Source organism: Streptomyces incarnatus (assembly GCF_001027185.1).
GTDB classification, from domain to species: Bacteria; Actinomycetota; Actinomycetes; order Streptomycetales; family Streptomycetaceae; genus Streptomyces; species Streptomyces puniciscabiei.
In genome coordinates this window covers 649,720-706,961 of record NZ_CP011497.1, presented here as the reverse complement: position 1 = coordinate 706,961, position 57,242 = coordinate 649,720, and the positions used below count along the sequence as shown (strand labels likewise).

Below are 57,242 nucleotides of genomic sequence, written 5' to 3'. Positions count from 1 at the left end.
CCGCCGGATGCCCCGGCGTACGGTCGAGACGTCGGCGCGGTGCCCGGCAACGGTCCCGCGTTCCGCGGTGCCCCGGGAACGCTCTCGCGTCCCCCGAAGACCCAGGGAAGGCCCGGACGCGCCACCCGGTGATCCGGGCCCCGTCCGGTCACCTGCGGCGGGCGTTCGGCGGGCCTCCGCCGTGCGCGGTGTTTCAGTGTGTGGCGCCCTGGATACACCGCGAAGGTTCGGTCCCGGAGTTCGCGAGCCCGTGCACCCATGTCGCAGTGAGGTCGTCACCATGTCCCACGCCCCGCACCCCACAGGACCGTCGGAACGCGCCGGGCCGGTCGCGACCTCCGTCCCGGACGCGGGCGCCCTAATGGAACCCGCCGGGAACCGGGGCGGCACCGCTCTGGTGACGGGTGCCTCCTCGGGCATCGGCGCCGTCGTCGCCCGCCGGCTCGCCGCCGAGGGAGGCTGGCGGCTGGTGCTGAACGGGCGCGACGCCACCCGTCTGGAGCAGGTCGCCGCCCCGCTCGACGCCCTGGCCGTGCCGGCCGACCTGACCCGGCCGGGCGCCGACCGTCTGCTCACCGATCTGGTCCTGGACCACACGGGCCGCCTCGACCTGCTGGTGGCCTGCGCCGGCCTGGGCTGGGCCGGCGACTTCACCGGCATGCCGCACGCCCGCATCGACGAGATCGTCGGCGTCGACCTGCTGGCCACCCTGCACCTGGTGCGCGCCCTGCTGCCCCACATGGTCGCGGCCGGCAGCGGACGCATCGTGCTCATCGGGTCCGTCGCGGGCAGCGTCGGTGTGCGCGGCGAGGCCGTGTACTCCGCGGCGAAGGCCGCCCTCGCCGCCTTCGCCGACGCCCTGCGCTACGAGCTGCGCCGCACCGGGGTGGGCGTGACCCACGTGATCCCCGGCGCGGTCGACACGCCGTTCTTCGAGCGCCGGGGCACCCCCTACACGAGGGGATGGCCGCGCCCGGTGCCGGCCGAGCGGGTGGCGGACGCCGTCTGGGCCGCCGTCCGGCACGGCAAGGACGAGGTGTACGTCCCCGGCTGGCTGCGGTATCCAGCCAGGGTGCGCGGTGTCGCGCCCGGGCTCTACCGGTGGCTCGCCGCGCGCTTCGGGTGACCGGCCGTGCTCGCCGTAGCGGTGCTGCTCGCGCTGCTCGCGGCCGTGGCCAACGCGTCCGCGTCCGTGCTGCAGCGCCGGGCCGCCGTGGAGGAGCCGTACGAGGAAGGCGGGTCCGGCGGGGCGGCGCCGGCCGTGCGCCGGTTCGCCCGGCTGCTGCGGCGCCCGTACTGGCTCGCGGGCGCCGCGCTGCTGGCCGTCGCGGGGCTGCTGCAGGCCGGGGCGCTCGCCGTGGGCAGCCTGTCCCTGGTGCAGCCGCTGCTCGCCACCGAGCTGCTGTTCACCCTGCTGGTGGGCGGAGTCGTCTTCCGGCGCCGCCCCGGCCTGTGGACCTGGCTGGCCTTCGTCGCCCTCGCCGCCGGACTTGCCGTGTTCCTGCTGGCGGCCGCCCCCGGCGCGGGCAAGCCGACCGCGCCGCCCCGGGCCTGGCTACTCGGCGGCGGCGGGGCGCTCGGCCTGGTCGTGCTGCTCGTGATCGCCGCCCGCCCGACGAAGGGCGCGCCCCGGGCCGCGCTGTTCGGCCTCGCCTCCGCCGTGTGCTTCGCCACCACCGCCGCGCTGCTCAAGGAGGCCGTGGGGCGGCTCGGACACGGGCCCGCGGCGATGTTCACCCACTGGTCGCCGTACGCCACGGCAGGCGCCGGACTCGTCGCCTTCCTGCTCCTGCAGAGCGCGCTGGGCGCCGGATCGCTCACCGCCTCCCAGCCCGCGCTCACCCTCGGCGACGCGCTCACCAGCGTCGTCCTCGGCTGGGTCCTGTTCGCGGAGGCGATCCACCTCGGGTGGCGGATGCTGCCGGAGGCGATCGGGATCGCGCTGATCGGGGCGGGCAGCATCGGACTGGCCCGGGCACCCACGGTCGGCCGGGAGTGGGACGCGCGGTCGCGGGGCGGGAAGGAGACCCGAAGACGTCTGCATCGGACGCAGCCGTGAGAGACCGGCGAGAACACGTACGGGAAGGCGGGTCAGCGATGTCCCTCATGTCCGGCCGTCCATGGCGGACCGCGGCCGTGCTGCTGCCGGCCGCCGTCGCCGCCGCGCACATCGGGCCGGCGGCCACCTGGCTCCCCGGGGTGCGGCTGCTGCTGTTCCCCCGGCTCGCCGGCACCGGCCGCCAGCGGCACGTCGCGCTGACCTTCGACGACGGCCCGGACCCGGAGGCAACGCCACGCTTCCTCGACGTGCTGGACGACCTCGGCGTGCGGGCGACGTTCTTCGTGCTCGGCGAGAACGTGGTGCGCCACCCCGCGCTGGTCCGGGAGACCGTCCGGCGCGGACACGAACTGGCCGTGCACGGCTGGACGCACGACCGTCCCTGGCGCCCCGCACCCGCCCGGGACGCCGAGCAGGTCGCCCGCACCGTCCGCGCGCTGCACGACCTCTGCGGCCACCGGCCGCAGTGGTACCGGCCGCCGTACGGGATCCTGACCTCCGGACGCTGGCTGGCCGCACGACGGGCCGGGCTGCGGCCGGTGCTGTGGTCGGCGTGGGGCAGGGACTGGACGGCCCAGGCCACCCCGGCGTCCGTGCGGGCCCTGCTCGCGGCGGACCTGCGCGGGGGCGGCACCGTCCTGCTGCACGACTCCGACCGGCTCGGCGCCCCCGGCTGCTGGCGCTCGGCCCTCGGCGCACTGTCGGACCTGGTGGCGGACTGCCGGGAGGCCGGCCTCTCGGTCGGCCCTCTGCGCGACCACGGGGTGCCGTGCTGACCACCGGGCGAGCGGTGGTCCGACACGAGACCGGGCACGGTCCGGGAAGCCACGGGAGCGCGAGCGCGGGGTTCCGTGCGGCTGGTGCAGGGGAGGAGCCGTCCGACGCGCGGTGGGGCGACGGCCGCGGAGCCGCTGGAGCCTCGGATCACGCGGCACCGGGGCACATCTGGCAGCCGCCGCCAGGCCGGGCGACGCGCTGGGCCGGCGCCCAGCGGCGGCCGACGCCCCATGCCCGCATGTGCCCATATGCCCGCGCCCCCGCGCCCCCGCGCCCCGTGTCCCCGTGTCCCCGCGCCCCCGTGTCCCCGCGCCCTCGCGCCCCCGCGTCAGAGTCCCACCACGTGCGCCATCGGGTCGTCCCGGAACAGCGACCGCCCCCGTGCCACCCGTTCCGCCCGCTCCGGGCTGCCTTCCGTGAGCCTGGCGAGAGCCGCCAGCAGGGCGGGGCCGTCCGGGGCGAGTTCCGACACGCCGAGGTCGGCCATCCGGCGGACTCCGTCCAGCCCGTGGCCGGGCAGCGGCCGGTACCCGATCACGGGCAGCCCGGCGGCCAGCGCCTGTACGGCGGTCTGGCCTGCCGCGTTGTCGACGAGGGCGTACGCGGCGGCCAGCAGGCCGGGCATGTCGTCCACCCAGTCCAGGGCGAGCACCCCGGGCACCCGGGCCACCCGCGCCCGCAGCCGCGAGTTGCGCCCGCACAGCACGACCGGCAGACAGCCGGCCCGTGCCAACAGCCGGGCGGTGGCGTCCGGGCGGTGCGCGGCACCCCAGGCGCCCGCGGAGAGCAGGACCGCCGGCCGGCCCGGCGCCTGCTCGGCGAGGCGCTCCCGCCACCGCGCCGCCCCGGGCGCCGGTGCCCGGAACCCGGGCGCGACCGCCGGGCCGGTCGTCACGGCCGGCGTGCCCAGGGACCGGCGCACCTCGGCCGCCGCCCCGTCCGTGAGGCACAGGTACCGGTCGTTGCCGGGATGCAGCCACTGCCGGTGCACGGCGAAGTCGACGAGGTACACGGCGCTCGGCACCCGCAGCCGGCCCCGGGCCCGGAGATGACCGGTGAGCTGGGCGGCCAGATGGAAGACGGACACCACCACATCGGCGTCCAGCCGCGCCACCAGATCCGTCAGCCCGTCGGCGGCCAGCCGGGCCAGCGGCACCCCGCTGGGCCGCGGCGCCCTGCCGTCGCGCAGGAACGCGCCGTAGACACCGGCGTACGCCCAAGGGAAGTGCCGTACCGAGGCCTGGTAGGAGCGGCGCAGGGCGCCGCCCAGGCCGTACGGCAGCAGGCGCAGGACGTCGGCCACGTGCGGCTCGTGCCCGCACGCCGCGGCCCGGCGCGCCAGTTCGGCGGCCACGGTGTCGTGACCGGCGCCCATGCTCGCGCTCAGGATCAGCGGCCGCCGCCGGCCGTCCGGCGGGGCCGGCTGGGGGGAGGGCACCTCGGCAGGAGTACGCACGGGGTCCGATTCTCCGGTGGGTGCCGCCCGCAAACCGGTCACTCGGCCGCCGTGTCGCCGGACCCGGGACACGCGACACGGCAGGCACGTGAGTTGCCCGGAGCGCGCCGGGGTGGATGAATCGGCTTCAGCAGAGCGTGTGGGTGGCGAGCACGGGAGGAGCCGTGAGGCGGTGGCGGCGCGGCCTGCACCGCGCTTGGGAGTGGCTCAGGGCCGGGGCCCTGCTCGAACACGGCCGTGAGCTGGAACTGATGCACCGGGCCATGGGGTTCGCCACCCTTGCGCTGGTCACGCTGGCGCCGCTGCTGATCGTGGTCGCCGCCGCGGATCCCCTGGTGCGCGGGGGTTTCGCCTCGTGGCTCACCGATGGCATGGGCCTGTCCGGCCGGTCCGCCCGCGTGCTCACCGACGTCATCAGCCCGCCGCGCAACGTCATCGGCACCACCAGCGTCTGGGGCGGTGTCCTGCTCGCCGTCTTCGGGGTGTCCTTCGGCGGCAGCGTGCAGAACGCCTACGAACGGATCTGGGGCGTGCCCCCCGGCCCCTGGCACCGGGTCTGGCGGCAGGCGACCTGGCTGATCGTGCTCACCGCCTACCTCTACCAGGAGGTGGCGACGAAGGACGCCCTGCACGGGGGCCAGCGGATCGCGCTGTCCACGGCGAGCGGCATCCTCTTCTTCTGGTGGGGGCAGCGCTTCCTGCTGGGCGGCCAGGTCCACTGGCGCACCCTGCTGCCGGGCGCGCTCGCCACCGTCGTCGGCCTGGCCGGCCTGCGGGCCTTCTCCTACCTCGTCTTCACCCCGCTCATCGTGACCAACGCGCTCAGCTACGGCGCGGTCGGCACCGTCCTCGTGGTCGAGTCCTGGCTGATCGGCGTCGGGTTCGTCATCTACGGCGGCGCCATGTTCGGCCGCTGGTTCACCGAACACCACTGGAAGCCGACCAGTGACGACCGGGGGGAAGAGGAGCGGGCACGACGCCGGGGGAAGTACTGAGCGTGCCCCGGTCCGTCGCAGACCTGAGCGGTTCCCGGCCGTCGCAAGGACTGAGCGTTTGCCGGCCCGTCGCAGACCTGAGCGTTCCCGGGCTCGCCGCCGGTGCTACGTCAGCTGGCGGCGCACCAGCTCGTGCAGCCGGCCCGTGGTGTCGGCGAGCAGCTGCGCCGGTGCCCCCTGCTGGACGACCTTGCCGTCCTCCATCACGATCACCCGGTCGGCGTCCAGCACCGTCGACAGCCGGTGCGCGATGACGACGCGGGTGGCGTTCAGCTTGCGCGTGCTGTCGATGACGATCCGCTGGGTGTCGTTGTCGAGGGCACTGGTGGCCTCGTCGAAGAACAGGATGCGCGGGCGCCGGATCAGCGCCTGGGCGATCATCAGCCGCTGCCGCTGACCGCCGGAGATCGCGCCGTTGCCGCCGACGATCGTGTGCAGCCCCATCGGCATCCGCTTGATGTCCTCCGCGAGCCCCGCCATCTCGGCCGCCGCCATCGCCTCCTCCGGCGTGTACGGCTCGGTGCCGCAGATGACGTCCAGGATGGAGCCGGTGAACGGCTGCGCGTGCTGGAGCACGACCCCGCACTGGCGGCGCACGGCCGACTGGTCGAGCGCCGCGAGGTCCTGGCCGTCGTACAGGACGCTGCCGGAGACCGGCTTGTCGAAGCCGATGAGCAGGCGGAGCAGGGTGGACTTGCCGCAGCCGCTCGGGCCGACGACCGCCACGAACTCGCCCGGCCGGACGGCGAAGGACACGTCGTCCAGGACGAGCGGGCCGTCGTCGGCGTACCGGAAGGACAGCCGGCGGGCCTCGAGCGCGCCGGACAGCGGGCCCGGCCGGGTGCTCGACGTGCGCACCTCGGGGGTCGCCTCGAAGACCGGCTTGATCTCCTCGAACAGCGGCAGCGCCGCCACCGCCGAGACGAAGGAGCCGGTCAGCTGGGTGACCGAGGTCAGCACCATCGTCACCGAGGTGTTGAAGGTCAGGAAGTCCGCCGCCGACATCGCGCCCCGCGCCGGGCCCGCCAGCAGCATGAACATCAGCAGGGTGCACACCGGCAGATAGATCCCGCCGAGCACCGTGGTGAGGTTCTTGATCCGGCCGACCTTCTGCTGCAGCTCCCGGCTGTGCGCGAACTCCCGCGCCCAGGCCGCGTACGCGTAGTTCTCGGCCGCGGCCACCCGCAGCTTGGGCAGGCCGCGCAGGGTCTGGAAGGCCTGGTTGTTGAGCTTGTTGCCGAGCACCGTGAGCTTGCGCTGCCAGCGCACCTGCCACAGCCCGAGTCCCAGGAACACGGCCGCGATGACGACGAGCATGCCGAGCGCGGCCATGGCCATCGAGGGGCTGTACCAGAACAGCAGACCCAGGTTCATCGCGCCGACGGTCACCGACTGCGCGACCACCGGGCCGACGCCCGCGAGCAGCCGGCGGATCGCGCTGATGCCCATCGCCGCGCTGGCGAGTTCACCGGTGGAGCGCTGGGTGAAGAACCGGGTGGGCAGGCGCAGCAGCCGGTCCCAGACGGCCGGCTGGAGCGCCGACTCGATCCGGCCCTCCAGCCGCAGGATGGACAGGTTCTCCAGCAGCGTGAACGCCGCCGCCACGACCCCGCTCACCATCACGGCCAGGCACACCTGGACGATCAGGCCCGTCTGCGCCCGCGGCACGTACTCGCCGAGCACCCTGCCCGTCGCGACCGGCACCAGCGCGCCGATCGCCACCGTCACCAGGCCCGCGAGAATCAGACCGAGCAGGTCGCCGCGGGTGCCCTGGAGGCTGAACCGCAGCAGACCGAACGGGGAGAGCGCCTTGTCGGGCAGCGGCCGGTAGAACATCACCGCGCGCGGCTCGAACTCCTCCGCGTTCGCCTTCTCGATCGGCGTCTCACGCCCGGTGCCGGGGTGGACGGCCACGTACCCGCCGCGCCGCCACAGCAGCGCGACCGGCGCCCCGGACAGCGCACGGTGCCCGACCAGCGGGCCCACGTTCTCCCGCCACCAGCGCCCCTGCAGCCGTACGGCCCGGGTGCGCACCCGGGAGGCGAGCGCCACCCGTTCGACCGGGTCGAGGCGTTCGCTCTCGGTGCCGCTCTGCGCGGGCTCGGCGAGCTTGATCCCGGCCGCCTCGGCGACCAGCTTGCACGCGGCGTAACCGGCGTCCGCATCGGCGGCCGTCGTCCGGCGGGCCGAGCGCTTGCCGATGGACGCCAGCAGGGTCTGGTCGGCCTGCGCGCGCACCGCCTCGCCGGCCTTGATCCCGGCGGCCGTGCGGGTCTCGTGGGTGCGCTCCAGCTGCTCGATCCACCGGTCCAGCGCGGTCAGCAGCCGGTACTGCTGGTCGACCATGGACTGCCACAGCGCCGGGTCCATCAGCAGGTCGGCGGCGGCCTCCGCGCCGTACAGCGAGCCGTACTGGACGCTGCCCGGCGGCACCTGCATCCAGAACACGTCGTCGTCCGTCGGCGTGGCGGCCCGGTCCTCCGCCATCGGCGCCTGGAACAGCACGGACAGGCCGCGGCCGACGCCGAGCGCGACCGCGTACTCCAGCGGGCTGGTGGCGGGCGGCACGTACTGGGGGTTGCCGTACTCGTCGTACGACCAGGTCTGGGTGTTCGCCGGCTGGTACAGCTCGCGCAGGTTGATCCGGTGCACCACGCAGTCCCGGACCGGGCGGGCCACCAGGGTGTGCTGGGGCCCCGCGACCGGGCCGAGCAGCAGCGCGCCCGGCTCCAGCCGGCCCAGGTGGTGCCAGTGGCCCTGCTGGACGGCGTCCACCGCGAACAGGTCCAGGGCGCCGGCCGCGACCAGCCACAGCACCTGCGGGCCTTCGAGGTCGAGCCGGTTGAAGCCGGCGCAGTCGACGCGGGTGCCCATGGACCCCAGCGCGCCGAGCACGAGGTCGCCGTCGTAGCCCTCCTGAACGGTCGTCATCTCATCGCTCCCTGACCAGCGCGGCGTACGCGCCGCCGTGCGCCACCAGCTCCTCGTGCCGCCCGCGCTCGACGACCGTGCCGTGCTGGAGCACGACGATCTCGTCGCTGTCGCGGACCGTGCTCAGCCGGTGCGCGATCACCACGCAGGCGCAGCCGCGCCGGCGCAGGTTGTCCATCACGACCAGCTCGGTCTCCGCGTCCAGCGCGCTGGTCACCTCGTCCAGGACGAGGATGCTCGGCCTGCGGACCAGGGCCCGGGCGATCTCGAGCCGTTGCCGCTGGCCGCCGGAGAAGTTGTGGCCGTCCTGCTCGACCTTGCTGTGGATGCCGCCGGGCCGGCGCATCACCACGTCGTACAGGGCCGCGTCCTTCAGCGCCTCCACCACGGCCTCGTCCGGGATCGACGGGTCCCACAGGGCGACGTTGTCGCGCACCGAGCCCTCGAAGAGGAACACGTCCTGGTCCACGAAGGAGACGGACGCCGCGAGCGCACCGCGCGGGATGTCCTCCAGACGGCGGCCGTCGATGCGGATCACTCCGTCCCAGGGCGCGTAGAGGCCGGAGATGAGCCGGGACACCGTGGACTTGCCGCTGCCGGAGCCGCCGACCAGCGCCACCTGCTGCCCCGGGCCCACGGTCAGGTCGAAGCCGCTCAGCAGCGGCTTGTCCAGCGGGCTGTAGCCGAAGGTGACGTTCTCCAGCTCGACGTGCCCGTGCAGCCGGCGGGTGGAGTCGCCGCTGCCCGGACGGGCGTAGAGCGGGTCGGCCTGGAAGTTCTCCACGTCCTTCAGCCGGGCCACGTCGGCCGCGAAGTCCTGGATGCGGCCCGCCACGCCGTTGAGCCGGGTGAGGGGAGCGGTGAACCGGGTGACCAGCGCCTGGAAGGCGACCAGCAGACCCACCGAGATGTGCCCCTCGACCGCGCGCAGGCCGCCGATCCACAGGATCAGCGCGCTGTTGAAGGTGGCCAGAGTGGGGGCGACCACGCCCAGCCATGCGCTCGGCACCCCCAGCCGCTGCTGCTCCTCCAGGGTGGTGGCGTGCTGCCCGGCCCACTTGCGGAAGTAGCCGTCCTCGCCGCCGGTCGCCTTCATCGTCTCGATCAGCTGCAGACCGGTGTACGACGTGTTCGTCAGCCGTGCCGTGTCCGCGCGCAGCTTCGCCGTACGGGTCGCCCGCAGCCGTACCACCAGCCGCATGGCGACCACGTTGAGCAGGGCCACGCCGATGCCGACGAACGTCAGCTGCGGATCGTAGGTGTAGAGCAGCACGGCGTACAGCACGACGACGATCGCGTCCACGCCCGCCGCCGCGAGGTCCCGGGCCAGGGTCTCGGCGACCTGGTCGTTGGACTGCAGGCGCTGCACCAGGTCGGCGGGGGAGCGCTGGGCGAAGAAGGTTACCGGCAGCCGCAGCAGATGGCGCAGGAAGCGGGCGCTGGAGAGGGTGGAGGAGATGATCCGGCCGTGCAGCAGGTTGGCCTGCTGCAGCCAGGTCAGCACCAGGGTGAGCAGGACACAGGTGCCCATCGAGGCGAACAGCACGCCCAGCAGGGAGGTCCGGCCGCCGATGAGGAACGTGTCGATGTAGGTGCGGCTGAGCGCGGGCACGGCGGCGCCGACCGCGACGAGCAGCAGGCTGGCCAGGACGGCGGCGGGCAGGGTGCCGGCGGTGCCGCGCAGCCGGGCCGGCATCGCGCCGAGCACGCCCGGCTTGCGCCCGCCCCTGGTGAAGCCGTCGCCCGGCTCCAGCACCAGCACCACACCGGTGAAGCTGCCGTCGAACTCCTCCATGGGCACGAAACGGCGGCCCTTGGCGGGGTCGTTGATGTACACGCCCCGGCGGCCGAAGCGGCGGCCCATGCCGTCGAAGACGACGTAGTGGTTGAACTCCCAGAACAGGATGGCCGGTGCCTGCACCCCGGCGAGGGCGGCCAGGTCCATCTGCATGCCCTTGGCCGTCAGGCCGTAACTGCGGGCCGCCTTCAGCAGGTTGGAGGCGCGCGAGCCGTCGCGGGAGACACCGCAGGCGATCCGCAGCTCCTCCAGCGGGACGTGCCGGCCGTAGTGCGCGAGGACCATCGCCAGGGAGGCGGCGCCGCACTCGACGGCCTCCATCTGGAGCACGGTGGGCGTGCGGACCGTGCCGCCACGGGGCTTGGGGACCGGCCGCTTGGCCGGGGCCGCGCGTCTGCGACTGCGGGTCTCCTGCGTGGCGGTCACGGGAGCAGCCAATCGACGGGGTGCTGGTCGGCCAGCCTGATGGAACCGGAGGCGAGCGTCATGGAGTCGAGCCGGAACGGCGGTCCGTCGGTGGTGGACCACCGGTAACCGCTCTTCGTGCTCGCCGACCTGTCGAGCGCGACCAGCACGGCCACCGGGCGGCCCTTGCCGCTGAACTGCTGCCCGAGTTGGCTGTCGCCGAGGAACGCGGAGATCGACTGGGCGGACTGCGCGGTGCGGTCCACCGACTTCACCTCGCCGCGCAGCACGCCGTAGGTCTGCGTCGGCACCGAGGACACGGTGAGGTCGACGGAGGCGTGGGCGGGGATGGCGGCCGCGTTCTGCGCGGGCACGTACACGGTCGCGTACAGCGGGTCGGAGGCGTGCGCCACCTTCTCCACGGCGGCGACATCGGTGCCGGTCTGGATGATCTGCCCGATGGTGGCGGCGAGCGTGGTGACCCGGCCGGCGGCGACCGTGCGGACCACCGAGTCGCCCTGCGCGGTACGGACCTTGAGGACCGGCGCGTTCGCGGGCAGCCGCTCGCCCTGCCGGGCGAGGACGGCCGTCACCTGGCCGGACACCGGGCTCTGCAGCACGTAACTGCCCTGTCCGTGGGTGAGGATGGCCGGTGCGCTCACCGTGGAGGCGACCGAACCGGTCACCGCCCAGACGGAGGCGACCGCCATGACGACGACGGTGACGCCCAGCGCGAGCCAGCCCTGGGGGCGGGCCAGCCGCACCGGGAGGTCCAGCTCTTCGGGCGACTGGAGCTTGGCGAGGGCCTGTTGGCGGAACTGCACGGAACTTCCCTCACCTGTGGGAGAGACGCTGGTGTTTCAGGGCATCCGAGAGCCCCGGAGCCGGGCACGGCTCCGGGACTTCCGATGCAACGAGGTGCGATCAGAGACCGGCGACCAGGTTGGTGACCGGCTGCACGTTCAGGCCGGTGACGCCCTCGACGGTGCCGACAACCGTGTCCACCGCGCCGGAGACCGGGGCAACGCCGTTCACGGCACCGGTGACGGTGTTCAGGGTGTTCACGGACAGACCGCCGGAGATGCTGTCCAGCTCGGCGTCCGAGATCTCGACGGTCTCGACCTGGGGGGTGGAGTTCATGATGGAACTTCCCTTCCTATGGATATTTCACAAGGGGGAGCGGCCCCCTCTGGGGACAGACGGACGGCCGCGACCGCGGGCGCCGGGCCCCCGTCTCCGGGAGCCCTCCGCGACCCCCGCGGTGCGATGGATCAAAGCACGCAGGCGGGGCGCGCTTCCAATCAACCAGGGCTCTCACCAGCGGACTTGCCGCGCCACCTGCCCCATCCGTGCAGGCGTGCGCACGACATGTCGGCCACTCCTTCACATGCGGCACGGCATCGTCGCGCGCGAAGGCTTGTCCGCCGGAACGCGAATCCGGCACTCCGCCCCAATGGAGCGACGAGGGGCGCGCGGATGTGCAGATCCCCGGCCGTCAGTGACTTCGTTGAGTATTCAATGTGTAGATTCCCTGAAACCGGGATTCCGGATCAGGCGCGGAACGGACCGTTACTGATCGGTAGCGGAACGTGTCAGCCAAGGATCGCGTACACCGTGCTCGCCCGGGCCGCGAGCGCGCCCGACTCCGCGTCGCTCAGCGTGATGTCCGCGAAGGCCATCCGCCGGCCCAGCTTCGTCAGGACCGCTTCGATCCGGACATCCGAACCGGTCACCGCCCGCTGGAACGACGTCGACTGCTGCACCGTCGTCATCGGTACGAAGCCGCCCCGCGCCGCGGACACCGCGATCACCGTCGCCGTGTCGGCGGCCGCCATCAGCGCCTGCCCCGACAGGCCCCCGCCCTCCCGGGCCAGCCGCTCGGACCAGGGCAGACGCAGCACGGCCCGGTCCTCGCCCACCGCCTCCACGGCGAGGGCGAGATCGAGCACCCAGGGGGCGAAGTGGGCGGAGAGGATCTTGTCGGCCTCGGCCGGGGTCATCGTCATGCGGGGGTTCTTCCCGGCCGTCCGCGGCGACACGCGGAGCCTGGCCGATTCGCCCACCCGGCACGGCGGTTGGGAAACGGAATTGAACACACCGGACGGCCGGTGCGTACGTACGGCCATCCAGGCGCCCCGATACGCACTGCCCGCAAGCGGCAGGCCCCCGTCCCAGGAGGTCGAGAAGTTTGAGTCACAAGCGAATGCCCAAGCGCAAGGCGGCGATAGCGGTGGGCGGTGTCGCGGCGCTCGGAGCGGCGGCCATTCTGCTGCCCAACGCCAACGCGTCCCAGGACCACAACCAGGCCTCGGGCACCACCGGCGCGGCGAGGACCCTGAAGGCCAGTCAGGCGTCCGGCCTCTCCGCTCAGCTGCAGAAGGCACTCGGCGACGCCTTCGCCGGTTCGTACTTCGACAGCGGCAAGCAGCAGCTCGTCGTCAACGTGGTCAGCGGCGACAACAACGTGATCCAGCAGGCGAAGAACGCGGGCGCTGTCGTCCGCCAGGTGAAGAACAGCACGAGCGACCTCAAGGCCGCCGCCACCACGCTCAGGACCAAGGCCACCATCCCCGGCACCTCCTGGGCCGTGGACCCGCGGACCGACAAGGTCCTCGTCACCGCCGACTCCACCGTCACCGGCGCCAAGTGGAACAGACTGCAGTCGACCGTGCAGAGCCTCGGTTCCGGCATGGCGACGCTGAAGAAGTCCGCCGGCACCTTCAAGACCTTCGTCTCGGGCGGTGACGCCATCTTCGCCCAGACCCAGCAGGGTGGCGTCCGCTGCTCGCTCGGCTTCAACGTCACCGCCTCCGACGGCAGCCCCGCCTTCCTGACGGCCGGTCACTGCGGAGTCGCCGCCAAGGACTGGTCCGACTCGCAGAACGGGCAGCCCGTCGCCACCGTGGACCAGGCCAAGTTCCCCGGCAACGACTTCTCGCTCGTCAAGTACAACGACACGAGCACGCAGGCGCCGAGCGAGGTCAACACCGGCAACGGGCAGACCGTCCAGATCACCCAGGCCGCCGATGCCACGGTCGGCGAGACCGTGTTCCGCATGGGCTCCACCACCGGACTGCACGACGGCCAGGTCACCGGCCTCGACGCCACCGTGAACTTCGCGAGCGAGACCGTCCCGGGCGGCACCGACACCGTCAACGGCCTCATCCAGACCAACGTCTGCGCCGAGCCCGGGGACAGCGGCGGCTCCCTGTTCACCCAGGACGGCGGCGCCGTCGGCCTCACCTCCGGCGGCAGCGGCGACTGCACCAACGGCGGCGAGACCTTCTTCCAGCCGGTCACCGCCGCCCTGCAGGCCACCGGCGCGACCCTCGGCAACGGCGGCAACGGCGGCAACGGCGGCAACGCGGGCAACGGCGCGGGCGACCAGTCGGGTTCCGCCGCCCCGTCGGCCTCGGCGGGCGACCAGTCGGGCGCGGGTGACCAGTCCGGTTCGGCCGCCCCGTCGGCCTCGGCGGGCGACCAGTCCGGCGCGGGCGGCGACCAGATCGGCGGCTCGGCCGACCCGTCGGCGTCTGCGGGGGACCAGTCCGGTGCCGGTGCCGGCTCCGCGGACCCGTCCGGCAGCGGAAGCGACCAGTCCGGCGCGGGTACCGCGAACGACGGCTCGTCCCTGACCAGTACGCGGTAGCGCTGCGCCGGAAGGGCCGCGGTGGGTGGCACGACCGGCCGTCTTTCGTCCGAGGCGGCGCCGTGGCCGGTCGCGCCCACGCGGCGGAGCCGCACATCGGTACAGCCCCGCGCCCCTTCGGGGCCCTGCCCCACCCTGGCTCCGGCCGGCCGGGGAACGGTCCGGCCCTCCCTCGGGAGGGCCGGACCGTCGCACGCGGTCAGGCGTCGCAGGCCCGCAGCAGCAGCACCGCCACGTCGTCCACCCGCTCCCGCGCCGCCGCGCTCTGGCGGACCACGTCGTCCGCCAGTTGCTCCAGCGGCCGGTCGCCGGTCTCCGACAGCAGCGCGCCCAGGCCGCACAGCGCGTCCTCGATGTCGACACCGGGCGCCTCCACCAGGCCGTCGGTGTACAGGACGAGAACCGAGCCGGGCGCGAGGGACACCTCGGTCGTCGGGTACACCGCGTCCGGGGCGATTCCGAGCAGCGGCCCACCGGCCAGGTCCAGCACCCGCACCCGGCCGTCCGGCCGTCTCAGCAGCGGCGGCGGATGCCCCGCCCGCGCCATGACGGCCCGCCCGCGCGCGGGGTCCAGCCGCAGATACAGGCAGCTGGCGAACAGCTCGCTGCCCAGGTCGACCAGCAGCCGGTTCGTGCTGCTCATGACCTCGTGCGGGGCCTGTCCCACCGTGGTGTACGCCCGCACCCCGGTGCGGATCTGCCCCATCAGGCCGGCCGCGGTCACGTTGTGCCCCTGGACGTCCCCGATCACCGCGGCCGTGAGCGGCAGCGTCGGCACCAGGTCGTAGAAGTCGCCGCCGATGTCCATGCCGTGGGTGGCGGGCAGATAGCGGGCGGCGGCCTCGATGCCGGGCGGCGGCGCCAGGATGCGCGGCAGCAGGGCCTGCTGGAGCCCGTGCGCGAGGCGGTGCTTGGCGTCGTAGAGCCGGGCCCGCTCCAGCGCCTGCGCGATCAGGCCACCCAGGGACGTCAGGACGGCCCGCTCGTCGGCCGGGAAGACGTGCGGCTCGGCGTACGCCAGCACACAGGTGCCCACCGGCCGCCCGGACGCGATCAGCGGCAGATACGCCCAGGCAGCGAAGCCGTCCGGGGTCTCGTGCCGGCCCGGATACAACCGTTCCAGCTCGACCTGGGAGTCGAAGAACGCGGGCACCCCGCTGTTCAGCGCCTGGGTGCCCGGGGTCCGCTCGGTCAGCGGCAGCCCGTCGAACCGCTCCACGGTGTGCGGGTCCGGGTAACCGCGATGCCCCAGCACGTGCAGCCGCCCGCCCTGCGAGCCGAGGATCACCATCGCCTGGCTGCCGACCGCCGGTGCCACCTCGTCCCAGACCAGCTGCACCACGTCCTGCACGCCGACCGCCTCGGTCAGCGCGCCCGCGAAGCTCAGCACCTGGGAGATCGTCACCAGCCTGGGCGGGGGCGCGTCCTCCCGCGCCGGCCCGCGCGCCGCCTCCGCCACCGCCCCGACCCGGGTGATCCGCACGCTCAGCCCGGTCGTGCTCGGATACATCCGGAACGACAGCCACTCACCCGGCGGGCGCAGCGCCACGAACGACATCGCCTCCTGGCTGAGCAGCGCCCCCCGGTACCGGTCCTCGTACATCGGGTCGTTCAGCCAGGGCACCGACGCCCACAACGGCGTGCCCAGCAGCTCCCCGGCCGGTCTGCCGAGCAGCTCGGCGGCGGCCGTGTTGACGAAGCCGATCCGGCCGTGAAGATCGAGCGACACCAACCCGTACGGCAGCCGGGCGACCATCCGCGTCGCCTCCACCGCGCCCAGCGTCTCCGCCACGGTCGACACCGGCTCCGCCAGCACATCCGCCTCGCGGTCGAGCGGCCGGTCCTCCCGCTCGGCCCGTTCCAGCCGCAGCGCCAGCCGCTCGCAGGCCGCCCACAGACGGTCCCGCTCCCAGTCGGACAGCTCCGGCGGATGAGCCCCGGGCCAGGTCACGAACACCGCGCCGTACACCTGTCGCTCGGTCGCCACGGGCAGCGCGGCCAGCGCGAAGGGGTACGGGAGCACCACCGCGATGCGCGGATAGCAGCGGGCCATCTGCTCCTCGCCGCCCACCCACACCAGCCGCCGCTCGCGCACCGCGTCGGCGACCGGGATCGGCGCGGACAGCCCGACCCGCTCCCACGGCGCCGCGAACGACCGGGGCATGCCCGCGTGCACCGCCATCCTCAGGACCGGCTCGTCGTGCCCGAGCAGGTAGACGGCGCCGGAGTGCGCGTGCACCTCCTGCATCATCGAGACCAGCTGGAGCGACAGCACCTGATGGGCGGCCGGTGCCCCGTCGGCCGCCGGTGCCGGTCCCGGCCCGTCGGACACGCCGACCACCTCCTCGCCCGGCCGCGTCGCATCCTGGGCACAAGATTCCCTCGCGGGCGCGCGCCGCGCACCCCGGCCGCCCGTCGGGCCCCCCGGGTGGCGCCGCCTCCGGATACCCCGTCCGGCCGCACCCATGCCCGGGCAGCGGAAGCGCGGACGGCGTACGGGCGCCTCGTGTGCGCCCCCGCGCACCCTGATGGCCTGATCTCCGCGCCCGCGAACGGTACCGGCGGCCAAGAATGGGCACGCGCCTGCCGTGCCCGGGCCACGGCACGGACGTGGCGGACCGCGAGGGCACGAGGACGCGGACCACGGCGGCACGGGCGGCGACGAGGAACGACAGGAACGGGCGTACGACGACCATCCGAGGGGGCGGGGCAGTGATCCGGGTGCTTCTGGTGCAGGACGCGTGTCTGGTGCGATCGGTCCTGGCCGAATGGCTGCGGCGGGAACCCGGGCTGGACGTGGACGACACGCCATGGCGGGGTGCGGTCACGCGGATGCGGTCCTTACGGCCGGACGTGTGCGCGGCGGACCTCGACTGTGCCGACGGTCATGGGGTGCCGCCGCTCGGCGAGCTGTGCCCGCCCGGCGCCGGCGGCAGGCCGCCGGCGCTCGTGGTGCTGGCCCATTCGAACCGGCCCGGGCTGCTGAAGCGGGCCGCCGAGGCGGGCGCGCTCGGTTTCGTGGACAAGGCGGGCTCCCCGGACCGGCTGCTGCGCGCCATCCGGTCGGTCGCCGCGAGGGAACGTTTCGTCGATGACTCGCTGGGCTTCGGTTTCCTCAAGGCGGCCCAGATGCCGCTGACCAGACGCGAACTGAGCGTGCTCTCCCTGGCGGCCGGCGGCGCGTCCATCGCGGAGATCGCCGGCAGCCTGCATCTGTCCCACGGCACGGTCCGCAACTACATGGCGTCGATCACCCGCAAGACCGGGGCGCGGAACCGGATCGACGCGATTCGCATATCGCGGGGGGAGGGCTGGGTGTGAGGGGCGGCGTCGTCCAGTGGCCGGCCAGGTCCCGGTACAGGGCCGAAGCGCGCAGCAGCTCCTCATGGCTGCCGCAGGCGGTGCGCGCGCCGTCCATGACGAGGATCCGGCCGGCGCGGCGGGCGGAACTGATCCGGTGGGCGACGACGATCAGCGTGCCGCCCGGGCGCGCCGCGAAGGCCCGCTCCGCGCGCGCCTCGGCCGCCGGGTCGAGATGGCAGGTCGCCTCGTCCAGCAGGGCCAGCGGGGCGGGGGAGAGGTAGGCCCGGGTCAGCGCGATGAGCTGCCGCTCCCCTGCGGAGAGCTCCGCCGGTTCGAGGCAGGCGTCGGGTCCGCCCAGTGTTTCCAGCAAGGGGGTCAGACCGACGGCGTCGGCGGCGGCCAGGAGTTCGGGCTCGGGTACCGGGCCGGAGCGGTGGAGGGCCAGGTTCTCGGCGAGGGTGCCGGTGTGGACGTAGGCCTCCTGCGGGATGAGGACGCTCGCCTCGTGCACGCGGACGGTGCCGCGCTGGGGGGTCAGCTGACCGGCGATCAGCGCGGTGAGCGTCGACTTGCCGATTCCGCTGGGGCCCACTACGGCCAGGTGGGCGCCGGTGGGGAGGGCGAGGGTGAGGTCGTCGAGGACGGGTTCGCCGGCGGGGCCGTAGGCGAAGGTGACCGAGGTGAGGGAGAGGGCGCAGGAGGGAGGGGGGAGTGCGGTGGTACGGCGGGTAACGGTCCGTTGTGGTGTGTCGCGCCCGGCGGCGGAGCCGCTGATGAACACCGCCCCGCGCCCCTTGGCGGGTTGCGCCTCCAGGGGTCGAGAGGCCCGGGTCAGCCTGCGGAGCACGACGGTCAGGCGCGAGCCGCTCGTGCCCAGGCCGTGGACCAGGTTGTTCAGGGCCGGGAGCAAGGACTGGGTGACATAGGCGAGCGCGCCCACCAGGGCGCCCGGTGTGACGCCGTGGTCGAGCAGCCAGGGGGCCGTGAGCAGGAGCAGTACCGCGGGAAGTTCGCCGCCCACCGCGAGCGCGGCCACGCGGGCCACGCTCCAGCGGGCCAGGGCGCGGGCGGCCCGCAGTTCCGCGTCGGTGCGCTCGCCGACGGTGCCGGCGACCCGGTCCTCGGCGCCGGCCGCCGTGACGTCCCGCAGTCCCGGGCAGACCGCGCCCAGCGCCTGGGCCAGTGCCTCGTCGGCGGCGAGGAACGCCTCCTGACGGCGGGCCAGCGGGCCGAGCGTCGCGGCGAACAGGGCCACCCCGGCGAGCAGCGGGGGCAGGACGACCGCCAGCAGCAGCGGGGCCAGGGAGAACAGGCCGATCAGGGCGCCCGCGGCGGTGAACAGGAACGAACGCGACACCATCACCACACCGGCGAGGGTGTCCCGTGCCAGCTCCACCTGCTGGGTGAGCCCGGACAGCGCGCCCGGGTCCGCCTCCCGCACCCCGCGCGCGACCACCGCCGTCACCAGCCGGTCCCGGACCGGCTCGACCAGCGCCGCGACCACGCCGTACACCCGCCCGGTCCCGTACGCCCCGGCGCACACGGCGAGCCCCGCGGCCCCCAGCCACAGCAGGCCGGCCCGTGCGTTCCCGGCCAGGAACCCGGCGTCCAGCGCCCGCGCGAGGGCGTATCCGACGAGGAAGGTCTGCCCGGCCTCCAGCACGGACCAGGCGCCGAGCCGGACCAGCACCCGCCCACGCACCCGCAGGAACCGGTAGGCCCGGCCGCGTGCACGCTCCGGGTGCCCGGGGGCCGGGCCGCGCATCCGGTCTCCGTCCGTCTCGGGCGGGCGGTCCTCGTCACGCACGTCCGTCACCTCCCGTTCCGGGCCGCTTCTCGCCCTGCACATGGACCGTCCCGCGCCTGTGGTCCGGCGCGCGCCTGGTGCGGCCGTGCCGCGCCGCGTACGTCCGCCGGCCCGCCGCCGGGCTCCGGTGGCGGGCCGGCGCGGGGCTTCGCTCACCCGGTACGGCCGTCGGGCCCGCCCCGCGACCGGCCGCCCCCCGGGGACGGCGCGCCCGGCCCGGCACCGGCACCGGCACCGTCATCGGCCTCGCGACTCCGTCCCGGCCTCGTCCCGGACCTCCTCGTCCCGGACCTCCCCCTCGCCGTCCCCGAACACCGCCCGGTACTCCGGCTCCCGCCACAGCTCCCGGTGCGTCCCGACCGCCCTGACCCGGCCGGCGTCCAGCCAGGCGACCCTGTCCGCGCGGGCCGCCGTCGACGCGCGGTGGGCGATCAGCAGGCGGGTGCGGCCGGGGTCGGGCGCCAGCAGGGTCCGGGTGATGTGGTGTTCGGTGACGGTGTCGAGGCTGGACAGGGCGTCGTCGAGGATGAGCAGGCGGCCGCCGTGCGCGAAGGCGCGGGCCAGGCCCAGGCGCTGGGACTCGCCGCCGGAGCAGGGCGCGTCGGTGACGGGGGTGGCGTAGCCGTCGGGAAGGCGCCGTACGAAGTCGTCGGCGTGGGCGCGCCGGGCGGCGGAGCGGACGGCGGCCGGGGTGGCGGCCGTGGGACCGAAGGCGATCGCGTCCTCGACGGTCGTGCCGAGCAGGGCAGGGCGCTCGAAGGCGTAGGCGACGGCGCGGCGCAGTTCCGGACGGGCGAGGTCGCGCAGCGGGACGCCGTCCAGCGACACCTCCCCCTCGTCGGGGTCGGCGAGCCGGCCGGCCACCTCGGCGAGCAGGGACTTCCCGGCGCCGGAGCGGCCGACGACGGCCAGGGTGGTGCCGCCCGGCACGGTCAGGTCGACGCCGTCCAGGACGGTTCGGCCGCCCCGGCGTGCGGTCACCGCCCGCAGCTCCAGCCGCCCGTTGCCCGGCGGCAGGCGGCGGGTGCCGTGTCCGGGCGCGGGATCGGCGCGCACCTCGGCGAGCCGGCCGGTCGCCGCGCGGGCCCGGGCGAGCGCGGCCAGCTGTCCGACCAGCGCGCCGACGCCGGTGGCCAGCACCGCGTACCGGGAGGCGGCCAGCACGTCGCCCACCGACAGCCGGTGCCGGGCCAGCAGCAGCCCGGCCACCGCCAGCACGCCCAGGTTCAGCAGCGGCGCCACCGTGACCGCCCGGGCGGCGGCCCGCCCCTGCACCCGCCACATGCGGTGCCCGGCGCGGGACAGCTCGGGCAGCGGTGCCAGGATCCGGGCCGTCTCGCGCTCCTCGGCCGCGGCGGCCCGGATCGTACGGACACCGCCGACCGCCTCCGCCAGCGCGCCCGCGATCCGGCCCTGCACCCGCTGGTAGTCGGCCACGCACGCCGACGTGTCCCGGGCGAAGGCGCGCAGCAGCAGGGCCAGCACCGGTGCCCCGGCGAGGAACACGGCGGCCAGCCACGGGTCGATGAGGCCGAGCGCCACCACGCCCCCGACGGGCCCGGCGAGCGCGCCGAGCAGCGCGGCCAGCGCGCCCGGCGCGGTCCCGGCCTGCGCGGCGTTGCCGACCAGCCGTGCCACCAGGTCCCCCGCGCCGAAGCGGGCCGTCGCGCGCGGGCCGAGCGCCAGGACGTGCCCGGTGAGCTGCCGGCGCAGCCATGCGGTGGCGTGCGCGTCGGCGGTACCGCTGAGGACGCCCGCGCAGCCGTCCAGCAGGGCGAGCAGCAGGACGACGGCGGCACAGCAGCCGAGCCAGCGGGCCGCCGGGGCGCGGGCCAGCAGCAGGTCCAGGGTGTGGCCCAGCAGAGCGGGCAGCAGCAGGCCCGCCGCGGTGGCGGTCGTGCTCACGGCACACAGCGCGGCACAGCGGACGCCGCCCTGCCGCAGCACCCCGCGCGACAGGGCCCGGCCGGTCGCCGAAGTGGCGCTGTCCGGGCGGGAGTTCATGGGCTGCGGGCTCCCTGGGATCGGACGGAACGGGAACGGGAGGGACCGGGCTCCGGGCGGTCGCCCGCCGCCGCATGCAGGCCCCGGTGGGCGGCTCGCTCGCGCGGCGGCCGGTGGTGCTTCGGGTGGTGGCTTGTTCGCGGAGCCCGAGGGGACTCCGGACGGAGGCCTGATCGCGGCGACCCGGGCTTCGGGGGCTGGTTCGTGGCGGCCGGCGGTGCTTGGGCGGCAGCTCGCTCGCGGAGGCCGTGGCGCTGGGGACCGCGCCTTGCTCGCGGTGCTGCCGGGGCTTCCTTTGGGCTCTCCCTCGCCGGGAGGGCCACCCCGCCCTTCCGGCCGGAGAGGCTCCGGACGGCCCCTCCCGCGGGAGAGGGGCCGTCCGGAGCCGTGGACTCACCGGCCCGGTCAGAGGCAGAGCAGAACGCTCGCCGCCGAGACACAGGAGAGCAGGCTCGCGGTGCTCGCGCCGGTGTGGGTGTGCTCCTCGGACTCGAGGGTCTGCAGGTCCAGCAGTGCCATGACGGTGTCCTTTCCCTTGGTTGGGGACGGGGTTGTGTCACGGCTCCGTCGGTGCGGAGCCGCGTGTGCGGGCCGCTCGTGGCGGCGGAAGGAAGGGCAGGTGTGCGCCGCGGGCGCCGTCGCGGGCGGCGGCGAGCGCGAGCAGGCAGCCCGCCGTGCCGGTGGCGAGGTCCATGGAGAGCCGCATCATCTGGTGCCCTGGGAAGGCCAGTTGGCCCTGGTAGTCCATCGCGAGCCAGCCCAGCGCCGCGATCTGCTGCTCCAGACGGTCGCGGCCGTCGTCCGGCGCGGTGCTGCGGGCCAGGTGCAGGATCATTCCGGCGCGGCCCTGGAAGAGGCCGGGCTGGGCGTAGAAGCGGGAGGTCGCGGCGGTGCGGATGCCGGCCCGGGCACGTTCGAACCCGGCGCTGTCCGCGTGGGCGAGGAAGTCGTCGAGCACCAGGCCGATCCCGGCGCTGCCATCGCCGAGGTACGGCAGTGTCCGCCAGCCCTCGTCCACCTCCAGGCCGCCGCCCGCCTCCTGGGTCACACAGCGGTCCAGGTCGCGGCGGAGCGCCTCGGCCGCCCCGCTCAGGCAGCGCTCCTCGCCGGTCTCCTCGTACCGCCGGATCAGGAACAGCGCGGGTCCGCTCGCGCCGCGCAGCAGTCCGGCGCGCCGGCGCGGGCCGTCCGGTACCGGTTCGGCGAGTCGGCGCAGCAGGATGTCGGCGGCCTCGGCGGCGTGCCGTCGCAGGGCCGGTTCGCCGGTGGTGGCCGCGAGACGGGCGAGGACCAGGCCGAGCCCGGCGAGCCCGCCGTGCAGGTCGGAGGCGAGGCTGCGCCAGTTCTCCCGCAGGATGCCGTCGATCAGGTCCAGCGCCCGCTGCCGGTGACCGAGTCGGTCCAGTACCAGGGCGACGCCCGCGAGACCGTCGTACAGGCCGAGCGGGGTGCCGGGCGGCGGCGGGGCGGTGTGGTCCAGCAGCCAGCGCTCGCCCTCGTCGTACCGGCCGGCCCCGGACGCCTCGAGCGCGTACAGCACCCCCGCCGCACCGTGCGCGAGGCCGAGGCCGCCGCCGTCCGCGAACTGGGCGATGTCACCGGGGAAGAGCCGGTCGTCGCGTTCCGGGGTGGCGGAGGCGAGGATCGCCTTCACCATCGAGTCCCGGCTGTAGGGCCAGTCACCGGGCACCACCGGCGGCGCCGGCCGGCTGCGCCGCCCGCCCGCCGGGTCCCGGGTGATCTCGGCGACCGCCTCGTCCAGGTAGTCCCGCGGCACGTCCGGGAACTGCTCGGCGATCACCTGCGCGAGATGCGCCGCTTTGCCGCGGTCCACCACGAACAGCGTGGTCACCGGCAGGAACAGGGCGAGCCGCAGACAGGCCAGCGCATAGCGGTCGACATCCGTGCCCCGGCGGTCCGGCGGGGCGAAGAAGCCGGGGTGCGCGACGGTCTGCCGGGCGTTCTGAGCGGCCGGCGCGGCGGCCTCGAAGTCGATGAGACTCACCGACCGCTCGTCCTCGGACACCATGATGTTGAAGACATGCAGGTCGTTGAAGACCAGCCCGCGCGCGTGCACCGCCGCCACCGCCCGCTCCACCGCCGCGTTGATCCGCAGCGCCCACTCCGTGTACGCGGCGATCGCGGCCGGGTCGGGGTCGGGCGTGAGCAGCGGATGCCGCTCGGCGAAGAAGGAGTTGAGCGGGCGGCCCGCCACATGGTCCATGACCAGGAACCGGTGCTCGCCGAGCGTGAACCAGTCCCGTACCTCGGGCACCACACCGGTCCCGGCGACCCGCTCCAGCGCCGCCTTCTCCCGCTCCAGCCGGGCCACCGCGTCCGCTCCGTCGGCGGCGAGCCCCGCGTGCGGCCGGGCCTCCTTCAGCACCACCCGGCGCCCGTCCCGCGTATCGGTGCCGGCGTACACCCCACCGCCGTTGGAGAAGTGCAGCGCCTTCTCGATGCGGTACGGCAGCTCGCCGACCGTCGTGGTGTTGCGGGCGTCCAGATGCGGCCGCAGGAACTCCGGCAGGCTCACCCACTCGGGCACCTGGAAGGACGGGTCCCGCCGGTCCGGCACGAGACGTCCGGCGCCGTCGGTCACCGCCGGGACCAGCGAGCCGCGCTCGTCGACGACGTACCGGCGGGCGAAGGCGCCGTAGCGGACGTACAGCGGACCGTCGTACCAGCGCAGGTCGGTGAGGATGTACGGCCCCTCGAAACCCTCCAGCAGCGCGCCCAGTTCCCGCAGCGTCCGGTGCAGCTGCTCCTCGTCCGCCGGATACACCGTGACGAACTTGCCGCTGGTGTCGCGGCCCGCGTACTTGGCGTTGCGCAGGTGCAGCAGGTGCGGGCCCGGCACGAACTTGAACGGGATGCGGCGCGGCACGCAGTAGTCCCACACGAGGTCCGCGATCCGTTCCGCGTTCGCGGCCGTCGCGGAGGAATGGATCTTCCAGCCCTGCGCCGGCGACGGGAGCGGCACGCCGTCCGCGCCGACCGGGGTCAGCGTCAGCCAGTCGCCGGAGCGCGCCGCGTGCCAGCCCTCCGGGACGGCGCGCCGCGCCGTGGCGAACAGCGGCGCCGGCTCACCGGACGCCCCCGCGAGCCGGTCGGGCGTGTCGTAGAAGTGCCCGTCGGCGAGCGCGTACACCTCGTACCGCTTGTCCATGCGCCTCCCGCCCCCTCGTCGTGTGGCCGCAGACGACACTCGCAGGAGCCGCACGGTCGCGGACAGTCATGTCTGTCACGAGGTCACCGTGCGGAACGCACGGGTCAAGATGTGTTCGGCGGCTTTCGAGCGAACGGCCCGTCCACGCACCCCGAGCCTTCACAGGGGCTGCGCGGGAGCCCCACACGCGCTGTAATGGCGAAGTGGTGAGGAGCGAGGGCGCTGCGATCAGCAGAACGAGAGCGGAGCGTGCCGAAGCCGCCCTGGACACGCTCACCGCGGCGCCCGCCGCGCCCGACAGGCTCCACCGGGTCCTCGAACAGGCGCTGGTGTTCGCCGGGGCCGCCTTCGCCGGGGTCTACACGCCCGGCGACGACCCGGCCCAGCTGCGCCTCGCCGAGTCGGCGGGCCTGCCGCGCACCCTGTACGGGATCCGCGACGGCTACCCGGCCGCCGGCGGCTCCCCGGTCGCCGAGGCCCACCGCGGCGGACATCCGGTCTGGCTCAGCCCCGAGCAGCTCGCCGGCTGCCCCGAGGCCCGCCGCACCCCGTCCCCGGACTTCTCCCTGGCCGCCCTGCCGCTCGGCCCGGCGGGCAGCGGCTGCCTGCTCGCCGTCAGCGAGCACCCCGGCGGCTTCGGCGCCGACGACCGCGCCTGCCTGGAGCTGGTCGCCCGCGCGATCGCCGTACCCCGCGCGCCCGAGCCCCCCGGCGAGGGCGGCGAAATGGCGCCGGACGCCTTCAGCCTCGCCATGGACAGCGGCCGGGTCGAGGTCGGCGACGGCATCCTGCGGCTGTTCGGGATCGCCCGGGACGACTTCGACGGCCGGGTCGAGACCCTGCTGGCGCTCACCGTTCCCGAGGACCTGCCCGCGCTGATGTCCGTGGTCGAGGCCGACCACATGTCCATCGGCGAGCGCGAACTGGAGTTCCGCGTCCTGCAGCCCTCCGGCCCGCCCAAGTGGCTGCGGCTGCGCGGCCGGCTGCTGCCCGGCGGGGAGGGCCGCTCCGCCCGGCTGGTCGGCACCGTCGCCGACGCCTCCACCCTGCGCTCCGACGTCACCGACGTGGCCCGGGTGCAGCGGCTGGCCGCGTCCCTCGCCACCGCCACCACCGTCAAGGACGTCGGCAAGGCCGTCGTCGCCGCCCTGCGCGGGCCGCTGAAGGCCGACCGGCTCGCGCTCGCCGAACTGGAGAACGACCGGCTCGTCGTCACCGTCCTCGACCCGCCCGAACCCGAGGCCTGGCCCGAGGTGTGGCGCACCGAATGGCGCACCGAGTGGCCCGACGCACCCGTGCGCGCCATGCCCACCCTGGCCACCGCGCTGCGCGAGGGACGCTCCCGGATCTGGCCCGCCGGCAGTCCGCTGGAACCCGCCCTCGCCGAGGTCGGCCCCGGCGGCCTCGCGGTGCTGCCGCTGCCCGCCGGCGGCCGCATGGCCGGCGCCTGCCTGATCGGCTGGGACCGCCCGCACCACTTCAGCCCCGACGAACGGGCCCTGCTCACCGCGTGCGCGGGCCTCGCCGGCCAGGCCCTGCTGCGCGCCCACGCCTTCGACGCCGAGCACGAACTGGTCGGCATGCTCCAGCGCACCCTGCTGCCGCGCCGGCTGCCCCGGCTGCCCGGCGCGGTCGCCGTCGCCCGGTACCTGCCCACCACCGCCGGACTGGAGGTCGGCGGCGACTGGTACGACGTGATCCCGCTCGCCGACAACCACGTGGCCCTCGTCATCGGGGACGTCCAGGGCCACAACGCGGGCGCCGCCACGCTGATGGGCCAGATGCGCACCGCGCTGCGCGCCTACGCCGTCGAGGGACACGCGCCCGACGTGGTCGTCGCGCACGCCAACCGGCTGCTGCTGGACATGGAGACCGACCTGTTCGCCACCTGCGCCTATGTCGACGTCGACATGGAGGAGGGCACCGCCTGGTGCGTGCGCGCCGGTCACCTCCAGCCCGTGCTGCGGCACCCGGACGGCACCGCCGAGATCCTCCGGGCGGAGGGCGGACCCCCGCTCGGCGTGCTCGAGCGGGCCGAGTTCCCGATGACCCCGCTGCGGCTGCTGCCCGGCACGGTCATCGCGCTGACCACCGACGGCCTGGTGGAGTCGCCGGACGTCGACATCGACGTCGGCATGGACCGGCTCGCCGCCCAGCTGGCCACCGCCGACCCCGAGCACCTCGGGCTGGTCGCCGACGCGCTGCTCGGCGGCGCGCACCGGGGCGACGACGTCGCGCTGCTGCTGATGCGCTACGACGGGATGGCCGTACGCCCGCTGCGGGAGAGCTGGACGGTGTGGCGGCTGCCGGAGGCGGTCCGGCACGCCCGCCGCTTCACCCGGCGCACCCTGCGCACCTGGGGCGTCTCCCCGGAGACCGTGGAGGCGGCCCTGCTGGTGGTCTCCGAACTCGTCACCAACGCCCTCGTGCACACCGACGGCCAGATCCGCCTCGACCTCTCCCTGGTCAACCACCGCCTGCGCCTCGCCGTCGCCGACTCCTCCCCGCGCAGCCCCGTGAAGCCCACCAGCATCGGCTGGGAGGCCACCGGCGGCCGGGGCATCCTCCTCGTGGAGGCGGTATCGGCGGCGTGGGGGACGGTGCCGGTCAGCGGCGGCAAACAGGTATGGGCCGACCTCGTCCCCAACGGCTGACCGCGACCGTCCCCCCAGCCCCCCGCCGCCACCCCGCGCCGGCCACTCCCGCGCCGCTTCCCTGCCGGGCGCCCCGCCGGTCGCCAGCCGCCGCGCCAAGCCCGTCGCCCAGCTCCGCGCGGCCTCTTCCGCAGCGGCTGATCCGCCGGTAGCGCCCCCTGCCGGCCTCCCTGCCGCTCCTGGGCATCGGGCCGACGATCAGCGGGTAAGCCGACAGAGGAGGGCGGCGGAGAGACCGGCACGGCAGCCAACGACCAGCGGGACAGCGGGACCCACCGTGCGTCGGTCCCTGTTCCCGTCGTCCCCGTCCACCCTCACCCCTGGGCTGCCCGTCCCCATCCGTGGCGGACCGCCTACTCGCGCCCGTCGTTCCCGCCCATGGGCTGCCCGTGGCCCCGCCCATGGGCTGCCCGTGGCCCCGCCCGTCGGCTGCCCGCGTGCTCGCGCCCCGTCGTCCGCGCCGCTCGGTTGCCCGTGGCTCTGCCCGTCGGCTGTCCGCGTGCTTGCGCCCCGTCGTCCGCGCCGCTCGGCTGCCCGTGGCCCCGCCTGTCGGCTGTCCGCGTGCTTGCGCCCCGTCGTCCGCGCCGCTCGGTTGCCCGTGGCCCCCGCCCGTCGGCCGACCGCCCACACCCGCCGGTTTCCTCCGTACCTGTCGCCCGGCTGTCGCGCCGCCGCAGGGTGTCCGCCTGCTCGCGCCCCGTCGCCCGCCGCTCGGCTGCCCGTGGCCCCTCCCGTCGGCTGTCCGCGTGCTCGCGCCCCGTCGTCCCCGCCGCTCGGTTGCCCGTGGCCCCGCCCGTCGGCTGACCGCCACCCCCGTCGCCTGACCGCCACACGGGTGCGTTTCGGCAGGTTGGCGGGGCTTGGGGAGGCGTATCGCGGGAGGGGTGCCTAGGGTCGATTGGTGTGGTGCACACCTTCGACGAACTCGTGCAGAAGCAGCGCGCGGCCGACGCGGCACACGCCACGGTCGAGGAGCTGCGGGACACCTACGGTCCGCCGGCCGAGCGGCGGATGACCGGCGCCCAGTCGGGCACGTACGAGACCGCGCTGCGCGCCTGGCGGGACCTGGCCCGGGACGTGCAGACGGCGGTGAGCGAGTTCGCGAGGGAGACGGGCCGGCCGCGCCCCGAGGTGGAGGCCGAGGTGGCTCGCGCGGCGGCGGAGCCCGGGGACGCATGAGCCGAGCCGGCCGCCGCGCCGAGCGGCTCGTGGACGCCGCGGACACCCGGCTGCCCGTGTACGAGGGCGGCGCGCTGCTGCGCAAGGCGTTCCCCGACCACTGGTCCTTCCTGCTCGGTGAACTCGCCCTGTACAGCCTGCTGGTGCTGGTCCTGACCGGGGTCTGGCTCACCCTGTTCTTCCAGCCGGAGATGCGCGAGGTCGTCTACGCGGGCTCCTATGTGCCGCTGCGCGGGGTGCGCATGTCGGCCGCGTTCGACTCCACCCTGCACATCAGCTTCGACGTGCGCGGCGGACTGCTGATGCGGCAGACCCACCACTGGGCCGCGCTGGTCTTCGTCGCCGCGATCGGCGCCCACCTGCTGCGGATCTTCTTCACCGGCGCCTTCCGCCGGCCGCGCGAGCTGAACTGGGTGATCGGGGTGACCCTGTTCGCGGTCTCGCTCGCCGAGGGCTTCGCCGGCTACTCGCTCCCCGACGACCTGCTCTCCGGCACCGGACTGCGCATCGCGCAGGGCATCATGCAGTCGATCCCGGTCGTCGGCACGTACGTGGCCTTCTTCGTCTTCGGCGGCCAGTACCCGGGCCACGACATCATCACCCGCCTGTACCCGGTGCACATCCTGCTGCTGCCGGGCGCTCTCCTCGCCCTGGTCGCCGTGCACCTGATCCTGGTGGTGCACCTCAAGCACACCCAGTGGCGCGGCCCGGGCCACACCAACCGCAACGCCGTCGGCAAGCCGTTCCTCCCGCAGTTCACCGGCTCCTCCGGCGGCCTCGCCATCATCGTCACCGGTGTGCTGGTGCTGCTGGCGGGCATCGCCCAGGTCAACCCGGTGTGGAACTACGGCCCCTACCGCCCCGACCAGGTCTCCACCGCCTCCCAGCCCGACTGGTACGTCGGCTTCCTGGAGGGCGCGCTGCGGCTGGTCCCGCCGTGGGAGACGAACGTCGCGGGACACACCGTGATGTGGAACGTCCTGCTGCCCGCGGTCGTCCTGCCCGGCCTGCTGTTCGCGGTGCTGTACGCCTATCCGTTCGTGGAGCAGCGGCTGACGGGGGAGTGGTGGGCCGAGCGGCACCTGTGCGACCGGCCCCGCGAGCGGCCGGTGCGCACCGGCCTCGGCGTGGCGGGCACGGTGTGGTACGGCGTGCTGCTGCTGGCCGGCGGCAACGACGTCATCGCCCAGACCTTCCACGTCTCCGTCAACGCCATCACCTGGGTGCTGCGCGTGGCCTTCCTCGTGGCGCCGGTCCTCGCCTTCCTGGTCGCCCGGTGGCTGTGCCGGGCCCTGACCGCGGCCGAGAACGAGCGGCTGGCCGAGGGAGTGCCCACGGGCGAGATCCGGCAGAGCGTCACCGGCGGCTACGAGACCGACCACGAGCCCGTGGAGGCGTTCCGGCCCGGTGCCCCGCGCAGACCGCTCACCGATGTGCGTACTGGAACACCAGCCCGAACACCCCGCGCGCCAGAACGCCCAGGCCGATGAGGAACAGCCACAGGCCGAAGACCACACCGGTCGCCGTCAGCGCGAAACCCAGCGCGGTGACGATCGGGAACAGGCTCTCGTCGGGGAAGAACGCCACCGGCCCGGCCGCGTCCGCCACCTCCGCCCCGGTGCGGTCCTGGGCCCGCGAGCCCCGGCGCCGGTACTGGATCAGGCAGAAGAACGCGACCAGTCCGGCCATCCCGCACGCGACGACCAGCGCGACCGTGCCCGCCTCCTCCCCCGACCACATCCCGTACAGCGCCGCGGACACGCCGAAGAACGCCGCGACCCCGCCGAACAGCAGCGCCTCCGCCTTCATCGCGCCAGCTCCTCTCCGGCCGGGCTCTCGACCTCCGGATGGTGCAGGTCGAACGCCGGGGACTCGGAGCGGATCCGGGGCAGCGCCACGAAGTTGTGCCGGGGCGGCGGGCAGGAGGTCGCCCACTCCAGGCCGCGCCCCCACCCCCACGGGTCGTCCACGGTGACCTTCTCGCCCGTTTTCGCAGTGCGCCACACGTTGTAGAGGAACGGCAGGGTGGAGACGCCCAGCAGGAACGCGCCCGCCGACGACAGGGAGTTGAGCAGGGTGAAGCCGTCCTCGGGCAGATAGTCCGCGTACCGGCGGGGCATGCCCTGCTCGCCGAGCCAGTGCTGCACCAGGAAGGTCAGCTGGAACGCCGGGAACAGCAGCCAGAAGTGCAGCTTGCCGAGCCGCTCGTCCAGCATCTTCCCGGTGAACTTCGGCCACCAGAAGTAGAACCCGGCGAACATCGCGAACACCACGGTGCCGAACAGCACGTAGTGCAGATGCGCCACGATGAAGTAGGTGTCGGTCAGATGGAAGTCCAGCGGCGGCGAGGCGATCAGCACCCCGCTCAGCCCGCCCAGCAGGAACGACACGAGGAAGCCCATCGACCACAGCATCGGCGTCTCGAAGGACACCGAGCCGTTCGTCATCGTGCCGATCCAGGCGAAGAACTTGATGCCGGTCGGCACCGCGATCAGGAACGACATGATGGAGAAGAACGGCAGCAGCACCGCGCCGGTGGCGAACATGTGGTGCGCCCACACCACCGCCGACAGCATGGTGATGGCGATCGTCGCCCCGATCATCGGCAGATAACCGAACAGCGGCTTGCGGGAGAACACCGGCAGGATCTCCGAGATGATCCCGAAGAACGGCAGCGCCACGATGTAGACCTCCGGGTGCCCGAAGAACCAGAACAGGTGCTGCCACAGCAGCGCGCCGCCGTTCGCCGCGTCGAAGACGTGCGCCCCGAACTTGCGGTCCGCCTCCAGCGCCAGCAGCGCCGCCGTGAGCACCGGGAACGCGGGCAGGATCAGGATCGAGGTGAACAGCACGTTCCAGGTGAAGATCGGCATCCGGAACATCGTCAGGCCCGGTGCCCGCAGGGACAGGATGGTCGTGATGAAGTTGACCGCGGTGAGCGTCGTCGACACGCCCGAGACCACCAGCCCCATCGCCCACAGGTCGCCCCCCGCGCCGGGGGAGAAGTAGGCGCTGTTCAGCGGGGCGTAGGCGAACCAGCCGAACGCCGCCGCCCCGCCGGGCACCAGAAAGCCGGAGACCACCATCAGGCCGCCGAAGAGGAACATCCAGTACGACATCGCGTTCAGCCGGGGGAAGGCCAGGTCGGGCGCGCCGATCTGCAGCGGCATCACGGCGTTGGCGAACCCGGCGAACATCGGCGTCGCGAACAGGAGCATCATGATCGTGCCGTGGATCGTGAAGAACTCGTCGTAGCCGTGCTCGCTCAGGAACTGCAGCCCCGGCCGGGCGAGTTCCGCGCGCATCCCGAGCGCGAGCAGCCCCGCGAACAGGAAGAAGCAGAACGCCGTGACCATGTAGAGCCGGCCGATCACCTTGTGGTCGGCGGTGGAGACCCAGCGCAGCAGGGCACGGCCGGGCCGCGGCGCGGGCGCCGTGTAGCGTACGACGACCTCGTGGGTGTCCGACATTTCCGGTAGTTCCGTCATCGCGGGTGACGCTACTCCCCGTGACCTGCGGCCTCCCGTGCGCCACGCCCTCCCACCCCGGGTCGTATCCGCCGCTCGGCCGGGTACCCGACGGCCATGAACTCCGCCATGCACACAGCCGCCCAGGGCGCCCAGGTGTTCGGGTACGTCCTCATCCTGCTCGCGGGAGTCGCCTGCGTCGCCGGACTGATCTGGGCCTTCCGGCTCGGTTTCAAGGTGCGCCAGGGCGAACCGGACCCGCCGCGACCCGACGAGCAGCCCAGGGTGCCCGCGTCGGGGCCCGTCCGCGAGACCCTCGAGATGCGGGAACCGGACGAGATGCCCCGGGCCGCCGACGACAGCGAGCGGCTCACCCCCTACCAGATCGGCAACGTCCGCTCCCGGCGCGCCGACGACCAGCGCCGTCCGCGCTGGTCGCCCGGGTCCAGCGGGTCCTTCGGCGGCGGGGGCGGCGGCCGGACCTGAGCCGGCGCGGCGTTTGCGGGCGCGGCACCGCGGGGACCCGGTGGGGCACAGATCGCACCACACCGGCCGGGCGGGGCCGGCGCACCGCCCCCGCCCGGCGCACGACGCAGAAGGAAGATGGACGACGTGACCGCGCCCGCGCATCCCAGTGACAAACCCGCCCTGCCCTATGCCGAGACCGGCTGGGCCAAGGCCCGCCGACGCCGGGACCGGGGAGTGCGCACATGTCTCCCCGCCGTCGTGGACCGCCGCTCCGCGCGGCGGCAGGGCGCCGCCGCGGACGACAACATCGTGCGGGGCGAGGACTGAGGTTGAGGTGCGAGGACCGAGGTTCCGTAGGAGCCTGAACGACGCCCGAGTCATGCCGTCGTGACGACCCGGTCACGCAAACAAAGGTCCGAGACTGCCGTTCGCCGTTAGGGTGTGGCGAATGAAGGCTCTGGTGCTTTCCGGAGGCTCCGGCACCCGGCTGCGACCGATCACGCGCACCTCGGAGAAACAGCTGGTGCCGATGGCCGACAAGCCCGTGCCGGGCGACGGCCTCGCCGTCCTGAGCGCCTGTGACTTCCTCGGCGCCGTGGCCGACTCCCGGATCGTCGGCCCGGCCTCGTCCGTCGCCGGGGCGGGCCGGATCGGGTCCTCGCCGACCGGCCGGCATGTCGAGGTGACCCCGGCGGCCGGGGGACCCAGTGCCCACCGACTCGTCCCCGGAGACCACGGCAAGGTGCGGATCCCTTCATGAACCTCCTCGTCACCGGCGCCGCCGGGTTCATCGGCTCGGCCTACGTCCGTATGCTCCTCGCCGCCGACCCGCCCGGCGCGCCCCGCGTCACCGTGCTGGACAAACTCACCTACGCCGGCACCCTCACCAACCTCCCCACCGGACATCCCCGGCTCGACTTCGTGCAGGGCGACATCTGCGACGCCGGCCTGGTCGACAAGCTGATGGCCGACGCCGACCAGGTCGTGCACTTCGCCGCCGAGTCGCACGTCGACCGGTCCATCGAGGGCGCGGGGGAGTTCGTCCGCACCAACGTCCTCGGCACCCAGACCCTGCTGGACGCGGCCCTGCGCCATGGCACCGGCCCGTTCGTGCACATCTCCACCGACGAGGTCTACGGCTCCATCGAGACCGGCTCCTGGCCGGAAGAGCACCCGCTCGCCCCCAACTCGCCGTACTCCGCCTCCAAGGCCTCCTCCGACCTCCTGGCTCTGGCCTACCACCGCACCCACGGCCTGGACGTGCGGGTCACCCGCTGCTCCAACAACTACGGCCCGCACCAGTTCCCCGAGAAGGTCGTCCCGCTCTTCGTCACCAACCTCCTCGACGGCCTGAACGTGCCGCTCTACGGCGACGGCCGCAACGTCCGCGACTGGCTGCACGTCGACGACCACTGCCACGGCATCGACCTCGTGCGCACCCAGGGCCGCCCCGGCGAGGTCTACAACATCGGCGGCGGCACCGAGCTGAGCAACAGGGAACTGACCGGCCTGCTCCTCGACGCCTGCGGCGCCGGCTGGGACCGGGTCGAGTACGTCGCCGACCGCAAGGGCCACGACCTGCGCTACTCGGTCGACTGGAGCAAGGCCCGCGACGAACTCGGCTACCGTCCGCGCCGCGACTTCACCGCCGGGCTCGCCGAGACCGTCGCCTGGTACCGCGACCACCGCGCCTGGTGGGAGCCGCTGAAGCGACGGAGCGGGATGTGAGGTGGCTGGTCACCGGCGCGGGCGGCATGCTCGGCCACGACACCGTGCACGAACTGCGCGGGCGCGGCGAGGACGTCACGGGCGTCACCCGCGCCGCCCTCGACATCACCGAACCGGCCGCCGTACAACGGGCGTTGAGCGACCACCGGCCCGACGTCGTGGTCAACTGCGCCGCCTACACGGCCGTGGACGCCGCCGAGACCGACGAGGACCGCGCGCTGCTGGTCAACGGCGAGGGCCCGCGGCAGCTCGCCCGCGCCTGCGCCGCGCGGGGCGCCCGCCTGATCCACGTCTCCACCGACTACGTCTTCTCCGGCGAGGCCCGCACCTCCCCCTACCCCGAGGACCATCCGCCGGCCCCGCGCACCGCCTACGGCCGCACCAAGCTCGCCGGGGAGCGGGCCGTGCTCGCCGAACTCCCCGGCGGATCCGCTGTGTTGCGCACCGCCTGGCTGTACGGCGCCCACGGCAGGAACTTCGTGCGCACCATGCTCGAGCTGGAGGCCACCCGCGACACCGTCGACGTGGTGGACGACCAGCGCGGGCAGCCCACCTGGAGCGCGGACGTGGCCGCCCGGATCGCCGACCTCGGCGCCACCGCGGCGTCAGGCGTCTTCCACGCCACCAACGCGGGCGAGGCCACCTGGTACGAGCTGGCGCGCGAGGTGTTCCGGCAGGCCGGAGCCGCCCCGGACCGCGTGCGTCGCACCGACAGCCGGGCCTTCGTCCGGCCCGCGCCCCGGCCCGCCTACAGCGTCCTCGGCCACGACCGCTGGCGGACCGCCGGTCTGGCACCGCTCAGAGACTGGCGGTCCGCCCTGCACGAGGCACTGCCGCACATCCGCAAGGAGAGGTCCTGAGTGAAACGGCATGAGTTCCTCCAGGAACTCCACCGGGTCAGCGCGAACCGCGACTGCCCTCAGCCGCTGAACTCCCCGGAGCGCAGCCGCCGGTAGTGGGCGGAGCAGTCCGCGTACGCCGGCAGCAGCCCGGACCGCTCCGCCTCGGCCAGTGAGGGCGCCTCGGCGTCCCTGGACGACAGCACCGGACCGACGCCGTCGGGCCAGGCGATGCCCAGCGCCGGGTCGAGCGGGTGTATCCCGTGCTCGCGCCCCGGCGCGTACCCGGCCGAGCACAGGTACACCACGGTGGCGTCGTCGGTGAGCGCCATGAAGGCGTGGCCGAGGCCCTCGGCGAGGAACACCGCGCGCCGGGTGTCCTCGTCCAGCCGTACGGCCTCCCACCGCGCGTAGCTGGGGGAGCCGACGCGGATGTCCACGACCACGTCGAGGACGGCTCCGCGCACACAGGTCACGTACTTGGCCTGGCCGGGTGGTACGTCGGCGAAGTGGATGCCGCGCAGCACGCCCCGCCGGGACACCGAGCAGTTGGCCTGGACGAGCCCGAGGTCGTAGCCGGTGGCCTCGCGGAACTCCGCGCCCCGGTACCACTCGTGGAAGCTGCCCCGGTCGTCCGGGAACACCTGGGGCTCCAGCACCCAGGCGTCGCCTATCCCCAGTTGCCGCACGCCGTCATGCCTTCCGTGTCGTCGTGGTGGTCCCCGTCAACGTCCCCAGTATCCCGCCCAGCAGCCGCCGTACCCCCCGTACCGGCCGGCGCACGCGCCCGCATCCGGCTCCAAGTCCCCTTGGATCGCCTGCCGTTGGTGACACGCTGGGCGTGGCCGCATGCAGGCCCGGCTCCTCGCGGGGATGTCCGGGCACCCCGCGAGGGACGGCTCCGGCAGGTCAGGCGTGCGTCTTGGCGAGCAGCTGAAGGATCTCGGCGGTCGTGCCGCTCTCGCCGAGCCGCGGGAAGATCCGCTCGACGCTGTTCGCGTGCGCCTCGGGGGCGGCGTCGGCCATCGCGTCGGTGGCGAGGGTGACGTGGTAGCCGTGGGCGTAGGCGTCGCGGGCGGTGGACTCCACACCGATGCTGGTGGCGATGCCGGTCAGCACGATCTGGGTGATGCCGCGGCGGCGCAGCTGGACGTCCAGGTCGGTGCCGTGGAAGGCGCTCCAGTTGTGCTTGGTGACGCGGATGTCGCCGGGGTGGCCGGACAGCTCCTCCACGACGGTGTCCCAGCCCTCGGGGAAGGCGAGGCCGCGCGCCTGGGCCTCGGTGCGGCCGGGGACGGCGTCGGCCCAGTCGGGCGCGAAGGAGACGCGGACCAGCACCACCGGAAGGTCGCGCGACCGGAAGGCCTCGGCCAGTTCGGCCGTGCGGGAGACGACGTCCGCGGCCGCGTGCGGCCGGACGGGCATGCCCACGATGCCGTTCTGCAGGTCGATCGCGACGAGGGCGGTACGGGGGTCGAGCGTGGTGAGCGACATGAGTCGGTCAGGCCTTTCCAGTGGTTGTGGTGGTACCGAGCCGACTCAGAGAGCGGCCCGGCAGGACTGTCGCCGGCAGCAGCGCTGAGCCGGCGAGCATGAACGGGCCAGGCCGTGCAGCCCGGCCGCGTCGGCGTGGTGCAGGCAGAGCGCCGCGATGGCGGCGGACGCCCCCAGCGCCCGGGACCAGCCAGGCGGTCTCGGCGGGCGGGGTGGCGAAGGCGATGCCGATCGGCACCGGGGCCACGGCGGTCGTCGAGGAGTTGACCGGGTCGAGGACCGAGCCGGACGGCATCGGCGGGATCAGACGGCGGGCGGATCCGGCGGGGGCCGGGCGGGTGGCCTTCCCGGTGCGTCCGGTGAGCCTCGGTGTCACTGCCGCGACAGGCGTTCCATCAGCTCCAGGGCGCTCAGGACCGTCTGCCGTTCCTCCTCCGTGAAGCGGTCCTGGAAGGCGCGGGCGAGCCACTCCTCGCGGACCTGGCGGTTGCCCTCGACCCGGGCCCGCCCGGCGTCGGTCAGGGTGACCAGCTGGCGGCGGCCGTCGTCGGGGTCGGGGGCGCGCCGGATCAGGCCGTGCCGCTCCAGCACGCCCAGCGTGGTCGCCATGGACTGCGGGCGCACGCCCTCGGCGGCGGCGAGTGCGCTGGCCGTGGCCGCGCCGTGCTTGCCGACCAGGGTGAGCGCCGACTCCTGGGAGGGGCTGAGGTCGGTGTCCTGCGCGACCTCGCGGATACGGCGCCGCAGCCGGCTGAACACCACGCGCAGATCGCGCGCGGCGCGGGCGGCGGAGTCGGAGATGTCAGCCATGCCGTCCACCCTAGGACCAGCAGTCGAAACTGTCCAGCTCGGACTGTTCAGTTTTGCCTGAGTGATTGCCGGGTACTCGCCCGTCCTCGGACAGGGCAGCACGCCGGTGAACCCTTACGTCGGTGAACTCAAGGGAGCGCAGATGACCCCTCCGGACACCTCCGGCCTGGAGGCGGCTCTTCGCGCCGAGGTGGACGGCGAGGTCCGCTTCGACGCCGGCAGCCGCGGTGCCTACGCCACGGACGGTTCCAACTACCGGCAGGTCCCCCTGGGCCTCGTCGTCCCCCGCACCGTCGAGGCGGGTGCCCGGGCACTGTCGGTGTGCGCACGCTTCGACGCCCCCGTCCTCTCCCGGGGCGGCGGCACCAGCCTGGCCGGACAGTCGACCAACACCGCCGTGGTGATCGACTGGAGCAAGTACTGCACCCGGCTGATCTCCGTCGACCCCGAGCGCCGCACCTGCGTGGTGGAACCCGGGATCGTCCTGGACGAACTCAACCGGCAACTCGCCCCGCACAAGCTCCAGTTCGGGCCGAAACCCTCCACCCACAGCCACTGCGCGCTCGGCGGCATGATCGGCAACAACTCCTGCGGCGCCTCCGCGCAGGCCTACGGCAAGACCGTCGACAACGTCCGGCGCCTGGAGATCCTCACCTACGACGGACAGCGCGCCTGGACCGGCCCCACCCCGCCCGACGAACGCGACCGGATCATCTCCGGCGGCGGCCGGCTCGCCGAGATCTACGCCGGCCTCGACCGCATCGCCACCGAGTACCTCGCCGACATCCGCCGCGGCTATCCCAAGATCCCGCGCCGCGTCTCCGGCTACAACCTCGACTCCCTGCTGCCCGAGAACGGCTTCGACGTGGCCAAGGCCCTCGTCGGCAGCGAGGGCACCCTGGTCACCGTCCTGCGCGCCGAACTGGACCTCGTCCCGGTGCCGCCGTACCAGTCGCTGCTGGTCCTCGGCTACGACGACATCTGCGCCGCCGCCGACGACGTGTCGCGCGTGCTGGAGCACTGCTCGCCCAGCCAGCTGGAGGCGCTGGACGACCGCATGGCGCAGCTGATGCGCGAGGAGGGCGCCTACCTCGACTCGCTCAACGCACTGCCCGAGGGCCGCAGCTGGCTGATGGTGCAGTACAGCGGGGACAGCCAGGAGGACGTGGACGAGCAGGCCCACGCCCTGCTGCGCGCCATCGGCCGCGACGAGAAGGAGAGCACCGTCGCCTTCTCCGACGATCCCGAGCGCGAGCAGAAGATGCTCAGGGCCCGCGAGGCAGGACTCGGCGTCACCGCGCGCCCGCCGGACGACCGGGAGACCTGGGAGGGCTGGGAGGACTCCGCCGTACCGCCCGAACGGCTCGGCGACTATCTGCGGGACCTGAAGGGGCTGTTCGAGGAGTTCGACTACGACCACCCGTCCCTGTACGGCCACTTCGGCCAGGGCTGCGTCCACACCCGCATCCCCTTCGGCCTCCGGACGGCCGACGGGGTGGCGGACTTCCGCCGTTTCGTGGAGCGCGCGGCCGACCTCGTCGCCTCCTACGGCGGCTCGCTGTCCGGCGAGCACGGCGACGGCCAGTCCCGCGGCGAACTGCTCACCCGCATGTTCGGCGAGCGGCTGGTGACCGCCTTCGGTGAGCTCAAGGCCCTTCTCGACCCCCGCGACCGGATGAACCCCGGCAAGGTCGTCCACCCCAACCCCGTCGACGGACAGCTGCGGCTCGGACCCGGCTGGCGGCCCGCGACCCCCTCGACCCACTTCGACTTCCCCGAGGACGAGCACTCCTTCAACCGCGCGGTGATGCGCTGCGTCGGCATCGGCAACTGCCGCGGCCACTCCGGCGGCGTGATGTGCCCCTCCTACCGGGCCACCATGGAGGAGGAGCACTCCACCCGCGGCCGGGCCCGGCTGCTGTTCGAGATGCTCGGCGGACACGCCGACTCCGCGATCGAGGACGGCTGGCGCTCCACCGCCGTGCGCGACGCGCTCGACCTGTGCCTGGCCTGCAAGGGCTGCAAGTCCGACTGCCCCACCGGCGTCGACATGGCCACGCTCAAGGCGGAGTTCATGGCCCACCACTACGAGGGCCGGCTGCGGCCCGCGGCCCACTACGCCATGGGCTGGCTCCCGGTGTGGGCCCGGCTCTCCCGGATCGCCCCCTCGCTGGTCAACTCCGCGCTGCACGCGCCCGGTCTGGCCCGCGCCGGCAAGCGGCTCGCGGGCATCGACGAGGCCCGCTCGGCACCGGTGTTCGCCAAGGAGTCGTTCGTGCAGTGGTGGAAGGCACGCGACGGGCAGGAGCCGGACCCGGCCGACCCCCGCACCGTGGTGCTGTGGCCCGACACCTTCAGCACCTACTTCCACCCCGCGATCGCCAGGTCCGCCGTACGGGTCCTGGAGGACGCCGGCTTCCGGGTGGCCGTACCGACCGAACCCGTCTGCTGCGGTCTGACCTGGATCTCCACGGGCCAGCTCACCGTGGCGAAGAAGGTGCTGACCCGCACCCTCGGAGTGCTGCGCCCCTACCTGGAGGCGGGCACCCCGGTCATCGGCCTGGAACCCTCCTGTACGGCCGTCTTCCGCGCCGACGCCCCCGAACTGATGCCCGCCGACCAGGACGTGCAGCGACTGGCCGGACAGGTCCGCACCCTCGCCGAACAGCTCGTCCACCACGCCCCCGACGGCTGGCGGCCACCGCGGCTCGCCCGGCAGGCGACCGTGCAGACCCACTGCCACCAGCACGCCATCATGAAGTTCGACGCCGACGAAGAACTGATGCGCCGCGCCCACCTGGACGCCGACGTCCTGGACGAGGGCTGCTGCGGACTCGCCGGCAACTTCGGCTTCGAACGCGGCCACCACGAGGTCTCCATGGCCGTCGGTGAACTGGGCGTGCTGCCGTCCGTGCGCGCCGCCGCACCGGACAGCCTGGTCCTCGCCGACGGCTTCAGCTGCCGCACCCAGATCGAGGAGGGCGGCACCGGCCGGCGCGCCCTGCACCTCGCCGAGGCCCTGGCGCTCGCGCTCGACGGCAACCTGCCCAGCGACCACCCGGAACGCCTGGCCGACCGCCCGACCGAGCCCTCGCGCACCGCCCGCTGGACGACCACGGCGACCGCCGCCGGACTCGCCGCCGGCGCCGTCGTGCTCGGGGCGCGGCGGCGGGCCTGAGGAGGCGGGCGTGAGCGGGCGGCCGACCGGGCAGCGGCAGCACCGCACGGGAAAGACGGAAGCCCGGAAGCAGCGGGAAGCATCGGGAAGCACCGGTAAGGAGATGATCATGCCTGCGACCGTCGTCATCACGGGTGCCAGCGCCGGGATCGGCCGCGCCACCGCCCGGCTCTACGCCCGGCGCGGCGCCGACGTCGTCCTGGTCGCACGCGGCGAGGGCGGCCTCAGGGCGGCGGCGGACGAGGTCGCGGCCCTCGGCGGGCGGCCCCTCGTCCAGCCGGCCGACATGGCGGACCAGGCCCAGGTCGAGGCCGTCGCGGAGGCGGCGGAGAAGGAGTTCGGCCCCATCGACGTGTGGATCAACTGCGCCTTCGCGTCCGTGTTCGCGCCGTTCGACGAGATCACCCCCGAGGAGTTCCGGCGCATCACCAACGTCACCTACCTCGGCTTCGTCAACGGCACCCGCTCGGCCCTCACGCGCATGCTGCCCCGCGACCGGGGCACGATCGTGCAGGTCGGCTCGGCCCTCGGGGAGCGGTCGATCCCGCTGCAGTCGGCGTACTGCGGCGCCAAGCACGCCATCAACGGCTTCACCTCCTCCCTGCGCACCGAACTGCTGCACCGCGGCAGCGACGTCCACGTCACCGTCGTCCAGATGCCCGCGGTCAACACCCCCCAGTTCGAATGGGTCCGCTCCCGGCTGTCCCGGCACCCCATGCCGGTGCCGCCGATCTACCAGCCGGAGGTCGCCGCCCGGGCCGTGCTGTACGCGGCCGACCACCCGCGCCGCAAGCAGTACTACGTCGGCGCCAGCACCGTGGCCACCATCTGGGCCAACCGGCTCGTCCCGGCCCTGCTCGACCGCTACCTCGCCCGCACCGGCTTCGACTCCCAGCAGACCGACCGCGTCCCGCCCGCCGGACTGGACAACCTCTTCGCACCCGCGGACCAGGAACCCGGCGAGGACCAGGGCGCCCACGGCTCCTTCGACGACAGCGCCCACCCGCGCTCCTGGCAGCAGACCCTGGCCCGGCACCCCGCCGCCACCGCCCTCGGCACGGGCGCCGCGGTGCTCGGCGCCGCGCGCGGCCTGCGCCGGCTGGCCTCCCGGGCCGCCTAGGCTGACCGCGTGCGCCTCCTGCTCATGTCCGACACCCATCTGCCCAAGCGCGCGAAACGGCTCCCTGAGCCGCTGCTGGCCGAACTCCCGCGCGCCGACGTCGTGTTCCACGCCGGCGACTGGGTCGACACCGCCACCCTGGACCTGCTGGAGAGCCGCAGCCGCCGGCTCGTCGCGGTCTACGGCAACAACGACGGCCCGGAGCTCCGCGCCCGGCTCCCCGAGGTGGCGTATGCCGAACTGGACGGCCTGCGCTTCGGCGTCGTCCACGAGACCGGCCCCGCCCAGGGCCGCGAAGCCCGCTGCGCCGCCCGCTTCCCCGGCCTCGACGTGCTCGTCTTCGGCCACAGCCACATCCCCTGGGACACCACCGCCCCGACCGGCCTGCGCCTGCTCAACCCGGGCTCCCCGACCGACCGCCGCCGTCAGCCCCACTGCACCTACCTGACGGCCGCACTCACCGACGGCACGCTGACCGAGGTCACCCTGCACCGCCTGCCACAGCGGTAGCGGGCCCGAGCAGCACATCCGGGGATTGTCCGTGCCGGGTGGTACCCGGGGGGTATGGCTCACACACCGGCAACCCTCCTGCGGCGCGCGGTGCGACCCGCCTCGCGCGCCGGTTCCCCGCGCACCGTGCTCCTCGTCATGTGCGCCGGTTACTTCCTGGTGCTCCTCGACGTCACGATCGTCAACGTCGCCCTGCCCCGGATCGGCTCCGGGCTCGGCGCGGACGTCGGCGGACTGCAGTGGGTGGTCGACGGCTACGCGCTGGCACTCGCCGCGCTGATGCTGACCAGCGGCACGGCAGGGGACCTGTACGGCCACAAGCGCGTCGTGCTCACCGGCTTCGCCGTGTTCGGCGCCGGGTCCCTGGCCTGCGGGCTCGCCCCGGGCGTGCCCGTGCTCGTCGCCGCCCGCGTGGTCCAGGGCGTCGGCGCGGCGCTGCTGCTGCCGGGCACGCTGGCCATCATCGGCCGCGTCTTCCCGGGCGAGGCCGAGCGGGCCCGCGCGATCGGTGTGTGGGCGGGCGTCGGCAGCCTCGCCCTGCCCGCGGGGCCGCTGCTCGGCGGCCTGCTCACCGAGGGGCTCGGCTGGCGTGCGATCTTCCTGGTCAACGTGCCGATCGTGGTGCTCGCGCTGATCTGGTCGGCGGCGGTCGTGCGGGAGAGCAGGGAGGAACAGGCCCGGCGCCTCGACCTGCCCGGCATGCTGCTGGGTGCCGTCACGCTGTTCGCCGTCACTTTCGCCGTCATCGAGGGCGGGCGACTGGGTGCGGCCGCGCCCGAGGTCCTCGCGGCCGCGGTGATCGCCGTCGTGACTCTGGTGGCCCTGGGGATGGTGGAACTCCGGCGCGGCGACGACGCGATGCTGCCGCTCGCCCTGCTGCGCCGGCCGGCCTTCGGCGCCGCCAACACCGCCGCCGGGATCATGAACCTGTGCACGCTGGGCACCCTCTTCGTGCTGACGCTGTTCCTCCAGTCCGTGCAGCACCACTCCGTGCTCATCGCCGGGTTCATGCTCATCCCGCTGTTCGCGCCGCTCGCCGTCCTCGCGCCGTTCGGCGGGAGCATCACCAGCCGGATCGGCTCCCGGCTCCCGGCCGGCGCGGGGTTCCTGATCGCCGCGGGCGGGCTCGCGCTGCTGCCGCGGGCCACGCCGGGTGCGGGATATCCCGTGCTGCTCGCGGCGTTCCTGCTGTGGGGGGTCGGGCTGGGGCTGGTCACACCGGCGGTGGTCGCCGCTGCGATCGCCGCGGTGCCCGGGGAGCGGTCGGGGCTCGCCTCGGCCGTCAACAACACCGCGCGTCAGACCGGAGGTGCGATGGGGATCGCGCTGGCGGGGGCGGCCGCCGGGACGCCTGCGGACCAGGGGCGGTTCGTCTCCGGGTTCCACGCCGTGGCCTTCTCGTCCGCCTGCCTGTACGTGGTCGCCGCGGTGCTCGCCCTCGCGCTGCTGCCGGGAGCCTTGTCCGTGGGACGGCGGTGACCTGGCGCCGACCGTCTGCCGGGACCGGTTCGTGGCGGCGGTGACCTGGCGCCCGGCCGTCTGCCGGGACCGGTTCGTGGGCGGGTGCGGGTTCTCTTCGCCTGCTCGCGCCCGTGCGGCGGAGCCGCACATCGGCACAGCCCCGCGCTGTGGAGGTCCGCTCGGCCGACCGTCCCAGCCGGCAGGGCGCGGCCAGTTCGATACCGGCGCGTCTTCGATGCCGATGCGTCACACGGCGGGCGCGTGGATGGCTCCTGCGGTGGTGGTCAGGGGCGCGCCGCTGCCGCCCCAGCGCTGCGCGACGATCTCGGCGGCGACGGACACGGCGACCTCCTCGGGCGTGCGGGCCCCGAGGTCGAGGCCGAGCGGTGAGCGCAGCCTGGACAGCTCGGCCTGCGTCAGCCCGGCCTCGATGAGGTGTTCGAGCCGCTCCTGGTGGGTCTTCCGGCTGCCCATCGCACCGATGTAGGCGGCCGGGCGGCGCAGGGCCTCCCGCAGCAACGGCACGTCGAACTTCGGGTCATGGGTGAGGACACAGATCACGGTGCGGTCGTCGGTGTCCGTGCCGGCGAGATAGCGGTGCGGCCAGTCCACCACGACCTCGACGGCCGCCGGGAACCGTTCGGGTGTGGCGAAGACCGGGCGGGCGTCGCACACGGTGACCCGGTAGCCGAGGAAGTCGCCGATCCGCGCCACGGCGGCCGCGTAGTCGATCGCGCCGAAGACCAGCATGCGTGGCGGCGGCGCGAACGACTGCAGGAACACGGTGACGGCGTCCTCGCGGCGCTCGCCGTGCGCGCCGTAGTGCCGCAACACCGAGGCGCCGAGCGCGAGTTCGCCGCGGGCGTCGGCGATGACGGCTACGTCGAGGCCGCTCGCGCCGAGTGTGCCCGCCGCCCGGTCCGGCCAGACCGCGAGCGTGGCCCCGCGCGGCGCCGGTCCGTCCACGACGGTGGCCACGGTCACCGGCTCGCCCCCGGCGACCGACGCGGCGACCGCGCCGAACGCCGGGTCCGACGCGCGCGTCACCGGCCGTACCAGCAGGGTGATCTCGCCGCCGCAGGTCAGCCCGACCGCGAATGCGTCCTCGTCGCTGTAGCCGAAGGTCGCGAGGCGCGCCTCTCCGTCCGCCACCACCTCCTGGGCCAGCTCGAACACCGCGCCCTCCACGCAGCCCCCGGACACGCTGCCCACGACCTCGTCGGCCGGTCCCACCGCCATGGCGGCACCGGGGCCGCGCGGCGCACTGCGGCTCACCGCGACGACCGTGGCCAGCCCGAACAAAGCCCCGGCCGCATGCCAGCGCGCCAGCGCCGGCAGGATCTCACGCACCATCCGCTCCAGCCCGCCGCGGCGCCGTCCACGCGTCGTCCCCGCCCGGGTCCTGGAGGGTGGTCACCGCGCAGCCGTCCGCCTGGACGGCGAGCACCGAGCAGCTCCGCACGGTCGTCACGTCCACGTTCACCGAGATGGGGGTCATGAGCCCTCCAGACCGTGCGGGTGAGGGTTTTCCGCCAGGGGATTCCAGCCGCCGGAGGCGATGCAGATCACCCTACGGCCGTGCTCCGGTCACGGCGAGTGCTGCGGCGGGCTTTGTTGAGCGTTAATCCATTGCCGCCGGGCGCCGGTGTCTGCTGCACTGCGCCGTGCCCGTCGTCACACAGAGAGGACCAGCGATGCGCGCTGCGTGCATGTCCGCCCAGGAAGGAATCCGCCCCGCGCCGAAGGACATCACGCTCAGTGCATCTGCTCAATCTCGGAATTCTCGCGCATGTCGACGCCGGTAAGACCAGCCTGACCGAACGGCTGCTGCACACCGCCGGAGTGATCGACGAGATCGGCAGCGTCGACGCCGGCAGCACCACCACCGACACCCTCGCGCTGGAACGCCGGCGCGGCATCACCATCAAGTCCGCCGTCGTCTCGTTCCCGCTCGACGGCGTCACCGTCAACCTCATCGACACCCCCGGTCACCCGGACTTCATCGCCGAGGTCGAGCGGGTGCTCGGCGTGCTCGACGGCGCCGTACTGGTCGTCTCGGCCGTCGAGGGAGTCCAGGCGCAGACCAGGGTGCTGATGCGCACCCTGCGCCGGCTGCGGATCCCCACGCTGATCTTCGTCAACAAGATCGACCGGCGGGGCGCGAACGGCCGGGCGGTGCTCGCCCAGATGGCCCGCGTGCTGTCCGTACCGCTCGTCCCGACCGGGGAGGCCACCGCGCTCGGCACGCCCGCCGCCCGCTTCGTCCCCGGCCTCGGCCCCGCCGCGCTGGACGCGCTCGCCGACCACGACGACGACCTGCTCGCCGCCTACCTCGACGGAGGCGTGTCCGACGCCCGCCTGCGCACCGCCCTCGCCGCCCAGACCCGGCGCACGCTCGTCCATCCGGTGTACTTCGGCTCCGCGATCACGGGAGCGGGCGCGCCCGAACTGATCGCCGGCATCGAGCACCTGCTGCCCACCGCCGGCGGCGACCCGTCCGGCCCCCTGTCGGCCACGGTCTTCAAGATCGAACGCGGCCCGGCGGGGGAGAAGGTGGCCTACGCGCGCGTCCTCGGGGGCACCCTGCGCATCCGCGACCGGGTCCCGTTCGGATCGGGCCGCGAGGCGGCCGCCGAGGGCCGGGTCACCGCGCTCGGCGTGTTCGAGAACGGCACCGAGGTGCGGCGGGACAGCGCCGGCGCCGGGCGGATCGTCAAGGTGTGGGGGCTGGGCGGGGTCCGGGTCGGCGACGCGCTCGGGCGACCGGGGCGTGCGTACGCGCACCACTTCGCGCCGCCCACCCTGGAGACCGTCGTCGTCCCCGGCCCCGGCGCGGACCGGCGCGCGCTGCACCTCGCGCTCACCCAGCTGGCCGAACAGGATCCGCTCATCGGAGTCCGGCACGACGAACAGCGCGGGGAGACCTCGGTGTCCCTCTACGGCGAGGTGCAGAAGGAGGTGATCCAGGCGACCCTCGCCGAGGAGTACGGCCTGGACGTCGGCTTCCGCGAGACGACGACCCTGTGCGTCGAACGCCCCGTCGGCACCGGGCACGCCGTGGAGTTCAACAAGAAGGGCGCCAACCCGTTCCTGGCCACCGTCGGCCTGCGCGTGGAGCCCGCACCGCCCGGGGCCGGCGTGGAGTTCCGGCTGGAGGTGGAGCTCGGCTCGATGCCGTACGCCTTCTTCAAGGCCGTGGAGGACACCGTCCGCGAGACCCTCGGCCAGGGACTGCACGGCTGGCAGGTCCCCGACTGCACGGTCACCATGACCCACTCCGGCTACTCGCCCCGGCAGAGCCACGCCCACCAGGGCTTCGACAAGAGCATGTCGAGCACCGGGTACGACTTCCGGGGCCTGACCCCGCTGGTCCTGGCCGAGGCGCTGCGCCGGGCGGGCACCCGGGTGCACGAGCCCGTGCACCGCTTCCGGCTCCAGGCCCCCGCGGACACGCTCGGCGCGCTGCTCCCGGTGCTCGCCCGGCTGGGCGCCGTACCGGAGACCGCCGGCGCGCCCGGCGCGGTCTGCGTGCTCCAGGGCACGGTGCCGGCCGCCCGGGTGCACGAGCTGGAGCAGCGGCTGCCCGGTCTCACCCGGGGCGAGGGCGAGCTGGAGACGGCCTTCGACCACTACGCGCCGGTCACCCACGGCCCGGTCCCGGAGCGGCCGCGCACGGACCACAACCCGCTGAACCGGAAGGAGTACCTGCTCGACATGGCGCGTCGGCGGGGGGACTAGGCCAGGGTGCTGACTGATAGTCAACTTACTGTGGAGTCAGAAGCTATTGACGTTGTCCGGACATCGCCGGACTGTGGTGGACATGCCGAATATCCGGGTGCGTCTGCTGGTTGTTCTGGTCGTCCTCTGCGGATTCCTGACGGTGGCGGGCCGCCCGCTCGCCACCGCCGCCACCCCGGCCCTCCCCGCCGGCTCCCTCTGGTTCGACGGCGCCCCGCTCACCGTGCAGGGCGGCCGCCTCACCGACGGTCAGGGGCGCGAGATCGTCCTGCGCGGCTACAACGTCTCCGGCGAGACCAAGCTGGAGGAGAACGGCGGGCTGCCCTTCGCCTCGGTGGCCGACGCCGAGAAGTCGGCGACCGCGCTGCGCGCCCTGGGCGGCGGGAACACCGTCCGCTTCCTGCTCTCGTGGGCGCACGCCGAACCCGTGCGCGGCCAGGTGGACCCCGGCTATCTGGCCGCCGTCACGGAGCAGATGCGCGCCTTCCTGGACGCGGGCATCCGCGTCTTCCCGGACTTCCACCAGGACCTGTACTCCCGGTACCTGTTCACCAGCGGCAGCTGGTACACGGGCGACGGTGCCCCCAAGTGGGCGGTGGACGCGGGGAGTTACCCGGCCGAGTCCTGCGGCATCTGTCTCTTCTGGGGCCAGAACATCACCCAGAACGCGGCCGTGCAGAAGGCGCAGTACGACTTCTGGCACAACGCCCAAGGCCTCCAGGACGCCTTCCTCGCCACCGCGCAGACGACCATGGCCTACCTCCAGCAACACCTGGACCCGGCCGAGTTCGCGGGCATCGCCGGATTCGACCCCTACAACGAGCCCTACGCCGGCTCCTACGACTCCGGGCAGACCTCCCGCACCTGGGAGAAGGACCTGCTGTGGCCGTTCTACGAGAAGTTCCGCGCCCGCATGGACGCCGCCGGATGGCGGGACAAGCCCGCCTTCGTGGAGCCCAACCTCTTCTGGAACGCCGACATCTCCACCCAGAAACAGGAGGGCGGCCTGCTGGACGCGGGCACGCTGGGCCCGCGCTACGTCTTCAACACCCACTTCTACGACCAGAAGGCCATCTCCGGCATCCTCATGTGGGGAAAGGCGTCCGACGGCCAGTACGCCTCCGACTTCGCCGCCGTACGCGACCGCGCCGCGACCGCCGGCACCGCGGCCGTGGTCAGCGAGTTCGGCCATCCGCTGTCCGGCACGGTCTCCGACAAGGCGCCGACCGTCCTGAAGGCCATGTACCAGGGCCTCGACTCACGCCTGCCGGGGTCGACCTGGTGGACGGACCCGGCCGCCTCCGGTCCGGTGCTCTCCGGCACCCAGTGGCAGTGGGACCTCTACGACGGCCGGCACCACGAGCTGATGAACGGCAACCCCGACAAGGTGCGCACCGCCGGCGACGCCTGGAACGACGAGGACCTGTCCGCCGTACGCCAGGACGCCTCCGGTACGGTCACCCTGCGCCAGGACGCCCGCCTGCTGGACCGCCTCTACCCGAGCGCCACGGCCGGTACGGCCCTCGCCTTCACCTACGAGGACCGCTCCCGCGACGGCTCCACCACCCTCACCTGGAACCCGGTGCCGAGTTCCCTTCCGAACGTCGCCCGGCTCGTGGGCTCCGGCCAGTACGGGCTGCTGGTGTGGCGTTCCGGCGACGGCGGCGCACCGACCGAACTGCATCTGCCGGCGTCCTTCCCCACCGCGTCCACCACCGTCGTCTCCGACCTGGGCACGGTCCTCGCCCCGCCGGCCTACACCGGCGCCGCCACCCCGGTCGCCGTCGCCCCCGAGCCGGGCGGCACCGGCAGCCGCCGGCTGCTGCTCACCGACACGGACTCCGGTGCCCTGCACTACGCGCTGGTGACCAACGGGGCCACCGCGCCCTCGGCGGACCTGCTGACCGCGGCCCGGTCCGAGCTGGCCGCGTGGGCGTCGGCGCACTTCTGACACCACAAGGACGAAGCCGTACGGCCCCCGGGAGGAGTGGGGTCGCCCCGGAGACCGTACGGCGCTCAACTCCCCGCCGGACCGGTCCAGTCGGCCTGGACGTGCCCCAGCCGGACCCGCTGCGGATGGTCGCCGACCGGCACGGACAGCACCTTCCGGCCGGTGGCGAAGTCGATGGCCGTGACCTGGTCGGCGCCGGCCTCGGAGATGACGCAGTCCTTGCCGTCGCCGCTGACGGTCGCCCAGTACGGCGTCGACGCGGTGATCAGCGGACCGACGTCGAAGGAGGCCCGGTCGACCACGGTCGCGTAGTTGTCCATCGTCCCCGCGACACACAGCTTGGTGCCCTCGGGGTTCATCGAGATGCCGTGGTGGCGCGAGTCCAGCAGCCAGGTGGTGCGGTCGGGGTTGGTCGCCGGGTTCTCCGGGAGCGTCTTCACCCGGGTGATCCGGTCGGCGGCGACGTCGTACTCCAGGAAGCCGTTGAAGAACGACACCTGGAAGTACAGCTTGGACCAGTCGGGGGTGAAGGCGGCGGGCCGCACCGCGTCGGAGAAGTCCTTCAGCCCGGCCGCGTCCAGCCGCTGCCGCATGTCAATGGTCCTGACCTGCTTGAACGTGGTCGCGTCGACGATCGTGATGTGCCGGTCGCCCTTGGTCCAGTCCCAGCCCGGGTCGTCGAGGGACGTCGTCACCTCGCCGATGGACATGTTCCAGATGTACCGGCCGCCGTTCGTGAAGAAGTTCTCGTGCGGCTTGTCGCCGGTGTCGAACTCACCCAGCTCCTTGCCCGTGTCGATGTCCAGCACCTGCACCTTGTTCGCGGTGGACGCCGAGACCGCGACGCGGGTGCCGTCAGGTGAGACCGCCATGTGGTCGGCGCGGTAACCGGCCACCGAGAAACGCCAGTTGACCTTGTCGGTGGCCAGGTCGATGGAGACGACGTCGGCGAAGCTGGGCCGGGAGACGACCACGGACCTGCCGTCGGGCGTGGAGTACATGTCGTCCACGTACTGGTCGTGTCCCTCGCCGACCTGGTTGCGGATGGACGTGTAGTAGATCCACTTGACCGGATCGGCGTTGATCTCGGCCAGCCGCTGCGCCTTGTCGGGGATGACGTCGATCCGGCCGATCTTCGCGAAGTCGCCGGAGGACTTGATGACATCGGCGGTGCCGTCCCAGTTGTCGCCGACGAACAGCACCTCGCGCAGGCCGTCGGAGGTGCCGCTCGCGGCGGGGGCGGCGGAGGCGGCGGTCGCCGGGCCGGCGGCGGTCAGGGCGAGGGCCGCGGCCACGGAGCACAGGTGCCTGGTTCTGGAGGCAGGCATGACTGCTCTCTTTCCTCGGGGGAGTGTGCGGGGAATCTGAACACGGGCGCATTCACAGTGAACTTACTGAAAAGTAAGGAAGGAGCGGCCTTCGCGACAAGATGTGTGCACGACAAGATTGGGTGAGCGGTCGGCGGACGGAGGGGGAAAGGTGACGGGCAGACTCAAGGCGCCCACGGGCCGTTACGGCGGCAGGTCCGCCGAGGAGCGGCAGGCCGAGCGGCGCCGGCGGTTCCTGGACGCGGCCCTGGAGCTGTTCGGCGGTGCGCCCGGTTACCGGGGCACGACGGTCGCCGCGCTGAGTCAGGCGGCCGGCCTGTCGACCCGTCAGTTCTACGAGGAGTTCCGCACCCTGGAGGACGTCCTCGCCGCGCTGCACCTCCGGGTCAACGGCTGGGCCGAGCAGGCGGTGCGGCACGCCCTCGCCGCGGCGGACGGGCTGCCGCTGGCCGAGCGGGCCGGCGTGCTCTTCCGGGCCTACGCCCGCGACGTCACCTGCGACCCGCGCCGCATCCGCGTCACCTTCGTGGAGATCGTCGGCGTGAGCCCCCGCCTGGAGGAGCAGCGACTGGCCCGCCGGGCCCGCTGGGTGGACCTCATCCGCGCCGAGGCGGACGCGGCCGTGGCGCGCGGGGAGGCGGCGCCCCGCGACTACCGCCTCGCCGCGACGGCCTTCATCGGCAGCGTCAACGGCCTGCTGCACGACTGGAGCGCCGGCTGGGTGGACGCCACGCTGGACGAGGTGGTCGACGAGCTGGTCCGGCTGCTGCTGGGCATGCTGCGCCCGGAGGGCTGGCGGCCCCGGGGCGGGTGACACGACCGCCCGGCGGACGGGGCCGGGTCCGCGGCGCGGGGCTGCGCGACGGGGGTCGGGCGGCGGGACGGGCTCTGTGGTGCGGCCCCTCTGCCGGGGCGTGGCCGCCCGACGGTTCCGCGGCGTGGGCCGATGATCGGGGTCCGGGACGCGGGGCGGGGCATGCTCCCTGGTGGAGGGTGCTCGCGACCGGGGGTCGGGTGGTGGCACGGGTGGTGCGGCCCCTCGACCGAGACCCGGCCGCCTGACGGGTTCCGTGGCTCGGGCCTGTGATCGGGGTCCGGGACGCGGGGCGGGGCTGGCTTCGTGGTCTGGGTCTTCGCGACCGGGCCCGGGCGGCCAGGCAGGCTCCGTGGTGTGGTCCTCGCGATGTGGGTGCGGGGCGTCGGATGGGCTCCGTGGCGTGGTCCCGCCGTGACCGGGGCCGAGCGGGCGGGCGTGCTTCGTGGTGCGGGGCGCCGTGAGCGTGTCCGGGCCGCCGGACGGGCTCGGGTCGCCGGGGGTCGAGTCCGGGCCGTCGGTCGGCCGGCGGGCGCGGTCGTCGTGGGTCCGGGGCTCGACGCGCGCGATCGGCCCGGAGCTGGTGTGCTGGATCGGGGGACCGTCGTACCCGTCCTCCGGAGAAACGCATGAGTACGTATCGAGTCGCGCAGGTGACCGCCCCGAACGGCGCGTTCGAGCTGGTCGAACGCGAGGTGCCGCAGCCCGGGCCCGGCCAGGTGAGGATCGCCGTGGAGGCGTGCGGGGTCTGCCACAGCGACGCCCTCTTCGTGAGCGGCGGGCTACCGGGCGTGTCGTTCCCCGAGGTACCCGGGCACGAGATCGCCGGGCATGTCGAGGAGCTCGGCCAGGGCGTGCGGGAACGGGGCTGGAAGGTCGGTGACCGGGTCGCGGTCGGCTGGTTCGGCGGCAGCTGCGGGCACTGCCGGCCGTGCCGGCAGGGCGACTTCATCGTGTGCCCGAACCTGAAGGTCCCGGGTTGGGCCTACGACGGCGGCTTCGGCGAGAAGGTGATCGCGCCCGCCGACGCCCTGGCCCGGATCCCGGAAGGCCTGTCGGCGGCCGATGCGGGACCCATGGCCTGCGCCGGCGTGACCACGTTCAACGGGCTGCGGCGCAGCTCTGCCCGGCCGGGAGACCTGGTCGCCGTGCTCGGTCTCGGCGGTCTGGGCCACCTCGGGGTGCAGTACGCGGTCGCGATGGGCTTCGAGACCGTGGCGATCGCCCGGGGCGCGGAGAAGGCCGACTTCGCCAAGCGGCTCGGCGCCCACCACTACGTCGACAGCACCTCCGGCACCCCCGTCGCGGAGGCGCTGCAGTCCCTCGGCGGTGCCGACGTCGTGCTGGCCACCGCCGGGAACTCGGAGGCCATCACGGCCACCGTCGACGGGCTGGCGCCCCGTGGCGAACTGGTGGTCATCGGAGCCGACACCGAGCCGATGGGCATCAATCCGGCCCAGCTGCTCATGGCCGCCCGCGTCGTCCGCGGCCACCCCTCCGGCACCTCGCAGGACGTGGAGGACACCATGGCGTTCAGCGCCCTGCACGGCATCCGCCCGATGACCGAGACCGTGCCGCTGGACGCCGCGGGCGAGGCCTACCAGAAGATGCTCGCCGGCAAGGCGCGCTTCCGGATGGTCCTCAGCAACGGCTGACCGGTGAGCAACGGCTGACCCGTGCGGGCCGGCTCCGGCCGGTCCGTCAGCCGCCGAGCCGGTCCAGGGCCGCGAGCACCGGGGCGGCGCCGTCCTCGTCACGGATGCGGGCGCCCAGACGGCGCGCCCGATCCCGGTACACCGGCTCCCGGGTGGCCCGCACCAGGGCCGGGGCCAGCGCGTCCACGGTGAGCCGGCGCAGCGGTACGACGGCCGGGGCGACCCCCAGCGCCACCAGCCGGGCGGACCAGAACCCCGCGTCGAACTGGACCGGTACCGGCACGGCCGGGACCCCGGCGCGCAGCCCCGCCGCGGTCGTCCCCGCGCCCGCGTGGTGGACCACCGCGGCCATCCGCGGGAAGAGCAGCGCGTGCGGCACGTCGTCGACGGTCAGCATGTCGTCGCCGGCGGCGGCGAGCCCGGCCCAGCCGCGCTGGATCACCCCGCGCAGCCCGGCCCGCCGCAGCGCCGCGACCACCTGGGCGCTGAGCCGGGCCGCGTCCGGCACGGTGGCGCTGCCCAGTCCGACGAAGACCGGCGCCGGGCCCGCGTCGAGGAACTCGCTCACCTCGTCGGGGAGTTGCTCCTGTGTGTCGTACGGCCACCAGTAGCCGCCCACCGTGAGGCCGGCCCGCCAGTCCCGCGGCCGCGGCACCACCAGGGGACTGAAGCCGTGCTGCACCGGCCAGTGCCGCCGCTCACGGGCCCGCAGTGCCGCGCCGGTGCGCATCGCGGGCAGTCCGAGCCGGGCGCGCACCGCGGGGACGGTGGCCGCGAAGACGTGCTCCACGGCGAGGCCCACACCGTGTCCGGCGAGCCGGTTGACCGTGCCGCCCCAGTGTCCGCCGCCGAGCACGGGAGGCGCGAACTCCCTGGTGGCGGCGAGGGGTTGCAGATACACACCCATGCTGGGCAGCCGCAGTCCCTCGGCGATGGCGTGCCCGAGCGGAGCCAGCGACGAGGACAGCAGCAGGACGTCGGCGTCCCGGGCCGCCATGAGCAGATCCTCGGTCATCCGCCCGACCAGCCGCCGCGCCAGGTCCACCACCCGCAGCAGCTTCCCGGCACCGCCGGCACTGCGGTGCAGGGCCTGCCCGCGCGGGGACTCCAGCTCCGCCCGCGGATCGACCGGCAGCGCGTGGAACCGTACGCCGGAGCCCGCCACCAGTGGCTCGAACCGGGCGTGGGTGACCAGGGTGACCTCGTGTCCGGCCCGGACGAGCCGGTGCCCCAGTCCGGTGTAGGGGGCCGCATCGCCCCGGGATCCCGCCGTCATGATCGCAACGCGCACAGCCCTCAGTATGGCGGCGATACGGCCCCCACAGGCAGAACGATCCCCGAAAGAAGGCGACTTCGCCCCCGTCGCAACCGTTGACTTGACCACGACACCGGTGAATGGCCCGGCGGGATGAGCGCCATCGCCGACCACATCCACAGCAAGGGCCTGAAGGCCGGCATCTACACCGACGCCGGCAAGAACGGCTGCGGCTACTCCTACCCGACCGGCCGCCCGCTCACCCTCTCCGTCTGCAACCGGGGCAAGCAGAAACCCTGGAACCGGGCGCCGGGCCGCGCCCCGATGTGGCGCACGGTCCGCCAACTCCCTCCCCTCACCGGCGGCCCGGCCCTGGGAGGCCTCACCGTCCACCCGATACCCGGCACCGACGGCACCCTGCTCGTCGGCAAGCAGTCCGGCCGGTGCGCCGACGTCCACGACAACACGATCACCAACGGCACCCAGGCCGAGCTGTGGGACTGCAACGGCCAGGACAACGAGAAGTGGAACGTCGACTCCGACGGCACCCTCACCAACGTCCATGCCGGCCTGTGCCTGGACGCGTACCACGCCGGCACCGGCAACGGAACCTCGCTGGTGCTGGGCCCTCGATCTCCCGGACGACGCGAGAAGCTTCACGGGAGGAGGGTGTGACGATCCGGGCGGTGCCGGACACGAACGGGACATGAGCAACGACGAGATCTTCGCCGCTGCCTACCGCGAGCACTACTGGGCGGTCAGCCGCTATGTCGCGCGGCGGCTGCCCGGTCGGGCCGGCGAGGTGGAGGAAGTGGTGGCGGAGGTGTTCACGGTGGCCTGGCGGCGCCGACGCGAGCTGCCGGAGGAGCCGCTGCCCTGGCTGTACGGGGTGGCCCGCAACTGCCTGGCGAACGCGGTACGCGGCCACGGGCGGCGGCGCCGGCTGCTGGACCGGCTCGGCAACGACGAGGCCGCGCACGGCCGGCACATCGTGCGCAGCCCGGACGCGGAGACTGCCGGCGCCTGGGTGCACGAGGCCCTGGACCGGCTCTCCCCGGCCGACCAGGAGGTACTGCGCCTCGCGGCCTGGGAGGAACTCGACGCCGGGCAGATCGCCGTCGCCCTGGGCTGCGGCCGGCGCGCGGCGGCGATGCGCCTGCACCGCGCCCGCCGCCGCCTGCGAGCCGAGATAGACCGCATGAGCCCGGCACCGCGCGCGCCGGCTACGCCGCCCGGCCCACGCTCGCCTTCCGCCACCCCCGCCGGCGTACCCCCGCGCAAGGACTCCCGCCATGCCTGACGAACTCGACCTGCTGCGCCGTACCAACCCGGTGCCGGCCAACGGCCCGTACTTCGGCGACGGTCCGCTCGACCACGGTGCCGAGCGGCGGCTGGAACTCCTGCTGGGCGAGGGCGAGCCCCGGCCCGCCCGGCTCCGTGCTCCGCGCGCCCGGCTGTGGTGGGGTCTCGCCGCCACCGCCGTCGTGCTGGCCACCACGCTCACCGCGCTGCTCGGCGGCCCGGGCAGCCCGCCCGCCGTGGCCGCGCCCCGCCCGCTGGCCGTCCGCGCCCACTCCACGGCCGCATCCCTGCACCGGATGGCCGAACTGGCCGCCGCTGCCGCCACGGACGGTTCGCCCGGCCTGCGCAAGGGCACCCATGTGCAGTCCTGGAGCCTCGGCATGAGCGACGACGGGCCGCCCGTGACCCTCCCCCAGGAGCGCGTGGTGCGCTGGAACGCGGACGACAGCCGCACCGAGCTCGTCGTGGCGACCGACCCGCGCCACCCGGGCCGCCCGGTCCTCAGCGACGACGGCGGTGCGCCGCACCTGGTGGCCGACGGTCATGTGCTGAGCCGGACCACCTACCCGCCGAGCTGGAGCGACGCCCCGCCCGAGGCACGCCCCCCGCGTGATCCGGCCGCCCTGCGGGCCTACCTCACGGAGACGGCGGGTACCGGCACGCCGGCCACGCCCGAACTCCTCGACAGTGTCCAGGAGTTGCTGGACCACTGGACACTCGGTGCCCGGGAGTCCGCCGCGCTGGTCCGGATCCTCGCGGAGACCAAGGGCCTGCGCCCGGTCGGGCAGGTGACGGACCGGCTCGGGCGCCCGGGACAGGCGTACGCCTACGACGGGCCCGGCGAGCGGCGCATGCTGATCCTCGACCCGCGCACCGGCGCCGTCCTCGGTCTGGAGACCACCTTCACGCGGGACGACCACCGGTACGGAGTGAAGGCCGGGGACGTGATGGAGTACAGCGCCTGGATGCGCTGACCCCGGTGTGCCGAACCTCAGGCGCCGAGCTGCCGGGCGGCGGCCTCGACGGTCTGCTCCAGCAGTGTGGCGATCGTCATGGGCCCGACCCCGCCCGGCACCGGCGTGATCAGCGAAGCCCGCTCCACGGCGGAGTCGAAGTCGACGTCGCCGACGTTCCCCGGGTTGTAGCCGGCGTCGATGACGACCGCGCCGGGCTTGACCACTGCGTGAGGCAGACGGTGGTGCACGACTGGGTGGACCGGTACGTCCCAGGGCCGCCGGGAGGTCCTCGACGCGGACGGCCTGAAGTACTGGCAGTACAAGGCGCTGTTGACACTGCGCCGGTCCGGGCCGCCGCACGAGTCCAGTCCGTCCGTACTTGCCGAGCGGCTGGGCCTGACCCGGGGCGCCCTCTCGGCCCGGCTGGGACCGGTCGAGGAGGTCGGGCTGATCACCTGTACCCACGAGAGCGGCGACCGCCGACGGATGCGGCTCGGGCTCACCGAGGCCGGGCACGCCGCGTTCGGCGCACACGCGGCAGCGGAGGACGCGGGCGAAGGCGCGCTGCTCTCAGCGCTGACCGAAACAGAACGGCGCACACGGGCGGACCTGCCGCGCACACAGGTCCTGGCCGTCGAGGGCGAGCCCGGGGCATCCTCCCCAGGCTCGCCCGCGCCGAGAAGGTCCAGGTCAACCGGGAGGTGACCCGGACGCTCGCCCATCTCCGTCCGGCGCCCGTCATGCCGGGTGTGCCTACTCGTCCCAGGCCTGGATGATCAACTGGTCGGCTATCTTGCCGTCGCGCAACGTGACCATCGACTCGGCGAGGACGCGGGTGCCGTCCCCGTACTGGCAGGTCTCACTGAACGCGGCGTGATCGCCCTGCACGACACACTGGTCCAGCCGGTGTGTCATGTCGCGGCTGTAGATGTCGTCCAGCAGCTCGGCGATCTGCCCCCGGCCGCGCAGGACGGTGGGGTGG

General features: G+C 74.0%; 46 protein-coding genes and 3 pseudogenes (1 of these 49 running past the window's edge). 27 read left to right on the top strand and 22 right to left on the bottom strand.

The annotated features are described in order from the left end of the window. Positions 1–280: 280 nt before the first annotated feature. The 3 genes from ABB07_RS03050 to ABB07_RS03040 are packed head-to-tail and all read left to right on the top strand — an operon-like array spanning position 281 to position 2,835. On the top strand, positions 281–1,126 hold the full coding sequence (locus tag ABB07_RS03050; protein ID WP_208897100.1) for an SDR family NAD(P)-dependent oxidoreductase: 846 nt from the start codon (positions 281–283) through the stop codon (positions 1,124–1,126). 6 nt (positions 1,127–1,132) lie between these two features. After that, on the top strand, positions 1,133–2,059 hold the full coding sequence (locus ABB07_RS03045) for a DMT family transporter (protein ID WP_208897099.1): 927 nt from the start codon (positions 1,133–1,135) through the stop codon (positions 2,057–2,059). 38 nt (positions 2,060–2,097) lie between these two features. After that, on the top strand, positions 2,098–2,835 hold the full coding sequence (locus tag ABB07_RS03040) for a polysaccharide deacetylase family protein (protein ID WP_208897098.1): 738 nt from the start codon (positions 2,098–2,100) through the stop codon (positions 2,833–2,835). Positions 2,836–3,164: 329 nt separating this feature from the next. On the opposite strand, the gene ABB07_RS03035 is transcribed toward ABB07_RS03040, so the two are convergent. Beyond that, positions 3,165–4,211 (bottom strand): MGDG synthase family glycosyltransferase, encoded by a 1,047-nt coding sequence (locus tag ABB07_RS03035; RefSeq protein WP_208903252.1) that lies wholly within the window; start codon positions 4,209–4,211, stop codon positions 3,165–3,167. 197 nt (positions 4,212–4,408) lie between these two features. Between ABB07_RS03035 and ABB07_RS03030 the strand changes: the two genes are divergently transcribed. Then, positions 4,409–5,287: a ribonuclease BN gene (locus tag ABB07_RS03030; RefSeq protein WP_425264675.1), complete on the top strand. Its 879-nt coding sequence runs from the start codon at positions 4,409–4,411 to the stop codon at positions 5,285–5,287. Positions 5,288–5,392: 105 nt separating this feature from the next. Here ABB07_RS03030 and ABB07_RS03025 read toward each other — a convergent pair whose 3' ends face one another. From ABB07_RS03025 to ABB07_RS03005, 5 genes are all read right to left on the bottom strand, one after another. Next, positions 5,393–8,218: an NHLP bacteriocin export ABC transporter permease/ATPase subunit gene (locus tag ABB07_RS03025; protein ID WP_208897096.1), complete on the bottom strand. Its 2,826-nt coding sequence runs from the start codon at positions 8,216–8,218 to the stop codon at positions 5,393–5,395. A 1-nt stretch (position 8,219) separates the two neighbouring features. After that, positions 8,220–10,442: an NHLP family bacteriocin export ABC transporter peptidase/permease/ATPase subunit gene (locus tag ABB07_RS03020; protein ID WP_208897095.1), complete on the bottom strand. Its 2,223-nt coding sequence runs from the start codon at positions 10,440–10,442 to the stop codon at positions 8,220–8,222. Beyond that, a complete protein-coding gene (locus ABB07_RS03015) occupies positions 10,439–11,245 on the bottom strand; it encodes an HlyD family efflux transporter periplasmic adaptor subunit (protein WP_208897094.1) in 807 nt (268 codons plus the stop codon). The genes ABB07_RS03020 and ABB07_RS03015 overlap by 4 nt, the downstream gene beginning before the upstream one ends. 100 nt (positions 11,246–11,345) lie before the next feature. Further along, entirely contained in the window at positions 11,346–11,561 is a 216-nt protein-coding gene (locus ABB07_RS03010; protein ID WP_208897093.1) for a type A2 lantipeptide, read from the bottom strand. Positions 11,562–12,013: 452 nt separating this feature from the next. Next, positions 12,014–12,427 (bottom strand): PaaI family thioesterase, encoded by a 414-nt coding sequence (locus tag ABB07_RS03005; protein WP_208897092.1) that lies wholly within the window; start codon positions 12,425–12,427, stop codon positions 12,014–12,016. A 197-nt stretch (positions 12,428–12,624) separates the two neighbouring features. Here ABB07_RS03005 and ABB07_RS03000 point away from each other — a divergent pair, with 197 nt between their 5' ends. Then, positions 12,625–14,070, top strand: coding sequence for a S1 family peptidase (locus ABB07_RS03000; RefSeq protein WP_208903251.1), 1,446 nt, complete (start codon positions 12,625–12,627; stop codon positions 14,068–14,070). A gap of 199 nt (positions 14,071–14,269) precedes the next feature. Here the strand turns inward: ABB07_RS03000 and ABB07_RS02995 are convergent, their stop codons facing one another. Beyond that, positions 14,270–16,411 carry a SpoIIE family protein phosphatase gene (locus ABB07_RS02995; protein ID WP_425264674.1) on the bottom strand — a complete coding sequence of 714 codons (2,142 nt, stop codon included), beginning with the start codon at positions 16,409–16,411 and terminating at the stop codon, positions 14,270–14,272. 371 nt (positions 16,412–16,782) lie between these two features. On the opposite strand from ABB07_RS02995, the gene ABB07_RS02990 reads away from it, so the two are divergent. Next, a complete protein-coding gene (locus tag ABB07_RS02990; RefSeq protein WP_244189196.1) occupies positions 16,783–17,391 on the top strand; it encodes a response regulator transcription factor in 609 nt (202 codons plus the stop codon). On the opposite strand, the gene ABB07_RS02985 is transcribed toward ABB07_RS02990, so the two are convergent. The 4 genes from ABB07_RS02985 to lanKC all read right to left on the bottom strand — a co-directional run bounded on the left by ABB07_RS02985 (position 17,321) and on the right by lanKC (position 24,353). Continuing rightward, on the bottom strand, positions 17,321–19,138 hold the full coding sequence (locus ABB07_RS02985) for an ATP-binding cassette domain-containing protein (protein ID WP_208903250.1): 1,818 nt from the start codon (positions 19,136–19,138) through the stop codon (positions 17,321–17,323). The genes ABB07_RS02990 and ABB07_RS02985 overlap by 71 nt on opposite strands. A gap of 279 nt (positions 19,139–19,417) precedes the next feature. Further along, positions 19,418–21,184 (bottom strand): ABC transporter ATP-binding protein, encoded by a 1,767-nt coding sequence (locus ABB07_RS02980; protein ID WP_208897089.1) that lies wholly within the window; start codon positions 21,182–21,184, stop codon positions 19,418–19,420. A 405-nt stretch (positions 21,185–21,589) separates the two neighbouring features. Then, a complete protein-coding gene (locus tag ABB07_RS02975) occupies positions 21,590–21,703 on the bottom strand; it encodes a SapB/AmfS family lanthipeptide (RefSeq protein ID WP_055704589.1) in 114 nt (37 codons plus the stop codon). 37 nt (positions 21,704–21,740) lie between these two features. Then, positions 21,741–24,353: a class III lanthionine synthetase LanKC gene (gene lanKC, locus ABB07_RS02970; protein WP_208897088.1), complete on the bottom strand. Its 2,613-nt coding sequence runs from the start codon at positions 24,351–24,353 to the stop codon at positions 21,741–21,743. Positions 24,354–24,559: 206 nt separating this feature from the next. On the opposite strand from lanKC, the gene ABB07_RS02965 reads away from it, so the two are divergent. The 3 genes from ABB07_RS02965 (at position 24,560) to qcrB (ending at position 29,676) form a co-directional block, all read left to right on the top strand. After that, positions 24,560–27,007, top strand: a complete 2,448-nt coding sequence (locus ABB07_RS02965) for a SpoIIE family protein phosphatase (RefSeq protein WP_244189725.1) — start codon at positions 24,560–24,562, stop codon at positions 27,005–27,007. A 903-nt stretch (positions 27,008–27,910) separates the two neighbouring features. Next, positions 27,911–28,186, top strand: a complete 276-nt coding sequence (locus tag ABB07_RS02960) for a hypothetical protein (RefSeq protein ID WP_208897086.1) — start codon at positions 27,911–27,913, stop codon at positions 28,184–28,186. Further along, positions 28,183–29,676: a cytochrome bc1 complex cytochrome b subunit gene (qcrB, locus tag ABB07_RS02955; RefSeq protein ID WP_208897085.1), complete on the top strand. Its 1,494-nt coding sequence runs from the start codon at positions 28,183–28,185 to the stop codon at positions 29,674–29,676. Before ABB07_RS02960 ends, qcrB begins: the two co-directional genes overlap by 4 nt. On the opposite strand, the gene ctaF is transcribed toward qcrB, so the two are convergent. After that, a complete protein-coding gene (gene ctaF, locus ABB07_RS02950) occupies positions 29,612–29,995 on the bottom strand; it encodes an aa3-type cytochrome oxidase subunit IV (RefSeq protein ID WP_208897084.1) in 384 nt (127 codons plus the stop codon). The two genes, qcrB and ctaF, sit on opposite strands and share 65 nt — an antisense overlap. Beyond that, positions 29,992–31,656: an aa3-type cytochrome oxidase subunit I gene (ctaD, locus tag ABB07_RS02945; protein WP_208897083.1), complete on the bottom strand. Its 1,665-nt coding sequence runs from the start codon at positions 31,654–31,656 to the stop codon at positions 29,992–29,994. Before ctaD ends, ctaF begins: the two co-directional genes overlap by 4 nt. A 114-nt stretch (positions 31,657–31,770) precedes the next feature. Here ctaD and ABB07_RS02940 point away from each other — a divergent pair, with 114 nt between their 5' ends. The 5 genes and pseudogenes from ABB07_RS02940 to rfbD all read left to right on the top strand — a co-directional run bounded on the left by ABB07_RS02940 (position 31,771) and on the right by rfbD (position 34,709). Further along, entirely contained in the window at positions 31,771–32,139 is a 369-nt protein-coding gene (locus ABB07_RS02940; RefSeq protein WP_244189195.1) for a DUF6479 family protein, read from the top strand. 117 nt (positions 32,140–32,256) lie between these two features. Beyond that, positions 32,257–32,448, top strand: a complete 192-nt coding sequence (locus ABB07_RS02935) for a hypothetical protein (RefSeq protein WP_208897082.1) — start codon at positions 32,257–32,259, stop codon at positions 32,446–32,448. A 121-nt stretch (positions 32,449–32,569) separates the two neighbouring features. Continuing rightward, positions 32,570–32,695 (top strand): annotated as a pseudogene (locus tag ABB07_RS02930) (sugar phosphate nucleotidyltransferase); the annotation flags it as partial. Positions 32,696–32,877: 182 nt separating this feature from the next. Continuing rightward, positions 32,878–33,849 (top strand): dTDP-glucose 4,6-dehydratase, encoded by a 972-nt coding sequence (rfbB, locus tag ABB07_RS02920; RefSeq protein WP_208897081.1) that lies wholly within the window; start codon positions 32,878–32,880, stop codon positions 33,847–33,849. Further along, positions 33,846–34,709 (top strand): dTDP-4-dehydrorhamnose reductase, encoded by an 864-nt coding sequence (gene rfbD, locus ABB07_RS02915; RefSeq protein WP_208897080.1) that lies wholly within the window; start codon positions 33,846–33,848, stop codon positions 34,707–34,709. The genes rfbB and rfbD overlap by 4 nt, the downstream gene beginning before the upstream one ends. A gap of 59 nt (positions 34,710–34,768) precedes the next feature. Here the strand turns inward: rfbD and rfbC are convergent, their stop codons facing one another. From rfbC to ABB07_RS02900, 3 genes are all read right to left on the bottom strand, one after another. Then, positions 34,769–35,377 (bottom strand): dTDP-4-dehydrorhamnose 3,5-epimerase, encoded by a 609-nt coding sequence (rfbC, locus tag ABB07_RS02910; protein ID WP_208897079.1) that lies wholly within the window; start codon positions 35,375–35,377, stop codon positions 34,769–34,771. Positions 35,378–35,597: 220 nt separating this feature from the next. Continuing rightward, positions 35,598–36,182, bottom strand: coding sequence for a hydrolase (locus ABB07_RS02905; protein WP_208897078.1), 585 nt, complete (start codon positions 36,180–36,182; stop codon positions 35,598–35,600). Between the two features lie 372 nt (positions 36,183–36,554). Next, complete coding sequence (locus ABB07_RS02900) at positions 36,555–36,992, bottom strand: MarR family winged helix-turn-helix transcriptional regulator (RefSeq protein ID WP_208897077.1); 438 nt, start codon at positions 36,990–36,992, stop codon at positions 36,555–36,557. Between the two features lie 142 nt (positions 36,993–37,134). Here ABB07_RS02900 and ABB07_RS02895 point away from each other — a divergent pair, with 142 nt between their 5' ends. The 4 genes from ABB07_RS02895 (at position 37,135) to ABB07_RS02880 (ending at position 43,279) form a co-directional block, all read left to right on the top strand. Then, on the top strand, positions 37,135–40,170 hold the full coding sequence (locus ABB07_RS02895; protein ID WP_208897076.1) for an FAD-binding and (Fe-S)-binding domain-containing protein: 3,036 nt from the start codon (positions 37,135–37,137) through the stop codon (positions 40,168–40,170). A 109-nt stretch (positions 40,171–40,279) separates the two neighbouring features. Then, entirely contained in the window at positions 40,280–41,290 is a 1,011-nt protein-coding gene (locus ABB07_RS02890; RefSeq protein ID WP_208897075.1) for an SDR family oxidoreductase, read from the top strand. Positions 41,291–41,299: 9 nt separating this feature from the next. Beyond that, positions 41,300–41,800 carry a metallophosphoesterase family protein gene (locus ABB07_RS02885; RefSeq protein ID WP_208897074.1) on the top strand — a complete coding sequence of 167 codons (501 nt, stop codon included), beginning with the start codon at positions 41,300–41,302 and terminating at the stop codon, positions 41,798–41,800. A gap of 54 nt (positions 41,801–41,854) precedes the next feature. After that, positions 41,855–43,279, top strand: a complete 1,425-nt coding sequence (locus tag ABB07_RS02880; RefSeq protein ID WP_244189194.1) for an MFS transporter — start codon at positions 41,855–41,857, stop codon at positions 43,277–43,279. A gap of 228 nt (positions 43,280–43,507) precedes the next feature. On the opposite strand, the gene ABB07_RS02875 is transcribed toward ABB07_RS02880, so the two are convergent. After that, entirely contained in the window at positions 43,508–44,611 is a 1,104-nt protein-coding gene (locus ABB07_RS02875; RefSeq protein WP_208903247.1) for an XdhC family protein, read from the bottom strand. Then, positions 44,604–44,759 carry a (2Fe-2S)-binding protein gene (locus ABB07_RS02870; RefSeq protein ID WP_208897073.1) on the bottom strand — a complete coding sequence of 52 codons (156 nt, stop codon included), beginning with the start codon at positions 44,757–44,759 and terminating at the stop codon, positions 44,604–44,606. Before ABB07_RS02870 ends, ABB07_RS02875 begins: the two co-directional genes overlap by 8 nt. Before the next feature lie 260 nt (positions 44,760–45,019). On the opposite strand from ABB07_RS02870, the gene ABB07_RS02865 reads away from it, so the two are divergent. Together ABB07_RS02865 and ABB07_RS02860 are read left to right on the top strand one after the other, a co-directional pair. Continuing rightward, positions 45,020–46,999 carry an elongation factor G gene (locus ABB07_RS02865; protein WP_208897072.1) on the top strand — a complete coding sequence of 660 codons (1,980 nt, stop codon included), beginning with the start codon at positions 45,020–45,022 and terminating at the stop codon, positions 46,997–46,999. Between the two features lie 82 nt (positions 47,000–47,081). Further along, positions 47,082–48,950 carry a cellulase family glycosylhydrolase gene (locus tag ABB07_RS02860; RefSeq protein ID WP_208897071.1) on the top strand — a complete coding sequence of 623 codons (1,869 nt, stop codon included), beginning with the start codon at positions 47,082–47,084 and terminating at the stop codon, positions 48,948–48,950. Between the two features lie 65 nt (positions 48,951–49,015). Here the strand turns inward: ABB07_RS02860 and ABB07_RS02855 are convergent, their stop codons facing one another. Next, positions 49,016–50,278 (bottom strand): YncE family protein, encoded by a 1,263-nt coding sequence (locus ABB07_RS02855; protein WP_208897070.1) that lies wholly within the window; start codon positions 50,276–50,278, stop codon positions 49,016–49,018. A 151-nt stretch (positions 50,279–50,429) separates the two neighbouring features. On the opposite strand from ABB07_RS02855, the gene ABB07_RS02850 reads away from it, so the two are divergent. Next, the gene (locus tag ABB07_RS02850; protein ID WP_208897069.1) at positions 50,430–51,092 is read left to right on the top strand and encodes a TetR/AcrR family transcriptional regulator; all 663 of its coding nucleotides are present in this window, start codon (positions 50,430–50,432) and stop codon (positions 51,090–51,092) included. A gap of 629 nt (positions 51,093–51,721) precedes the next feature. Beyond that, positions 51,722–52,747, top strand: coding sequence for an alcohol dehydrogenase (locus ABB07_RS02845; RefSeq protein WP_208897068.1), 1,026 nt, complete (start codon positions 51,722–51,724; stop codon positions 52,745–52,747). 46 nt (positions 52,748–52,793) lie between these two features. Here the strand turns inward: ABB07_RS02845 and ABB07_RS02840 are convergent, their stop codons facing one another. After that, complete coding sequence (locus tag ABB07_RS02840; RefSeq protein ID WP_208903246.1) at positions 52,794–54,023, bottom strand: glycosyltransferase; 1,230 nt, start codon at positions 54,021–54,023, stop codon at positions 52,794–52,796. Positions 54,024–54,137: 114 nt separating this feature from the next. Between ABB07_RS02840 and ABB07_RS41470 the strand changes: the two are divergent. The 4 genes and pseudogenes from ABB07_RS41470 to ABB07_RS02820 all read left to right on the top strand — a co-directional run. Further along, a pseudogene (locus tag ABB07_RS41470) lies at positions 54,138–54,236 on the top strand (hypothetical protein); the annotation flags it as partial. A gap of 90 nt (positions 54,237–54,326) precedes the next feature. Beyond that, the gene (locus ABB07_RS02830; protein WP_425264799.1) at positions 54,327–54,677 is read left to right on the top strand and encodes an RICIN domain-containing protein; all 351 of its coding nucleotides are present in this window, start codon (positions 54,327–54,329) and stop codon (positions 54,675–54,677) included. Between the two features lie 31 nt (positions 54,678–54,708). Beyond that, positions 54,709–55,302 (top strand): RNA polymerase sigma factor, encoded by a 594-nt coding sequence (locus ABB07_RS02825; protein ID WP_208897067.1) that lies wholly within the window; start codon positions 54,709–54,711, stop codon positions 55,300–55,302. After that, on the top strand, positions 55,295–56,278 hold the full coding sequence (locus tag ABB07_RS02820) for a CU044_5270 family protein (RefSeq protein WP_208897066.1): 984 nt from the start codon (positions 55,295–55,297) through the stop codon (positions 56,276–56,278). Before ABB07_RS02825 ends, ABB07_RS02820 begins: the two co-directional genes overlap by 8 nt. Positions 56,279–56,295: 17 nt before the next feature. Here the strand turns inward: ABB07_RS02820 and ABB07_RS02815 are convergent. Next, positions 56,296–56,481: pseudogene (locus ABB07_RS02815) on the bottom strand (bifunctional 5,10-methylene-tetrahydrofolate dehydrogenase/5,10-methylene-tetrahydrofolate cyclohydrolase); the annotation flags it as partial. Positions 56,482–56,563: 82 nt separating this feature from the next. Here ABB07_RS02815 and ABB07_RS02810 point away from each other — a divergent pair. Beyond that, positions 56,564–56,965, top strand: a complete 402-nt coding sequence (locus tag ABB07_RS02810) for a MarR family winged helix-turn-helix transcriptional regulator (RefSeq protein ID WP_208903244.1) — start codon at positions 56,564–56,566, stop codon at positions 56,963–56,965. A gap of 48 nt (positions 56,966–57,013) precedes the next feature. On the opposite strand, the gene ABB07_RS02805 is transcribed toward ABB07_RS02810, so the two are convergent. Beyond that, a protein-coding gene (locus ABB07_RS02805; protein WP_208897065.1) for a nuclear transport factor 2 family protein crosses the window boundary here: on the bottom strand, positions 57,014–57,242 show its 3' portion. The gene runs 137 nt beyond the window's last position; 229 of the gene's 366 nt are visible here — the last part of the coding sequence; its start codon lies off the right edge, out of view; the stop codon is at positions 57,014–57,016.

Coding starts and splice junctions, on each gene's coding strand:
- ABB07_RS02890 (WP_208897075.1), top strand. CDS start 40,280: ATGCCTGCGACCGTCGTCATCACGGGTGCCAGCGCCGGGATCGGCCGC.
- ABB07_RS03010 (WP_208897093.1), bottom strand. CDS start 11,561: ATGAACTCCACCCCCCAGGTCGAGACCGTCGAGATCTCGGACGCCGAG.
- ABB07_RS02905 (WP_208897078.1), bottom strand. CDS start 36,182: ATGTCGCTCACCACGCTCGACCCCCGTACCGCCCTCGTCGCGATCGAC.
- ABB07_RS03030 (WP_425264675.1), top strand. CDS start 4,409: ATGAATCGGCTTCAGCAGAGCGTGTGGGTGGCGAGCACGGGAGGAGCC.
- ABB07_RS03025 (WP_208897096.1), bottom strand. CDS start 8,218: ATGACGACCGTTCAGGAGGGCTACGACGGCGACCTCGTGCTCGGCGCG.
- ctaF (WP_208897084.1), bottom strand. CDS start 29,995: ATGAAGGCGGAGGCGCTGCTGTTCGGCGGGGTCGCGGCGTTCTTCGGC.
- ABB07_RS02870 (WP_208897073.1), bottom strand. CDS start 44,759: ATGACCCCCATCTCGGTGAACGTGGACGTGACGACCGTGCGGAGCTGC.
- ABB07_RS02940 (WP_244189195.1), top strand. CDS start 31,771: ATGAACTCCGCCATGCACACAGCCGCCCAGGGCGCCCAGGTGTTCGGG.
- ABB07_RS02900 (WP_208897077.1), bottom strand. CDS start 36,992: ATGGCTGACATCTCCGACTCCGCCGCCCGCGCCGCGCGCGATCTGCGC.
- ABB07_RS03005 (WP_208897092.1), bottom strand. CDS start 12,427: ATGACGATGACCCCGGCCGAGGCCGACAAGATCCTCTCCGCCCACTTC.
- ABB07_RS02895 (WP_208897076.1), top strand. CDS start 37,135: ATGACCCCTCCGGACACCTCCGGCCTGGAGGCGGCTCTTCGCGCCGAG.
- ABB07_RS03040 (WP_208897098.1), top strand. CDS start 2,098: ATGTCCCTCATGTCCGGCCGTCCATGGCGGACCGCGGCCGTGCTGCTG.
- ABB07_RS02820 (WP_208897066.1), top strand. CDS start 55,295: ATGCCTGACGAACTCGACCTGCTGCGCCGTACCAACCCGGTGCCGGCC.
- ABB07_RS02830 (WP_425264799.1), top strand. CDS start 54,327: ATGTGGCGCACGGTCCGCCAACTCCCTCCCCTCACCGGCGGCCCGGCC.
- ABB07_RS02935 (WP_208897082.1), top strand. CDS start 32,257: ATGGACGACGTGACCGCGCCCGCGCATCCCAGTGACAAACCCGCCCTG.
- ABB07_RS03000 (WP_208903251.1), top strand. CDS start 12,625: ATGCCCAAGCGCAAGGCGGCGATAGCGGTGGGCGGTGTCGCGGCGCTC.
- ABB07_RS02845 (WP_208897068.1), top strand. CDS start 51,722: ATGAGTACGTATCGAGTCGCGCAGGTGACCGCCCCGAACGGCGCGTTC.
- ABB07_RS02860 (WP_208897071.1), top strand. CDS start 47,082: ATGCCGAATATCCGGGTGCGTCTGCTGGTTGTTCTGGTCGTCCTCTGC.
- ABB07_RS02980 (WP_208897089.1), bottom strand. CDS start 21,184: ATGAACTCCCGCCCGGACAGCGCCACTTCGGCGACCGGCCGGGCCCTG.
- ctaD (WP_208897083.1), bottom strand. CDS start 31,656: ATGTCGGACACCCACGAGGTCGTCGTACGCTACACGGCGCCCGCGCCG.
- ABB07_RS02855 (WP_208897070.1), bottom strand. CDS start 50,278: ATGCCTGCCTCCAGAACCAGGCACCTGTGCTCCGTGGCCGCGGCCCTC.
- ABB07_RS02880 (WP_244189194.1), top strand. CDS start 41,855: ATGGCTCACACACCGGCAACCCTCCTGCGGCGCGCGGTGCGACCCGCC.
- rfbB (WP_208897081.1), top strand. CDS start 32,878: ATGAACCTCCTCGTCACCGGCGCCGCCGGGTTCATCGGCTCGGCCTAC.
- ABB07_RS03050 (WP_208897100.1), top strand. CDS start 281: ATGTCCCACGCCCCGCACCCCACAGGACCGTCGGAACGCGCCGGGCCG.
- ABB07_RS02975 (WP_055704589.1), bottom strand. CDS start 21,703: ATGGCACTGCTGGACCTGCAGACCCTCGAGTCCGAGGAGCACACCCAC.
- qcrB (WP_208897085.1), top strand. CDS start 28,183: ATGAGCCGAGCCGGCCGCCGCGCCGAGCGGCTCGTGGACGCCGCGGAC.
- ABB07_RS03035 (WP_208903252.1), bottom strand. CDS start 4,211: ATGGGCGCCGGTCACGACACCGTGGCCGCCGAACTGGCGCGCCGGGCC.
- ABB07_RS02840 (WP_208903246.1), bottom strand. CDS start 54,023: ATGACGGCGGGATCCCGGGGCGATGCGGCCCCCTACACCGGACTGGGG.
- ABB07_RS02985 (WP_208903250.1), bottom strand. CDS start 19,138: ATGCGCGGCCCGGCCCCCGGGCACCCGGAGCGTGCACGCGGCCGGGCC.
- ABB07_RS02825 (WP_208897067.1), top strand. CDS start 54,709: ATGAGCAACGACGAGATCTTCGCCGCTGCCTACCGCGAGCACTACTGG.
- lanKC (WP_208897088.1), bottom strand. CDS start 24,353: ATGGACAAGCGGTACGAGGTGTACGCGCTCGCCGACGGGCACTTCTAC.